56 protein-coding genes (1 of these 56 only partly in view) are annotated in these 57132 nt (G+C 71.9%); 41 read left to right on the top strand and 15 right to left on the bottom strand.

Translation table 11 applies throughout. The features are described 5' to 3' along the window. Together ACIDOF_RS00280 and ACIDOF_RS00275 are read left to right on the top strand one after the other, a co-directional pair. On the top strand, positions 1-357 hold the 3' portion of the coding sequence (locus ACIDOF_RS00280; RefSeq protein WP_409003529.1) for an HU family DNA-binding protein. Its footprint begins 306 nt before the window's first position; the window shows 357 of its 663 coding nt (coding positions 307-663); its start codon lies beyond the left edge, outside the window; it ends in the stop codon at positions 355-357. Positions 358-522: 165 nt separating this feature from the next. After that, positions 523-726, top strand: coding sequence for a hypothetical protein (locus ACIDOF_RS00275; RefSeq protein ID WP_282544049.1), 204 nt, complete (start codon positions 523-525; stop codon positions 724-726). Here the strand turns inward: ACIDOF_RS00275 and cofC are convergent. Beyond that, entirely contained in the window at positions 698-1381 is a 684-nt protein-coding gene (gene cofC / locus ACIDOF_RS00270; RefSeq protein WP_409003528.1) for a 2-phospho-L-lactate guanylyltransferase, read from the bottom strand. The two genes, ACIDOF_RS00275 and cofC, sit on opposite strands and share 29 nt — an antisense overlap. 179 nt (positions 1382-1560) lie before the next feature. Here cofC and ACIDOF_RS00265 point away from each other — a divergent pair, with 179 nt between their 5' ends. The 3 genes from ACIDOF_RS00265 to ACIDOF_RS00255 all read left to right on the top strand — a co-directional run bounded on the left by ACIDOF_RS00265 (position 1561) and on the right by ACIDOF_RS00255 (position 4685). Next, complete coding sequence (locus tag ACIDOF_RS00265; protein ID WP_409003527.1) at positions 1561-2388, top strand: lysophospholipid acyltransferase family protein; 828 nt, start codon at positions 1561-1563, stop codon at positions 2386-2388. After that, positions 2385-3395, top strand: coding sequence for an NAD(P)H-dependent glycerol-3-phosphate dehydrogenase (locus ACIDOF_RS00260; RefSeq protein ID WP_409003526.1), 1011 nt, complete (start codon positions 2385-2387; stop codon positions 3393-3395). Before ACIDOF_RS00265 ends, ACIDOF_RS00260 begins: the two co-directional genes overlap by 4 nt. A gap of 117 nt (positions 3396-3512) precedes the next feature. Continuing rightward, positions 3513-4685 (top strand): D-alanine--D-alanine ligase family protein, encoded by a 1173-nt coding sequence (locus ACIDOF_RS00255; RefSeq protein ID WP_409003525.1) that lies wholly within the window; start codon positions 3513-3515, stop codon positions 4683-4685. 89 nt (positions 4686-4774) lie between these two features. Here ACIDOF_RS00255 and ACIDOF_RS00250 read toward each other — a convergent pair whose 3' ends face one another. Together ACIDOF_RS00250 and ACIDOF_RS00245 are read right to left on the bottom strand one after the other, a co-directional pair. Next, positions 4775-5257 carry a DUF3515 domain-containing protein gene (locus ACIDOF_RS00250; RefSeq protein ID WP_409003524.1) on the bottom strand — a complete coding sequence of 161 codons (483 nt, stop codon included), beginning with the start codon at positions 5255-5257 and terminating at the stop codon, positions 4775-4777. A 20-nt stretch (positions 5258-5277) separates the two neighbouring features. Then, a complete protein-coding gene (locus ACIDOF_RS00245) occupies positions 5278-5511 on the bottom strand; it encodes an Lrp/AsnC family transcriptional regulator (RefSeq protein WP_161694282.1) in 234 nt (77 codons plus the stop codon). A 293-nt stretch (positions 5512-5804) separates the two neighbouring features. Between ACIDOF_RS00245 and ACIDOF_RS00240 the strand changes: the two genes are divergently transcribed. Both ACIDOF_RS00240 and thiD read left to right on the top strand, forming a co-directional pair. Next, entirely contained in the window at positions 5805-6770 is a 966-nt protein-coding gene (locus ACIDOF_RS00240; protein WP_409003523.1) for a thiamine-phosphate kinase, read from the top strand. Further along, positions 6767-7570 carry a bifunctional hydroxymethylpyrimidine kinase/phosphomethylpyrimidine kinase gene (gene thiD / locus ACIDOF_RS00235; RefSeq protein WP_409003522.1) on the top strand — a complete coding sequence of 268 codons (804 nt, stop codon included), beginning with the start codon at positions 6767-6769 and terminating at the stop codon, positions 7568-7570. Before ACIDOF_RS00240 ends, thiD begins: the two co-directional genes overlap by 4 nt. A gap of 92 nt (positions 7571-7662) precedes the next feature. On the opposite strand, the gene rpmB is transcribed toward thiD, so the two are convergent. Then, on the bottom strand, positions 7663-7848 hold the full coding sequence (gene rpmB / locus ACIDOF_RS00230) for a 50S ribosomal protein L28 (protein WP_282514873.1): 186 nt from the start codon (positions 7846-7848) through the stop codon (positions 7663-7665). 235 nt (positions 7849-8083) lie between these two features. On the opposite strand from rpmB, the gene ACIDOF_RS00225 reads away from it, so the two are divergent. The 9 genes from ACIDOF_RS00225 (at position 8084) to mutM (ending at position 17621) form a co-directional block, all read left to right on the top strand. Further along, entirely contained in the window at positions 8084-9895 is a 1812-nt protein-coding gene (locus ACIDOF_RS00225) for a DAK2 domain-containing protein (RefSeq protein ID WP_409003521.1), read from the top strand. Positions 9896-10064: 169 nt separating this feature from the next. Next, on the top strand, positions 10065-12197 hold the full coding sequence (gene recG / locus ACIDOF_RS00220) for an ATP-dependent DNA helicase RecG (protein WP_409004001.1): 2133 nt from the start codon (positions 10065-10067) through the stop codon (positions 12195-12197). A 73-nt stretch (positions 12198-12270) separates the two neighbouring features. Beyond that, positions 12271-12861: a 16S rRNA (guanine(966)-N(2))-methyltransferase RsmD gene (rsmD, locus tag ACIDOF_RS00215; RefSeq protein ID WP_409003520.1), complete on the top strand. Its 591-nt coding sequence runs from the start codon at positions 12271-12273 to the stop codon at positions 12859-12861. Between the two features lie 35 nt (positions 12862-12896). After that, a complete protein-coding gene (gene coaD / locus ACIDOF_RS00210; protein ID WP_409004000.1) occupies positions 12897-13379 on the top strand; it encodes a pantetheine-phosphate adenylyltransferase in 483 nt (160 codons plus the stop codon). A gap of 160 nt (positions 13380-13539) precedes the next feature. Further along, positions 13540-14760 carry a cell division initiation protein gene (locus ACIDOF_RS00205; RefSeq protein ID WP_409003519.1) on the top strand — a complete coding sequence of 407 codons (1221 nt, stop codon included), beginning with the start codon at positions 13540-13542 and terminating at the stop codon, positions 14758-14760. Between the two features lie 173 nt (positions 14761-14933). Continuing rightward, entirely contained in the window at positions 14934-15587 is a 654-nt protein-coding gene (locus ACIDOF_RS00200) for a YceD family protein (protein WP_409003999.1), read from the top strand. Between the two features lie 2 nt (positions 15588-15589). Further along, positions 15590-15763: a 50S ribosomal protein L32 gene (gene rpmF / locus ACIDOF_RS00195; protein WP_030676011.1), complete on the top strand. Its 174-nt coding sequence runs from the start codon at positions 15590-15592 to the stop codon at positions 15761-15763. Positions 15764-15770: 7 nt separating this feature from the next. Next, positions 15771-16598 carry a ribonuclease III gene (gene rnc, locus ACIDOF_RS00190; RefSeq protein WP_409003518.1) on the top strand — a complete coding sequence of 276 codons (828 nt, stop codon included), beginning with the start codon at positions 15771-15773 and terminating at the stop codon, positions 16596-16598. A gap of 144 nt (positions 16599-16742) precedes the next feature. Then, positions 16743-17621 (top strand): bifunctional DNA-formamidopyrimidine glycosylase/DNA-(apurinic or apyrimidinic site) lyase, encoded by an 879-nt coding sequence (gene mutM, locus ACIDOF_RS00185; RefSeq protein ID WP_409003998.1) that lies wholly within the window; start codon positions 16743-16745, stop codon positions 17619-17621. On the opposite strand, the gene ACIDOF_RS00180 is transcribed toward mutM, so the two are convergent. Further along, a complete protein-coding gene (locus tag ACIDOF_RS00180; protein ID WP_409003517.1) occupies positions 17618-18511 on the bottom strand; it encodes a CAP domain-containing protein in 894 nt (297 codons plus the stop codon). The genes mutM and ACIDOF_RS00180 overlap by 4 nt on opposite strands. A gap of 132 nt (positions 18512-18643) precedes the next feature. On the opposite strand from ACIDOF_RS00180, the gene ACIDOF_RS00175 reads away from it, so the two are divergent. The 4 genes from ACIDOF_RS00175 to ACIDOF_RS00160 all read left to right on the top strand — a co-directional run bounded on the left by ACIDOF_RS00175 (position 18644) and on the right by ACIDOF_RS00160 (position 24964). Further along, positions 18644-18925 (top strand): acylphosphatase, encoded by a 282-nt coding sequence (locus ACIDOF_RS00175; RefSeq protein WP_409003516.1) that lies wholly within the window; start codon positions 18644-18646, stop codon positions 18923-18925. A gap of 378 nt (positions 18926-19303) precedes the next feature. Then, positions 19304-19516: a hypothetical protein gene (locus tag ACIDOF_RS00170; RefSeq protein ID WP_409003515.1), complete on the top strand. Its 213-nt coding sequence runs from the start codon at positions 19304-19306 to the stop codon at positions 19514-19516. A 227-nt stretch (positions 19517-19743) separates the two neighbouring features. Next, positions 19744-23295 (top strand): chromosome segregation protein SMC, encoded by a 3552-nt coding sequence (smc, locus tag ACIDOF_RS00165; RefSeq protein WP_409003514.1) that lies wholly within the window; start codon positions 19744-19746, stop codon positions 23293-23295. A 247-nt stretch (positions 23296-23542) separates the two neighbouring features. After that, positions 23543-24964, top strand: a complete 1422-nt coding sequence (locus ACIDOF_RS00160; RefSeq protein WP_409003513.1) for a sugar porter family MFS transporter — start codon at positions 23543-23545, stop codon at positions 24962-24964. A gap of 39 nt (positions 24965-25003) precedes the next feature. Here ACIDOF_RS00160 and ACIDOF_RS00155 read toward each other — a convergent pair whose 3' ends face one another. From ACIDOF_RS00155 to ACIDOF_RS00145, 3 genes are all read right to left on the bottom strand, one after another. After that, complete coding sequence (locus tag ACIDOF_RS00155) at positions 25004-25987, bottom strand: LLM class flavin-dependent oxidoreductase (protein WP_409003512.1); 984 nt, start codon at positions 25985-25987, stop codon at positions 25004-25006. A 124-nt stretch (positions 25988-26111) separates the two neighbouring features. Then, positions 26112-27596 carry a cytosine permease gene (locus ACIDOF_RS00150; protein ID WP_409003511.1) on the bottom strand — a complete coding sequence of 495 codons (1485 nt, stop codon included), beginning with the start codon at positions 27594-27596 and terminating at the stop codon, positions 26112-26114. Positions 27597-27689: 93 nt separating this feature from the next. Next, positions 27690-27839, bottom strand: a complete 150-nt coding sequence (locus ACIDOF_RS00145) for a hypothetical protein (RefSeq protein WP_409003510.1) — start codon at positions 27837-27839, stop codon at positions 27690-27692. A gap of 12 nt (positions 27840-27851) precedes the next feature. On the opposite strand from ACIDOF_RS00145, the gene ftsY reads away from it, so the two are divergent. Next, positions 27852-29081: a signal recognition particle-docking protein FtsY gene (gene ftsY / locus ACIDOF_RS00140; protein WP_409003509.1), complete on the top strand. Its 1230-nt coding sequence runs from the start codon at positions 27852-27854 to the stop codon at positions 29079-29081. A gap of 235 nt (positions 29082-29316) precedes the next feature. On the opposite strand, the gene ACIDOF_RS00135 is transcribed toward ftsY, so the two are convergent. Then, positions 29317-29973 carry a bifunctional DNA primase/polymerase gene (locus ACIDOF_RS00135; RefSeq protein ID WP_409003508.1) on the bottom strand — a complete coding sequence of 219 codons (657 nt, stop codon included), beginning with the start codon at positions 29971-29973 and terminating at the stop codon, positions 29317-29319. 469 nt (positions 29974-30442) lie between these two features. Here ACIDOF_RS00135 and ACIDOF_RS00130 point away from each other — a divergent pair, with 469 nt between their 5' ends. The 5 genes from ACIDOF_RS00130 to ffh all read left to right on the top strand — a co-directional run bounded on the left by ACIDOF_RS00130 (position 30443) and on the right by ffh (position 38447). After that, positions 30443-31918 carry a hypothetical protein gene (locus ACIDOF_RS00130; protein ID WP_409003507.1) on the top strand — a complete coding sequence of 492 codons (1476 nt, stop codon included), beginning with the start codon at positions 30443-30445 and terminating at the stop codon, positions 31916-31918. Between the two features lie 340 nt (positions 31919-32258). Continuing rightward, on the top strand, positions 32259-33626 hold the full coding sequence (locus ACIDOF_RS00125) for an ammonium transporter (protein ID WP_409003506.1): 1368 nt from the start codon (positions 32259-32261) through the stop codon (positions 33624-33626). Continuing rightward, positions 33623-33961 carry a P-II family nitrogen regulator gene (locus tag ACIDOF_RS00120; RefSeq protein WP_030117734.1) on the top strand — a complete coding sequence of 113 codons (339 nt, stop codon included), beginning with the start codon at positions 33623-33625 and terminating at the stop codon, positions 33959-33961. The genes ACIDOF_RS00125 and ACIDOF_RS00120 overlap by 4 nt, the downstream gene beginning before the upstream one ends. Before the next feature lie 26 nt (positions 33962-33987). Beyond that, positions 33988-36465 carry a [protein-PII] uridylyltransferase gene (locus ACIDOF_RS00115; protein ID WP_409003505.1) on the top strand — a complete coding sequence of 826 codons (2478 nt, stop codon included), beginning with the start codon at positions 33988-33990 and terminating at the stop codon, positions 36463-36465. 428 nt (positions 36466-36893) lie between these two features. After that, positions 36894-38447, top strand: coding sequence for a signal recognition particle protein (ffh, locus tag ACIDOF_RS00110; protein WP_409003504.1), 1554 nt, complete (start codon positions 36894-36896; stop codon positions 38445-38447). A gap of 99 nt (positions 38448-38546) precedes the next feature. On the opposite strand, the gene ACIDOF_RS00105 is transcribed toward ffh, so the two are convergent. From ACIDOF_RS00105 to ACIDOF_RS00080, 6 genes are read right to left on the bottom strand one after another with little or no spacing between them, the layout of a single operon-like run. Beyond that, complete coding sequence (locus ACIDOF_RS00105) at positions 38547-39713, bottom strand: alanine racemase (protein ID WP_409003503.1); 1167 nt, start codon at positions 39711-39713, stop codon at positions 38547-38549. Continuing rightward, the gene (locus ACIDOF_RS00100; protein ID WP_409003502.1) at positions 39704-41002 is read right to left on the bottom strand and encodes an aminotransferase class V-fold PLP-dependent enzyme; all 1299 of its coding nucleotides are present in this window, start codon (positions 41000-41002) and stop codon (positions 39704-39706) included. Before ACIDOF_RS00100 ends, ACIDOF_RS00105 begins: the two co-directional genes overlap by 10 nt. Then, positions 40999-42027 (bottom strand): phosphotriesterase, encoded by a 1029-nt coding sequence (locus ACIDOF_RS00095; RefSeq protein ID WP_409003501.1) that lies wholly within the window; start codon positions 42025-42027, stop codon positions 40999-41001. Before ACIDOF_RS00095 ends, ACIDOF_RS00100 begins: the two co-directional genes overlap by 4 nt. 7 nt (positions 42028-42034) lie before the next feature. Continuing rightward, the gene (locus tag ACIDOF_RS00090) at positions 42035-43390 is read right to left on the bottom strand and encodes a YhfT family protein (RefSeq protein ID WP_409003500.1); all 1356 of its coding nucleotides are present in this window, start codon (positions 43388-43390) and stop codon (positions 42035-42037) included. Positions 43391-43393: 3 nt separating this feature from the next. Next, positions 43394-43753, bottom strand: a complete 360-nt coding sequence (locus tag ACIDOF_RS00085) for a DUF2620 domain-containing protein (protein WP_409003499.1) — start codon at positions 43751-43753, stop codon at positions 43394-43396. Between the two features lie 41 nt (positions 43754-43794). Continuing rightward, the gene (locus ACIDOF_RS00080) at positions 43795-44169 is read right to left on the bottom strand and encodes a transcriptional antiterminator (protein ID WP_409003498.1); all 375 of its coding nucleotides are present in this window, start codon (positions 44167-44169) and stop codon (positions 43795-43797) included. A 189-nt stretch (positions 44170-44358) separates the two neighbouring features. Here ACIDOF_RS00080 and ftsH point away from each other — a divergent pair, with 189 nt between their 5' ends. From ftsH to ACIDOF_RS00005, 15 genes are all read left to right on the top strand, one after another. Next, positions 44359-46281, top strand: a complete 1923-nt coding sequence (gene ftsH, locus ACIDOF_RS00075) for an ATP-dependent zinc metalloprotease FtsH (protein WP_409003497.1) — start codon at positions 44359-44361, stop codon at positions 46279-46281. Between the two features lie 278 nt (positions 46282-46559). Further along, complete coding sequence (locus tag ACIDOF_RS00070) at positions 46560-47150, top strand: hypothetical protein (protein ID WP_409003496.1); 591 nt, start codon at positions 46560-46562, stop codon at positions 47148-47150. A gap of 226 nt (positions 47151-47376) precedes the next feature. After that, positions 47377-47802: a 30S ribosomal protein S16 gene (gene rpsP / locus ACIDOF_RS00065; RefSeq protein ID WP_409003495.1), complete on the top strand. Its 426-nt coding sequence runs from the start codon at positions 47377-47379 to the stop codon at positions 47800-47802. Between the two features lie 2 nt (positions 47803-47804). Beyond that, the gene (locus ACIDOF_RS00060) at positions 47805-48044 is read left to right on the top strand and encodes an RNA-binding protein (protein ID WP_014176063.1); all 240 of its coding nucleotides are present in this window, start codon (positions 47805-47807) and stop codon (positions 48042-48044) included. Between the two features lie 79 nt (positions 48045-48123). Beyond that, entirely contained in the window at positions 48124-48690 is a 567-nt protein-coding gene (gene rimM / locus ACIDOF_RS00055) for a ribosome maturation factor RimM (RefSeq protein ID WP_409003494.1), read from the top strand. Further along, the gene (gene trmD, locus ACIDOF_RS00050; protein ID WP_409003493.1) at positions 48690-49511 is read left to right on the top strand and encodes a tRNA (guanosine(37)-N1)-methyltransferase TrmD; all 822 of its coding nucleotides are present in this window, start codon (positions 48690-48692) and stop codon (positions 49509-49511) included. The genes rimM and trmD overlap by 1 nt, the downstream gene beginning before the upstream one ends. Before the next feature lie 131 nt (positions 49512-49642). Beyond that, the gene (gene rplS / locus ACIDOF_RS00045; RefSeq protein ID WP_282544011.1) at positions 49643-49993 is read left to right on the top strand and encodes a 50S ribosomal protein L19; all 351 of its coding nucleotides are present in this window, start codon (positions 49643-49645) and stop codon (positions 49991-49993) included. A gap of 65 nt (positions 49994-50058) precedes the next feature. After that, positions 50059-50799, top strand: a complete 741-nt coding sequence (gene lepB / locus ACIDOF_RS00040) for a signal peptidase I (RefSeq protein WP_409003492.1) — start codon at positions 50059-50061, stop codon at positions 50797-50799. Further along, positions 50792-51952 (top strand): signal peptidase I, encoded by a 1161-nt coding sequence (gene lepB / locus ACIDOF_RS00035; RefSeq protein WP_409003491.1) that lies wholly within the window; start codon positions 50792-50794, stop codon positions 51950-51952. The genes lepB (ACIDOF_RS00040) and lepB (ACIDOF_RS00035) overlap by 8 nt, the downstream gene beginning before the upstream one ends. After that, positions 51900-52916, top strand: coding sequence for a signal peptidase I (gene lepB / locus ACIDOF_RS00030; protein ID WP_409003490.1), 1017 nt, complete (start codon positions 51900-51902; stop codon positions 52914-52916). The genes lepB (ACIDOF_RS00035) and lepB (ACIDOF_RS00030) overlap by 53 nt, the downstream gene beginning before the upstream one ends. Before the next feature lie 95 nt (positions 52917-53011). After that, the gene (lepB, locus tag ACIDOF_RS00025; protein WP_409003489.1) at positions 53012-53761 is read left to right on the top strand and encodes a signal peptidase I; all 750 of its coding nucleotides are present in this window, start codon (positions 53012-53014) and stop codon (positions 53759-53761) included. A 97-nt stretch (positions 53762-53858) separates the two neighbouring features. Beyond that, positions 53859-54389, top strand: coding sequence for an NUDIX hydrolase (locus ACIDOF_RS00020; protein ID WP_409003997.1), 531 nt, complete (start codon positions 53859-53861; stop codon positions 54387-54389). 55 nt (positions 54390-54444) lie between these two features. Further along, the gene (locus ACIDOF_RS00015; RefSeq protein ID WP_005311352.1) at positions 54445-54753 is read left to right on the top strand and encodes a DUF2469 domain-containing protein; all 309 of its coding nucleotides are present in this window, start codon (positions 54445-54447) and stop codon (positions 54751-54753) included. A gap of 138 nt (positions 54754-54891) precedes the next feature. Beyond that, on the top strand, positions 54892-55278 hold the full coding sequence (locus ACIDOF_RS00010) for a YraN family protein (protein WP_409003488.1): 387 nt from the start codon (positions 54892-54894) through the stop codon (positions 55276-55278). Continuing rightward, positions 55278-56885, top strand: a complete 1608-nt coding sequence (locus ACIDOF_RS00005; RefSeq protein WP_409003487.1) for a YifB family Mg chelatase-like AAA ATPase — start codon at positions 55278-55280, stop codon at positions 56883-56885. Before ACIDOF_RS00010 ends, ACIDOF_RS00005 begins: the two co-directional genes overlap by 1 nt. The last annotated feature ends 247 nt before the right edge of the window (positions 56886-57132 follow it).

Raw genomic sequence — 57132 nt, 5'->3', positions numbered from 1 at the left:
AAGGCGCCCAAGGGCAGCCTCTCCGGCGGCACTTCGACGCGCTCCACGGTCAAGAAGGCCGCGGCGAAGAAGACCACCGCCAAGAAGGCGGCGGCCAAGAAGACCACCGCGAAGAAGACCGCGGCGAAGAAGACCACCGCGAAGAAGACCACGGCGAAGAAGACGACGGCCAAGAAGGCGACGGCGAAGAAGGCCGCTCCGGCCAAGAAGACCACCGCCAAGAAGGCCACCACGGCCAAGAAGGCCACCGCCAAGAAGACCGCTCCCGCGAAGAAGGCGACGGCCAAGAAGGCGCCCGCCAAGAAGTCGACGGCGCGTAAGACCACTGCCAAGAAGACCACGGCCAGGAAGAGGTAACGGCCGGCAGGGCTCACTCACGCGCCGGGCCGGGCTCCCCTCGGGGAGCCCGGCCCGCGGTGTGTCCCGCGGTGTGTCCGGCGGGCGTCCGGTCGTCGGCCGCGGGGGAGTTGGCCGTACGGGGCGAGGGGAGCGGTGGGGCGCGGTGCCCGATACGCTGCGGGCATGCAGGCCACCGCGTACACGTACGACCCCGAGACCCGCAGCGGCAGTGTGCTTCTGGACGACGGCACTCCGGTGCCCTTCGACGGCGCCGCCTTCGACGCGGGCGGGCTGCGGCTGCTGCGGCCCGGTCAGCGCGTACGCATCGAGCTCGACGAGACGGCGGGGGAGCGGCGGATCACTCTGGTGACGCTGCAGACCTTCTGAGCAGGCCCGGGGCGGCGGCCGCCGCCGTATACCGGCCGACGCCGAGGGCCAGGGCCGCGGCCAGGTCGTCCGGGGTGTCCACGTCCTGACGGACGCTCGCCACGTCCAGCAGGGGTATCTCCACGGCGCCCGACGCCGTGTGCCGGGCCCGCGACGCGCCGCCGAACTCCGGGGCCAGCGGAACTCCGGGAGCGGCGCACAGCAGTGTCGTACCGATTTCGGCGGCGTCCGGGAGAAATGCGCGCGGAAATGCGCGGGCGTAATCGAGAACTCGGGTCAATTCCGGTGGGCGCAGTGCGGGCAGGTCCGCGTTCAGCGCCGCGACCGCGGCCGTGGGGCGCAGCGCCCGGGCCGCGCGGGCGCCGTGGGACAGCGCGGCGTTGAGCCCGCCGCCCGGCTCGTCCCGTACGACCCGGGCGCCCAGGGTCGCCAACTCGCGCCCCGCGCGGGCGTCGTCCGTGACGACCACCACATCCCGGACCGCGCGGGCGGCGAGCGCGGCCGCCACCGTGTCCTGCGCGAAGGCGAGGGCCAGCGAGGGGCGAAGCAGGGCGTCCGCGGCGGCCGCGAGGCGGCTCTTCGCCCGCGTCAGCGGCTTCAGGGGGATGACCAGGCTCCACGCGAACGGCTCGGCACGGTCGGCTTGAGTGCGCATCGCCGCCCATTCTTGCCTGTCGGCCGATCCGGCGTACGGGCCTGTGGACAGTCGCCGCCCGGCCCTGTGGACGAACGGCCCGAAGGGCTTGGCATACGGTGTTCTCGACAGACGAAGAACCTGGGGCGACAATGTGCGGCGCACCAGCGCGTGACAAGTCAGCAGAGGAAGGTGTCCGAGTGCCCCGCCGCAGAATCGGCTTCTGGTACCGCCTGGCGGCGGTCATCGCTAAACCGCCGCTGGTGGTTCTCCTCAAGCGCGACTGGCGTGGTGTGGAACACATTCCGGCCGACGGCGGATTTATCACCGCGGTGAACCACAATTCCCATGTCGACCCTTTCGCGTACGCACACTTTCAGTACAACACCGGACGTGTGCCGCGTTTCCTGGCGAAGCACGGGCTATTCAAGGGCGGATTTGTCGGCGCCGTGATGCGGGGCACCGGACAGATCCCCGTCTACCGCGAGAGCACCGACGCACTCAGTGCGTTCCGCGCCGCGATCGACGCGGTGGAACGCGGTGAATGCGTCGCGTTCTATCCCGAGGGAACACTCACCCGCGACCCCGATCTCTGGCCCATGACCGCCAAGACCGGCGCCGCCCGCGTGGCCCTGCAGACCAAGTGCCCGGTGATTCCCGTCGCGCAGTGGGGTGCCAACGAACTCCTGCCGCCGTACGCGAAGAAGCCGCACATCCTGCCGCGCAAGACGCACCACGTGCTCGCCGGTCCGCCGGTCGACCTCGCGCGGTTCTACGACAAGGAGATGACGCCCGAACTCCTCAAGGAGGCAACGGAAGTCATCATGGCCGCCGTCACCGCGCTCCTCGAGGAGATCCGCGGCGAGAAGGCCCCCGCGACGCCCTTCGACCCGCGTCAGGCACGCATCGCGCAGCGCCGCAAGACCGCACAGCAGAGCAAGAGCGCACAGCAGAGCAAGACCGCCCAGCAGGACACGGCCGGCAAGGTCGGCGAACAGACCGGCACGGCCGGAGAGGACAGCAAGTGACACCGCCGGTGAAGGCAGCCGTCTTCGGCACGGGTTCCTGGGGTACGGCCTTCGGCATGGTGCTCGCCGACGCGGGCTGCGACGTGACCCTGTGGGGCCGCCGCCCCGAGCTCGCCGAGGCCGTCAACTCCACGCGCACCAACCCCGACTACCTCCCGGGCGTCGAACTCCCCGCGCGGGTAAGGGCGACGACCGATCCGGCCGAGGCCGCCGCGGGCGCCGACTTCACCGTGCTCGCCGTGCCGTCGCAGACGCTGCGCGGCAACCTCGCCGAGTGGGCGCCGCTGCTCGCCCCCGACACCGTGCTCGTCTCCCTGATGAAGGGCGTCGAACTCGGCTCCGCGATGCGGATGAGCGAGGTCATCGAGGACGTCACCAAGGTGCCCGCCGAACGCGTCGCCGTCGTCACCGGACCCAACCTCGCCCGGGAGATCGCCGCCCGGCAGCCCGCCGCCGCGGTCGTCGCCTGCACCGACGAATCGGTCGCCCAGCGCCTGCAGGCCGCCTGCCACACCCCGTACTTCCGGCCGTACACCAACACCGACGTCGTCGGCTGCGAGCTCGGCGGCGCCGTCAAGAACGTGATCGGTCTGGCCGTCGGCATCGCGGACGGCATGGGCCTCGGCGACAACGCCAAGGGCTCCCTGATCACCCGCGGCCTCGCCGAGACCACCCGGCTCGGGCACGCCATGGGCGCCGACCCGCTGACCTTCTCCGGGCTCGCCGGGCTCGGCGACCTCGTCGCGACCTGCTCGTCGCCGCTCTCCCGGAACCACACCTTCGGCACCAACCTCGGCAAGGGCATGACGCTGGAGGAGACGATCGCGGTCACCAAGCAGACCGCCGAGGGCGTCAAGTCCTGTGAGTCCGTGCTCGATCTGGCGCGCAGGCACGGCGTCGACATGCCCATCACGGAGACCGTCGTCGGCATCGTGCACGAGGGCAAGCCGCCGCTGGTGGCGCTCAAGGAGCTGATGGGGCGCAGCGCGAAGCCCGAGCGCCGCTGAGCAGGGTGCGCGCACCCCGCGCACGCACCCTGCGTACGCACCGCTGGGGCCCGCGCACCGACTCGGCGCCGCACGCACGCTGACTCGGTCACTACCAGCAGGTACGCTCGACGCGATATGAGCAGCGAGACCTCCTCCCAGAGCCCGGTCCCCTCCCAGCCAGGAGGGGAATCCCGCAAGCCGCGCGTCGCGGTCGTCTTCGGCGGACGCAGTTCCGAGCACGGCATCTCGGTCGTCACGGCCGGCGCAGTGCTCCGCGCCATCGACCGCGAGAAGTACGACGTCCTGCCCATCGGCATCACGCACGACGGCCGTTGGGCGCTCACCGCCGACGACCCCGAGCGGATGGCGATCACCGACCGCACCGTCCCGGACGTGGCGCAGCTCGCCGAGTCCGTGGACGGCGCCGTGGTGCTGCCCGTCGACCCGTTCAACCGCGAAGTCGTCGTCACCGAGCCCGGATCGGTGCCCAAGGCACTCGGCGAGGTCGACGTCGTCTTCCCCGTCCTGCACGGCCCGTACGGCGAGGACGGCACCCTGCAGGGCCTCCTGGAGCTGTCCGGGACGCCGTACGTCGGCTCGGGCGTCCTCGCCTCCGCCGTGGGGCAGGACAAGGAGTACATGAAGCGGGTGTTCACCTCCTTCGGGCTGCCCGTCGGCCCGTACGTGGTGATCAAGCCGCGCGAGTGGGAGACGGACCCGGCCGCCGCCCGGAAGAAGATCGTCGGCTTCGCCGGTGACCACGGCTGGCCGCTGTTCGTGAAGCCCGCGCGGGCCGGCTCGTCCTTCGGCATCACCAAGGTCGACTCCCTGGAGGGCCTGGACGAGGCCATCGAGGAGGCGCAGCGGCACGACCCGAAGATCATCGTCGAGGCGCTGCTGCGCGGCCGCGAGATCGAGTGCGGCGTCCTGGAGTTCGAGGACGGCCCGCGCGCCAGCGTCCCCGCCGAGATCCCCCCGGTCTCCGACCACGCCTTCTACGACTTCGAGGCCAAGTACATCGACTCGGCCTCCGGCATCGTGCCCGCCCCGCTCACCGAGGAGCAGACCGCCGAGGTGCAGCGGCTCGCGGTCGAGGCCTTCGAGGCGGCGTCCTGCGAGGGTCTGGTGCGCGCCGACTTCTTCCTCACCGAGGACGGCCGCTTCGTGATCAACGAGATCAACACGATGCCCGGCTTCACGCCCATCTCGATGTACCCGCGGATGTGGCAGGAGACCGGCGTGAGCTACCCGGAGCTGGTGGACCGCCTCGTCCAGGCCGCACTCCGCCGCCCCACCGGACTGCGCTAGCCCGCAGCCGTACGTACGTCACAGGGCCCGGCCGTCGTCAACGGCCGGGCCCTGTCGTGCAGTTGGGGATCGCGCGCCCCCGGGGGGGCTCAGTTCGCGATGCCCTCCGGCACCGTCTTCTTGATCGGCCCCGCGAAGTCGGTGAGCGAGCCGGCGCCCTGCTGCGCGTGCTCCGCGTCGAACGTGACCTCGACGTACGCCTCGCGCAGCGTCGTCGTGAAGCGGTACGAACCGTCCTTCTGCTCCTCGGTCAGCCAGCCCACGCCGTTGACCTCCGCGCCGTACGCCTCGGGGTCCGCGAGCTCGGCGGGGCGGGGTACACCGCAGCGCAGTATGATCGCCGAGCCTCCCCATCCGGCAGTCAGTTCGGAACGCGGCTCCGGATCCTCGCGGTCGAGTCCGTCGATCCGGTCCGGCAGCTCCGCGTGCAGGTTCTGGCACAGTCGTGCCGTACTCGCGTCGGGGGAGGGAACCGGGGCCGTCGCCCGGTCGTCCGTCGAAGAACAGCCCGCGGTCGCCCACAGCAGGCCGAGGGCGGGCAGACAGATCAGCCGGCGGCGGAAAACGTTCACCGGCCAAGCGTAGACGGGGGCTACAAGTGCACGACCGGGCAGGTCAGGGTGCGGGTGATGCCGTCCACTTGCTGGACCTTCGCGACCACCATGCGACCGAGTTCGTCGACCGTGTCCGCCTGGGCGCGCACGATGACATCGTAGGGACCGGTCACGTCCTCGGCCTGGATCACTCCGGGGATCTTGCCGATCAGCTCGGCGACCACGGACGCCTTGCCTACCTCGGTCTGGATCAGGATGTACGCCTGTACCACGGAACCTCCAGGACGGCCGTCGAGGATCGGGTGGGGAACGGGATCTGCGAGCTGCAGCGCCCTCACAGAAGGGCGCCGGCGGGAGACGAGCGGGCGCCACGGTATCGCGTCACCGTCCGTCGCGGGGAGACCCGCGGGGCCTGTGGCGCGCGCACCAGGGCGTACGGAGAAGCGAAGTTGACGTACCTGTTGACGGTACCCGCGGCCGAGGAGCCCCGCGACCGCGAGCGGACCGGGACAGGCGGCACCACACTCGGCACGACACTCTGCACGACAGGAAGAGGCGAGACTCGATGAAGGGCACCGTGGGCGAGCTCGGGGAGTTCGGGCTCATCAGAGAGCTCACGTCCCGGCTCACCACCACTCCGGCGGTACGCCTCGGCCCCGGCGACGACGCCGCGGTCGTGGCCGCACCCGACCGCAGGGTCGTGGCCAGCACGGACATCCTCCTGGAGGGGCGGCACTTCCGCCGTGACTGGTCCACCGCCTACGACGTGGGCCGCAAGGCCGCCGCGCAGAACCTCGCGGACATCGCCGCCATGGGCGCCGTGCCGACCGCGCTGCTGCTCGGCCTCGTCGTGCCCGCCGAGCTGCCGGTGACCTGGGCGAGCGAGCTGATGGACGGCCTGCGCGACGAGTGCCAGGTGGCGGGCGCGGCCGTGGTCGGCGGCGACGTCGTACGCGGGGACACGATCACCGTGTCGATCACCGCGCTCGGCGACCTGCGCAACCACGAGCCGGTGACCCGCGCCGGCGCCGGGCCCGGCGACGTCGTCGCGTACACCGGCTGGCTCGGCTGGTCCGCCGCCGGGCACGCGGTGCTGTCGCGCGGCTTCCGGTCGCCGCGGGCGTTCGTCGAGGCGCACCGCAGGCCCGAGCCGCCGTACCACGCGGGCCCCGCAGCGGCCGGGCTCGGCGCGACCGCGATGGCCGACGTGAGCGACGGTCTGATCGCCGACCTCGGGCACATCGCCGAGTCCAGCAAGGTCCGCATCGACATCAAGTCGGCCTCGATCGACATCCCTTCGCAGATGAACGACATCGGCCAGGCCGTCGGCGTCGACCCGCTGCAGTGGGTGCTGACCGGCGGCGAGGACCACGCGATCGTCGCGACCTTCCCGCCGGACGTGCAGCTCCCGGCCCGCTGGAAGGTGATCGGAGAGGTCCTCAACCCGTCGGCGCTGCCGCAGGTGACGGTCGACGGGGCGCCCTGGACCAGCAAGAGCGGCTGGGACCACTTCGGGGAGATCGAGTCGTGACCGCGGGTACGGCGCCTCCGCGCGTGCTCACCGTCGCCGGGTCGGACTCCGGCGGCGGGGCGGGCATCCAGGCCGACTTGAAGACCATGCTGGCCCTCGGCACGCACGGCATGAGCGTCCTGACCGCGGTCACCGCACAGAACTCCCTTGGTGTGCAAGGCGCTTGGGAGCTGCCGGTGGAGGCGGTCCGCACGCAGTACCGCAGCGTCGTCGACGACATCGGCGTCCAGGCCGTGAAGACCGGCATGCTGGCGTCCGCCGAACTCGTCGAGACGGTCGCGGAGTTGCTCGCCGGGACAGACGCGCCCACGGTGGTCGACCCGGTCGGCGTCTCCAAGCACGGCGACTCCCTGCTCGCCGCCTCCGCCCTGGATTCCGTACGCACGAAGCTGCTTCCGGTCGCCACGGTCGCGACGCCGAATCTGGACGAGGTCGCGCAGATCACCGGCGTACACGTGGAGTCGGATGACGGCCTGCGGCGGGCGGCCGCGGCCCTGCTGGAGTTCGGGCCGCGCTGGGCGCTGATCAAGGGCGGGCATCTGGAGGGCGACGCCGTGGACCTGCTCACGGACGGCGCCGATGAGCACTGGCTGCGCGCCCCGCGGCACGACAACCGGCACACGCACGGCACGGGCTGCACGCTGGCCAGCGCGATCGCGGCGGGCCTCGCGAAGGGGCTCACGGTGCCGGACGCGGTGCGCGCGGCGAAGGAGTACGTGACGGGCGCCATCGCCGCGGGCTTCGCCCTGGGCGGCGGGATCGGGCCGGTGGACCACGGGTGGCGGTTCCGGGGGGCGTAGGTCCGCGGCTTGTCCGAGGGCATGAAAAAGCCGGTCCACCCGAGGGTGGACCGGCTCTTCAGCAACCAGCAGGTGGCCGCGCTACACGTTCGTCAGCGCGAGACCTTGCCGGCCTTGATGCACGAGGTGCAGGCGTTGAGCCGCTTCGGCGTCCCACCGATCACGGCACGCACGCGCTGGATGTTCGGGTTCCAGCGACGGGGCGTACGGCGGTGCGAGTGGGAGATGTTGTTGCCGAAGCCCGGCCCCTTGCCGCAGACGTCGCAGTTGGCAGCCACGGGTCACTCCAAAGACTTCAGATGCACTTACGGTTAATCCCGGCATGCCGGGATCTAGTGATCTGATTGGCGTTGCCAGGGGGAAGGTCGGCCTGACTCTCGTCAGGCAACCGAAGCAGCATACAACGGCCGCTTCGGTACAACGAAACTACCATGACCGCCCGGGGGCCTGCCCCGGGCGGCCTCCGTACCGGGGGCTACGCTGCGAGACGATCCCTGAGCAAGGAGGCAGCCGGTGCCCCAGACCCCCGACGCCGAGGTGGTGCGCACCTGGTGCGGACTGGCGCTCCGCGCGCTGGGGAAGGCCCGCGAGGAGATCGACGCGATCAACGTCTACCCGGTCGCCGACGGGGACACCGGTACCAATCTGTACCTGACCGTGGAATCGGCCGCACGCGCGGTGGAGGCGGTTTTCGCGGCCCACGAGGCGGCCGGTTCCACCACCCGCCCCTCGCTCGCGGAGGCGGTACGCGCGCTGGCGCACGGCGCGCTCATCGGGGCCTGCGGCAACTCCGGCACGATCCTGGCGCAGCTGTTGCGGGGTACCTCTCAGGTACTGGCCGAGGCTGCGGGGGTCGAGGGCGCGGACAGTGGTGCGGTTCACAGCGGACCGGGCACGGAGGGCGCAGCGGGGGGTGCGGGTCTCGACGGTGCCGTTCTGCTGCGGCTGGCGCTGCGGCGGGCCGCCGAATCCGGCTACCGGGCGGTGGCGCATCCCGTCGAGGGCACCGTCCTGACCGTCGCCACCGCCGCCGCCGACGCGGCGCAGGGCGCGGCAGGGGACTGCACCGCGGTCGCGACCGCCGCGTACGAGGGCGCCGCCGCGGCCCTGGAGTCGACGCCGGAGCAGCTGGCCGTCCTCGGCCGCGCGGGCGTCGTCGACGCGGGCGGCCAGGGCCTGGTCGCGGTGCTCGGCGCCCTGGTGCAGACGCTCTCGGGGCGGGCGCCCGCGCAGTCGGTGGGCGGGGCCGGAATCGGGCAGCACGCGCGCGTGGAGGGTGCACGCCCGGAGCACGCGCGCGTGGAGCACGCCGAGCCGCTCGCCGCTGCGGCGGACGCCGGGCCCGACCCGCAGGACGCCGCCGCCGGTTCGGTCGACTGCGCGGGCGAGGCGGCGGGCGCGGGGCCCGCGTTCGAGGTGATCTACCTCCTCGAGGCGGACGACGCCGCCGTGGACCGCCTCCGCACCCGCCTCGACGGCCTCGGCGACTCCCTGGTCGTGGTCGGCGGCGACGGGCTGTGGAACGTCCACGTGCACGTCGACGACGCCGGCGCCGCGGTCGAGGCGGGCGTCGAGGCGGGACGCCCGTACCGGATCCGGATCACGCACTTCGGGGCGCAGGACGCGCACAGCGCCGGGCGCCCGAAGCAGCAGCGCGAGCGGGCCCAGCGCGCGATCGTGGCCGTCGTCCCCGGCGAGGGCCTGGCCGAGCTGTATGGGGAGGCCGGGGCGACGACGGTGCTCGCGCGGCCGGGCGAGCCCCCCGCGAGCGGCGAGCTGGTCGACGCGATCAGGCGGGCACACGCGCGCGAGGTGGTGCTTCTGCCCAACGACCCCGAGCTGCGGTACACGGCGGCCGCAGCGGCCGAGCAGGCTCGCGCCGAGGGCGTACGGGTCGCGCTGATCCCGACGCGCTGCGCGGTGCAGGGCATCGCGGCGCTCGCCGTGCACGAGCCGGACCGGCGCTTCGACGAGGACGTCGTCGGCATGACGTCGGCGGCCGGCGCGACCCGGTACGCCGAACTGGCCGTCGCGGAACGGCAGTCGTGGACCATGGCGGGCATCTGCCAGGCCGGCGACCTGCTCGGGCTGATCGACGGCGACGTCGCGGTGATCGGCGCCGACGTCACGGCCACGGCGGCCGCCGTGCTCGACCGGATGCTGTCGGCGGGCGGCGAGATGGTCACGCTCGTCCTCGGCGACGAGGTACCCGAAGAGGTCTCGGACGCCCTCGCGGAGCACGTACGCGAGCACCACCTCGCCGTCGACACGGTCGTGTACCGGGGCGGGCGGCGGTCGCCGTTGATGCTGATCGGCGTGGAGTAGCGGGGCCGCCGAGCAGCGGGGCTGCCGGGCGGGGAACGGGAGCGTCCGGTTCGGCGCGGCGGGTTGTCCACAGGCTGAGCGCGTTGTCGGTGGCGTGGTGTGCAATGGATTCGTGCCCGCGCTCGAAGAATCCCTCAAGAAGACGCTCGGCCCCGCCACCGCGAAGGTGATGGCCGAGCACCTCGACCTGCACACGGTCGGCGACCTCCTCCACCACTACCCCCGGCGGTACGCGGAGCGGGGCGAGCTGACCACGCTGTCCGACCTGCCCCTGGACGAACACGTCACGGTCGTCGCGCAGGTCGCGAGCGCCCGCGTCCTGAAGTTCAACAACGGCCGCGGGCAGCGCCTCGAAGTCACCATCACCGACGGCAGCGGCCAGCTCCAGCTGGTCTTCTTCGGCCGCGGCATCCACAAGCCGCACAAAGACCTGCTGCCCGGCACCCGCGCGATGTTCGCCGGCAAGGTCTCCGCGTTCAACCGCAAGCTCCAGCTCGCCCACCCGGCGTACCAACTCCTGCGCGGCGGCAGCGGAGCCGAGGCCGAGGACGCCGTCGAGTCCTGGGCCGGAGCGCTCATCCCGATCTACCCCGCCACCGCGAAGCTGGAGTCCTGGAAGATCGCCAAGGCGGTGGACGCGGTGCTGCCCAGCGCCCAGGACGCCGTCGACCCGCTGCCGCCCTCGCTGCGGCAGGGCCGGGGCCTCGTCCCGCTGCCCGAGGCGCTCCTGAAGATCCACCGGCCGCACTCGAAGGCGGACGTCGCCGACGCCAAGGACCGCCTCAAGTGGGACGAGGCCTTCGTCCTCCAAGTCGCCCTGGCCAGGCGCCGGTTCGCCGAGACGCAACTGCCCGCGGTGCCCCGCCGCCCCACGCCGGACGGCCTGCTCGACGCCTTCGACGCCAAGCTGCCCTTCACGCTCACCGACGGCCAACAGCGGGTCTCCAAGGAGATCTTCGACGACCTCGCGACCGAACACCCCATGCACAGACTGCTGCAGGGCGAGGTCGGCTCCGGCAAGACGATGGTGGCCCTGCGCGCCATGCTCGCCGTCGTGGACGCGGGCGGGCAGGCCGCCATGCTCGCCCCCACCGAAGTCCTCGCCCAGCAGCACCACCGCTCGATCACCGAAATGATGGGGGAGTTGGCCGAGGGAGGCATGCTGGGCGGCGCCGAGCACGCCACCAAGGTTGTCCTCCTCACCGGCTCCATGGGCGCCGCCGCCCGCCGCCAGGCCCTGCTCGACCTGGCCACGGCGGAAGCCGGCATCGTCATCGGCACGCACGCCCTGATCGAGGACAAGGTGCAGTTCCACGACCTCGGCCTGGTCGTCGTGGACGAGCAGCACCGCTTCGGCGTCGAGCAGCGCGACGCCCTGCGCGGCAAGGGCAAACAGCCGCCGCACCTCCTGGTGATGACGGCGACCCCGATTCCGCGCACGGTCGCGATGACGGTCTTCGGCGACCTGGAGACCTCCGTGCTCGACCAACTCCCCGCCGGACGCTCGCCGATCGCCACCCACGTCGTCCCCGCCGCCGACAAGCCGCACTTCCTGGCCCGCGCCTGGGAACGCGTCCGCGAGGAGGTCGAGAACGGCCACCAGGCGTACGTGGTGTGCCCCCGCATCGGGGACGACCTGGACGAGAAGTCGGCCAAGAAGAAGTCCGCCGAGGACGAGGCGGAGAAGCGCCCGCCGCTCGCCGTCGTCGAGGTCGCCGAGCAGCTCGCCGCGGGCCCGCTGAAGGGCCTGCGCGTCGAAGTGCTGCACGGCCGGATGGCTCCCGAGGACAAGGACGCGGTGATGCGCTCCTTCGCGGCGGGCGAGGTGGACGTCCTGGTGGCGACGACGGTCATCGAGGTCGGGGTGAACGTCCCGAACGCCACCGCCATGGTGATCATGGACGCCGACCGCTTCGGCGTCTCCCAGCTGCACCAGCTGCGCGGCCGCGTCGGCCGAGGCTCCGCCGCCGGGCTCTGTCTGCTCGTCTCCGAGATGCCCGAGGCCAGCCCCGCGCGCGCCCGCCTCGGCGCGGTCGCCGCCACGCTCGACGGCTTCGAGTTGTCCCGTATCGACCTCGAACAGCGGCGCGAGGGCGATGTGCTGGGCCAGGCGCAGTCCGGCGTGCGCTCCTCGCTGCGGGTCCTCGCGGTCATCGACGACGAGGAGATCATCGCCGAGGCCCGCGAGGAGGCCGTCCGGATCGTCTCCGCCGACCCGGAGCTCACCCGCCTCCCCGCGCTCCGCACGGCCCTGGACGCCCTCCTCGACAAGGACCGGGAGGAGTACCTGGACAAGGGCTGACAACCACCCCCGCCTATCGTGGAACCACCCCTTCCCCGACCCCTCCCCACCCCTCTGACCTCGAAGGACGCAGATGACCCGCGTGATCGCCGGCCGCGCCGGTGGACGCCGACTGGCCGTACCACCGGGCAACGGCACTCGGCCCACCTCCGACCGCGCGCGTGAGGGCCTGTTCTCCACCTGGCAGTCGCTCCTCGGCGGCCCCCTCGAAGGCGAGCGCGTCCTCGACCTGTACGCGGGCTCCGGCGCCGTCGGCCTCGAAGCCCTGTCGCGCGGCGCGGGCCACGCGCTCCTGGTCGAGACGGACGCCCGCGCGGTCCGCACGATCCGGGAGAACGTCAGGACGCTCGCCCTCCCCGGCGCCGAGGTGCGGGCCGGCAAGGCCGCGTCCGTCATCGCGGGCCCGCCCCCGCAGGAGCCGTACGACCTGGTGTTCCTCGACCCGCCGTACGCGGTGAGCGACGACGATCTTCGGGAGATCCTGCTCACACTCCGTGCCCAGGGCTGGCTCGCTGAGCAAGCGCTCATCACAGTGGAGCGCAGTACCAGAGGCGGGGAATTCGGCTGGCCGGACGGCTTCGAGGGGCTCAGGTCCCGGCGCTACGGCGAGGGCACGTTTTGGTACGGTCGCGCCGCCTCGACCAGCGAGGACACCACCTCATGAAGGCATCGTCAGGACCCGAGAGCGAGGGACTTCAGTTGCGCCGCGCCGTCTGTCCGGGGTCGTTCGACCCCATCACCAACGGACACCTCGACATCATCGCCCGCGCCTCCAAGCTCTACGACGTGGTCCACGTCGCGGTGATGATCAACCAGTCCAAGAAGGGCCTGTTCGAGATCGAGGAGCGGATCGAGCTGATCCGCCAGGTCACCGCCGAGTTCGGCAACGTCGAGGTGGAGGCCTTCCACGGCCTGCTCGTCGACTTCTGCAAGCAGCGCGACATCCCGGCGATCGTGAAGGGCCTGCGCGCCGTCAGCGACTTCGACTACGAGCTGCAGATGGCCCAGATGAACAACGGCCTGTCGGGCGTCGAGACCCTCTTCGTCCCCACCAACCCGACGTACAGCTTCCTCTCCTCCTCGCTGGTGAAGGAGGTCGCGGCCTGGGGCGGTGACGTCTCGCACCTCGTGCCGCCGCTCGTGCACACGGCCCTCAGCGAGCGCCTCGCCCACAAGAACTGACCACCCCCGCCCAGGACCTGGGCGGACGGTCCCGGACCGCCCCCGCACAGCTGACGTACCGTCAGTCGGTGTCGGTGGGACGGCCGCTGCCCTTACAGTCGCCTTGTCCGTCTCCCAACCGGGCAGAGACACCTAGCAGGCAGAGAGTGGCGAGCACACGGTGGACGTGCAGAAGAAGCTGGACGAGATCGTCGAAGCGGTCGCGGGCGCCAGGTCCATGCCGATGTCGGCCTCGTGCGTGGTCAACCGGGCCGAGCTGCTCGGTCGGCTCGAAGAGGTCCGCGAAGCCCTCCCCGGCTCCCTCGCCCAGGCCCAGCAGGTCATCGGCAGCGGCGAGCAGCTGGTCGAACAGGCCCGGCAGGAGGCCGACCGCATCATCGAGTCGGCCCGCGCCGAGCGCGGCTCGCTGATCTCCGACACCGCCGTCGCCCGCCAGTCCCAGGAAGAGGCCGACCGCATCCTCGCCAAGGCCCGTGCCGAGGCCGAGGAGATCCGCCAGGAGGCCGACGAGTACGTCGACTCCAAGCTCGCCAACTTCGAGGTCGTCCTCACCAAGACCCTCGGCTCGGTCGGCCGGGGCCGCGAGAAACTCCTCGGCACCGGCCAGGGCCTGGACGCCCAGGGGTACGAGGACCCGGACTTCACCGAGGCCCCCGAGCGCAGCCACGACCCGGAGACCCTGCGCCAGCGCGCGGACGCGTATGTGGACGTCAAGCTCGGCGCCTTCGAGGCCGTCCTGTCGAAGACCCTGGAGGCGGTCGGCCGTGGCCGGCAGAAGCTCCAGGGCCGCGTCGCCACCGACGACCTCGGCCACCTCGGCCCCGTAGACGAGCACGGCGGCCACCAGCACCTCGCCAGCGACGCCGACTACCTCGCGGACCTCGCCGAGCCCCGACTCCCGCAGCAGCAGCAACTGCCGGACCAGCTGAACCACCAGCCCCAGTCCCACCAGCCCCAGTCCCACCAGGTCCCGGACCAGCCCCAGCAGCACCCGCAGTACCAGCCGCCCCAGCCGCAGACCCCGCCCCCGCCGCCCCCGGCCGCCCCGGCCCCCGTCCCGGCGCAGCAGCAGTACGCCCCGCAGGACCCGTACGGCTACCAGCAGCCGGACCCGTACGCGTACCGGCAGGCGCCGCAGGAGTACGCGCAGCAGGATCCGTACGCGTACCAGCAGCAGGACCCGTACGGATATCAGCAGCCGGGGCAGCAGGACTTCGGGCCGCTCGGGTCCGCGCAGGGGATCTACCAGGACGGCGCGCAGCAGGCGGACCCGGCGCAGCAGCAGGCGCCCGCGCTCGACGAGACCAGCCTGTTCGACACGAGCATGATCAGCGTCGACCAGCTGCGGGAGTACGAGCAGGGGCGCGGCCCGGGGCAGTGAACGGCCGTGGCCAGCCAGGAGAGGGTGGATTGGGCCGACAGCGAAAGGTCCAGTATCCTGGCTCTTCGGTCGCGCGTGCGCTGCGTCGGTTTTCCACGCCCGCGACCCGGCTGGCCGCTCAGAACGCGGGGTCAGCCTCCCCGAGACTTCGATGATCGAAAGCAGGAAGAGCCCTGAACGCCCGCCTCGACCACCGCAACCCCCTCGTGTTCGACACACACGAGCTGGGTCGGCGTCCCGGTGCGCTCCAGCGGCTGACCCGCACGATCGACGCCCCCTCCGGAGACGCGATCTTCGGGATCCAGGGAGTCATCGGAGTGCCCGGCGGCGCTCCGGTCGAGCTCGAGCTGCGGCTCGAGTCCGTCATGGAAGGGGTGCTTGTCACAGGCACCGCCCGTGCACGGGTCGAGGGGGAGTGCGTAAGGTGTCTGGAGCCGCTGGAGCGTGAGCTCGAAGCGGACTTCCAGGAAATGTTCACGTACCCCGACGCCGACGACCGTGGCCGCAGCAAGCAGGCGGAACCGGCCGACGACGCCGAGGACGAGGACATGACCCCCCTCGAGGACGGACTCTTCGACCTCGAGCCCGTGCTGCGCGATGCGGTGGTGCTCGCACTGCCGATGCAGCCGGTGTGCCAGGACGACTGCCCGGGTCTGTGCGCCGAATGCGGTGTGCGGCTCGCTGACGACCCGGACCACCACCACGACGCCGTCGACATTCGTTGGGCGGCTTTGCAGGGACTCGCTGATTCGCTCCAGGACGGCGAGAAGGACGAGATGAGCGGCGCCGAAGCGGAAGCTGGCGTCGACGAGAAGCAGGAGAAGTAGCCGTGGCTGTTCCGAAGCGGAAGATGTCGCGCAGCAACACGCGCCACCGCCGGTCGCAGTGGAAGGCTGCGGTCACCCCCCTGGTTTCGTGTGAGCGTTGCCAGGAGCCGAAGCAGCAGCACATCGCGTGCCCGAGCTGCGGCACCTACAACAAGCGCCAGGTCCTCGAGGTCTGAGCGGCTGGTGAGAGGCACCGTGTCTAGCCACAAAACGGCGGATGCCGGCAAAACGGCGAACGCCAAGAAGCAGGCGGAGAACACGGCCTCGTCCCACACGCTTCTGGAAGGGCGGCTCGGGTACAAGCTCGAGTCCGCCCTTCTGGTGCGTGCACTGACCCACCGTTCCTACGCGTACGAGAACGGCGGCCTGCCGACGAACGAGCGCCTCGAGTTCCTCGGGGACTCCGTGCTCGGCCTCGTCGTCACGGACACGCTGTACCGCACCCACCCCGACCTGCCCGAAGGCCAACTGGCCAAGCTGCGGGCCGCGGTGGTCAATTCGCGTGCGCTGGCGGAGGTGGGCCGCGGGCTCGACCTCGGCGCCTTCATCCGGCTCGGCCGGGGCGAAGAGGGCACGGGCGGCCGGGACAAGGCATCGATTCTCGCCGACACCCTCGAAGCGGTGATCGGCGCCGTCTATCTCGACCAGGGCCTCGACGCGGCGTCCGAGCTGGTCCACCGGCTCTTCGACCCGCTGATCGAGAAGTCCTCCAACCTCGGCGCCGGACTGGACTGGAAGACCAGCCTCCAGGAGCTCACCGCGACGGAGGGCCTCGGCGTGCCCGAGTACCTCGTCTCGGAGACCGGCCCCGACCACGAGAAGACCTTCACCGCTGCCGCCCGCGTCGGAGGCGTCTCGTACGGCACCGGCACCGGTCGCAGCAAGAAGGAAGCGGAGCAGCAGGCCGCCGAGTCCGCCTGGCGCGCCATTCGCGCCGCCGCGGACGAGCGGGCCAAGGCGGCGGCCGAAGGGGCGGATGCCGACAGCGCCCCCGAATCGGCCAAGGCCTGACGCCCGAACCGAGCCGCGGGCCTTCCGCAGACAGGCTGTACGACGGCCCGTCCCGTGTCGCACGGGGCGGGCCGTCGGCCGTTGCATCCACACGTGTCGCCGACACGTATCGCCGTGCATCCGCACACGTACCGGGGAGGACCCGTGCCCGAACTGCCCGAGGTCGAAGTCGTCCGTCGCGGACTGGAGCGCTGGGTCTCCGGCCGCGTCGTCACCGACGTCGACGTGCTGCATCCGCGGGCCGTGCGCCGCCACCTCGCCGGCGGGCCCGACTTCGCCGCCCGGCTCAAGGGGCACGAGATCGGCGAGGCCCGGAGGCGCGGCAAGTACCTGTGGCTGCCGCTGGCCGACTCGCCGAACGCGATCCTGGCGCACCTCGGCATGAGCGGCCAGCTCCTGGTGCAGCCGGAGGACGCGCCGGACGAGAAGCACCTGCGGATCCGCGTCCGCTTCGACGACGACCTCGGCACCGAGCTGCGCTTCGTCGACCAGCGGACCTTCGGCGGGCTCTCCCTGCACGGCACCACCGCCGACGGCCTGCCCGACGTCATCGCGCACATCGCCCGCGACCCGCTCGACCCGGCCTTCGACGAGGAGGCCTTCCACCAGGGCCTGCGCCGCAGCCGTACGACGATCAAGCGGGCGCTGCTCAACCAGTCGCTGATCAGCGGCGTCGGCAACATCTACGCGGACGAGGCGCTCTGGCGCGCCAAGCTGCACTACGAGCGCCCCACGGCCACCTTCACGCGCCCCCGCACGACGGAACTCCTCGGCCACATCCGCGACGTCATGAACGCCGCGCTCGCCGTGGGCGGCACCAGCTTCGACAGCCTGTACGTGAACGTGAACGGCGAGTCCGGCTACTTCGAGCGGTCCCTCGACGCGTACGGGCGGGAGGACGAGCCCTGCCGGCGCTGCGGCACCCCGATGCGCCGCCGCCCGTGGATGAACCGGTCCAGCTACTTCTGCCCGCGCTGCCAGCGCCCGCCGCGGCCGGCGCGTCAGCGGCTCCGTACCTCTTAGAAGCCGAAGTCCTGGGTCCACCACGGGCCGCCCGACGCGAAGTGGGCGCCCACGCCGAGGGTCTTGTACTCGCAGTTCAGGATGTTCGCGCGGTGGCCCGGGCTGTTCATCCACGAGTCCATGACGGACTGGGCGTTCGCCTGGCCGCGGGCGATGTTCTCACCGCCGAGGTTGGACACACCGGCCTTCTCGGCGCGGTCCCACGGGGTGTTGCCGTCCGGGTCGGTGTGGTCGAAGAAGCCGCGCTCGGCCATGTCCTGGCTGAAGTCGGCGGCCAGGTCCGCGAGCGCGGGGTCGGCCTTGACCGGGCTGCAACCGGCCTGCGCGCGCTCCTGGTTGACCAGGGACAGCACCTCGGCCTCGGCGCCCTGGCCGTCGTCCGGGGACTGCGACGGCTTGGCCGGCACGGACGCCTCGGGCTTGGCGGGCGCCTCGGTCGTCGGCTCGGTGGTCTTCTTCTCCGTCGTACCGCCGGCCGGCGTGGACTTCTCGGGCGACGGGGTCTTCGACGGCTTCGCCGTACGGGACGGCGACGACGAGGTCTTCGACGGCTCGGGGCGCTCGGAGCCGCGGCTCGCGGGGCTCTCCGTACGGTCCGGGCTCTCGGTGGACTCGCCCTGCGTCGCCAGGTCGGACGGGCTGCTCGCCGACTGGACGCGGCTCGACCCGCTGTCGTCCCCGCCCGTGAAGGCGTCGCCGGGTATCAGCCCGGAGGCGACGGCCACGGCGCCCATCGCCACGGCGGCGGAGACACCGAGCAGGCCGGTGCGCACCGGCACGCCTGCCCGCTTCGCGCGGCGGTGCGAGTGCCCGGCGCCCGCGCGTGCGGGGTCCGCCGAGTGCTGCTCTTCGCCCGCGCCCGCGGCGCCGACGCGTCGGTGGCGTCCCATCTTCGTGGCCTTCCTGATCCCTGAGGTCCGTGTGACTCACCCGTACGAGTGAGGCCAAGCCTTCGCGACTGTACGTGAAGAGAATGTGGGGGCGAAGTGCCTCAGCGGCAATTGGCCGGTTAGCTTTCCCACATGAACGAAGAGGTACGGCTCACCGCCTGGGTACGCGGACGAGTACAGGGAGTGGGCTTTCGCTGGTTCACCAGGGCGAAGGCACTCGAGATAGGCGGACTGGTCGGCTTCGCCCTCAACCTGGCCGACGGCCGCGTACAGGTCGTCGCCGAGGGGACCCGTAAGGGATGTGACGCACTGCTCGACTGGCTTCGCGAGGGCGACACACCCGGCGAGGTCGCCGGAGTCACTGAGATCTGGGACACGCCCCGGGGCATCTACGACACCTTCGCCATCCGGTGAGGGAGGGCGGCGACCGGGCGTCCGGCGCGACGCCCGGGAGCCGCAGTTGCCGAAGTCGCGGACGGAAACGGCCTGGTGGTTGCCAATAAAGGCTTGTCGTGCCAGGCTGCGCGGATAAGAATGATCTCCACGCCCCCAGGGCCCCGAAGGAGAGCAGCGCCGCCCGTTCCCAGGCCGCGCGCCCCCGGGTCGCCCGCCAATACGGGGTGTGATCGTGTTGACCGTCAAACTTTTTGGTGAGACTCTGGAAGTCCCCGCGCACCCTAGCTGTTTGGCATGTGGGAACGCAGTAAAAACATGCAGTGCCATTCACCGCGGGTGCTTCCCTCACGACCCACACCGATTCGGTCGGTCACTCAGTGTGGAGGACCATCCATCATGGCAAAGGCGCTTCTCGGTTACGTCGGCGGCTCCGACCCGCGACTCCTCGCCGAGATGCGACGGCTCCAGCAGCGTGTCCAGGACCTGGAATCCGAGCTCGTGCGGATCCAGGCCGAGAACGACGCGCTGTCCACTGCTGCCGCTTCTCACGAAGGCGACTCGTTCCTGGAGAGCATCGACGTACCCCAGGCGGAGCCTGCGCTGACCTGAGCTGCTGCCGCGTGAGGCATCACTCGGGGCTGCCCGTGTCAGCCGCTTGAGAAGATCTGCAAGGGACGCTTCGGCGTCCCTTTTTCTTTGCCCTGTCCCCAGCCCCCTTCGTTTTCCCCTCAACGTCTGATGTGCCCTGCACCTTCCGCGGTGAAACCGCGCGTTCATGCTCTGAGACGCGGCGGTTCATGGAGTCGGGGCGAGCCCGAAAGGTAAAGTCCGGCGGCGTGCACCTCAAGGCCCTGACCCTGCGCGGGTTCAAATCCTTCGCCTCGGCGACCACACTGCGCTTCGAGCCGGGCATCACGTGCGTCGTCGGACCGAACGGATCCGGCAAGTCGAACGTGGTGGACGCGCTCAGCTGGGTCATGGGCGAGCAGGGCGCCAAGTCGCTGCGCGGCGGGAAGATGGAGGACGTCATCTTCGCCGGCACCACCGGGCGGCCCCCGCTCGGCCGGGCCGAGGTGTCGCTGACCATCGACAACTCCGACGGCGTGCTGCCCATCGAGTACGCCGAGGTCACCATCACGCGGATCATGTTCCGCAACGGCGGCAGCGAGTACCAGATCAACGGGGACACCTGCCGACTCCTCGACATCCAGGAGCTGTTGTCCGACTCCGGCATCGGCCGCGAGATGCACGTGATCGTCGGACAGGGCCAGCTCGACTCCGTACTGCACGCCGATCCGATGGGCCGCCGCGCCTTCATCGAGGAGGCCGCCGGTGTGCTCAAGCACCGCAAGCGCAAGGAGAAGGCGCTGCGGAAGCTGGACGCGATGCAGGCCAACCTCGCGCGTGTGCAGGACCTCACCGACGAGCTGCGCAGGCAGCTCAAGCCCCTCGGCCGGCAGGCCGCGGTCGCCCGGCGGGCCGCGGTCATCCAGGCCGACCTGCGCGACGCCCGCCTGCGGCTGCTCGCCGACGACCTGGTCACGCTGCGGGAGGCGCTGCGCACCGAGGTCGCCGACGAGGCGGAGCTGAAGCGGCGCAAGGAGGAGGCCGAGACGCGGCTCAAGGCGGCGCTCGCGCGGGAGGCCGAGCTGGAGGGCGAGGTGCGCCGGCTCGCCCCGCGCCTGCAGCGGGCCCAGCAGACCTGGTACGAGCTGTCCCAGCTGGCCGAGCGGGTGCGCGGCACGATCTCGCTCGCCGACGCCCGCGTGAAGAGCGCGACCTCCGCGCCCGCCGAGGAGCGCCGCGGCCGCGACCCGGAGGACATGGAGCGCGAGGCCGCCCGGATCCGCGAGCAGGAGGCCGAGTTGGAGGCCGCGCTCGAGGCGGCCGAGCGGGCCCTGGAGGACACCGTCGCCCACCGGTCCGAGCTGGAGCGGGAGTTGGCGCGCGAGGAGGCCCGCCTCAAGGACGTGGCGCGGGCGATCGCCGACCGCCGTGAGGGTCTCGCGCGCCTCAACGGTCAGGTCAACGCGGCCCGCAGCAGGGCCGCTTCGGCGCAGGCCGAGATCGACCGGCTGGCGGCGGCGCGGGACGAGGCGCAGGAGCGGGCGGCCGCGGCTCAGGAGGAGTACGAGCAGCTCAAGGCGGAGGTGGACGGCCTCGACGCCGACGACTCCGAGCTCGGCGAGCGGCACGACACCGCGAAGCGGGACCTCGCCGACGCCGAGGCGGCGCTGACGGCGGCCCGGGAGGCGGCCACGGCGGCGGAGCGGAAGCGGGCGGCGACGGCGGCCCGGCACGAGGCGCTGGCCCTGGGCCTGCGGCGCAAGGACGGTACGGGCGCCCTGCTCGCGGCGAAGGAACAGCTCACCGGACTGCTCGGCCCGGCCTCCGAACTCCTCACCGTGACACCGGGGTTCGAGGTGCCGGTGGCCGCGGCGCTCGGGGCGGCGGCCGACGCGGTCGCCGTGTCCACCCCGGCGACGGCCGCCGAGGCGATCCGGCTGCTCCGCAAGCAGGACGCGGGCCGCGCGGCCGTCCTGCTCGGCGGCGCCCCCGACGACGTACCGGAGAAGCAGTACGAAGGGGCGCCGTTCGCGGCTGAACTGGTGCGCGGGCCCGAGGAGTTGATGCCCGCGGTGCGGCGGTTGCTGCGCGGGGTCGTCGTGGTCGGCACGCTGGAGGACGCCGAGGATCTGGTCTACGCGCGGCCCGAGTTGACCGCTGTGACCGCCGAAGGCGACCTGCTCGGGGCGCACTTCGCGCAGGGCGGGTCGGCCGGGGCGCCGAGCCTGATCGAGGTGCAGGCGTCGGTGGACGAGGCGGCGGCCGAGCTGGAGGAGCTCGGCTTGCGGTGCGAGGCGCTGGCCGAGGAGCAGGACCGGGCGTTGGAGCGGCGGCGTGCCTGTGCCGCGCTTGTCGAGGAGTTGGGGGAGCGGCGGCGGGCCGCGGACCGGGAGAAGTCGGCGGTGTCGCAGCAGCTCGGCCGGCTCGCCGGGCAGGCGCGTGGTGCGGCGGGCGAGGCCGAGCGGTCGGTCGCGGCGGCGGCCCGCGCGCAGGAGGCCCTGGACCGGGCCCTCGAAGAGGTCGAGGAACTGGCCGAACGGCTCGCCGTGGCCGAGGAGTTGCCGGTCGAGGAGGAGCCCGACACGTCCGTACGGGACCGGCTGGCCGCGGACGGGGCGAATGCGCGGCAGACCGAGATGGAGGCGCGGCTGCAGGCGCGGACGCACGAGGAGCGGGTGAAGGGGCTCGCTGGACGCGCCGACGGCCTGGACCGGGCGGCGCGCGCGGAGCGCGAGGCACGGGCGCGGGCCGAACAGCGCAAGGCGCGGCTGCGGCGTGAGGCGGCGGTCGCGGCGGCGGTCGGTTCGGGTGCCCGGCAGCTCCTTGCGCACGTGGAGGTGTCCGTCGTACGGGCCGAGGAGGAGCGGGTCGCGGCCGAGGCGGCCAAGGCGGAGCGGGAGCGGGAGCTGGCGGCGGAGCGGAACGCCGGCCGGGACCTGAAGGCCGAGCTCGACAAGCTGACGGACTCGGTGCACCGGGGCGAGGTGCTCGGCGCCGAGAAGCGGATGCGGATCGAGCAGTTGGAGACCAAGGCGCTGGAGGAGCTGGGCGTGGAGCCCGCGGGGCTGGTCGCGGACTACGGCCCCGACCAGCCCGTGCCGCCGTCGCCGCCGGCCGAGGGCGAGGAGCTGCCCGAGGATCCGGACCATCCGCGGAACCGGCCGACGGCGTATGTGCGGGCCGAGCAGGAGAAGCGGCTCAAGGCGGCCGAGCGGGCCTACCAGCAGCTCGGCAAGGTGAACCCGCTGGCGCTCGAGGAGTTCGCGGCGCTCGAGGAGCGGCACAAGTTCCTGAGCGAGCAGCTGGAGGACCTGAAGAAGACCCGGGCCGATCTGCTTCAAGTGGTGAAGGAGGTCGACGAGCGGGTCGAGCAGGTCTTCACCGAGGCGTACCACGACACGGCGCGGGAGTTCGAGGGCGTCTTCTCGCGGCTCTTCCCGGGCGGTGAGGGGCGGCTGATCCTGACGGACCCGGACAACATGCTCACCACGGGCGTCGACGTCGAGGCGCGGCCGCCGGGCAAGAAGGTGAAGCGGCTCAGTCTGCTGTCCGGCGGCGAGCGGTCGCTGACGGCCGTGGCGATGCTCGTGTCGATCTTCAAGGCGCGGCCCAGCCCGTTCTACGTGATGGACGAGGTCGAGGCGGCGCTCGACGACACCAATCTGCAGCGGCTCATCCGGATCATGCAGGAGCTGCAGGAGTCCTCGCAGCTGATCGTGATCACGCATCAGAAGCGGACCATGGAGGTCGCGGACGCGCTGTACGGCGTATCGATGCAGGGCGACGGCGTCTCGAAGGTGATCAGTCAGCGGCTGAGCTGAGCCGCCGCCGCCCGCACGGGCTGACCGATCCGCCCGATTCCCCCTTTGTAAGTTCAACCCTTGAACTTGAAGTGATCTCGCATGCTTAAAAACTCATAGCTCTGCACCTATTGACTTCGAAACTTGAAGGCATAGTCTCTGCAACGTTGTTTTTACCTTCAAGTGGTGAGCGGCCTGAAGTTGTGCGCCACTGGAAGGTGCCTCTACCCCCACCCCGGCGCTGTGGCCGGTGGCCCGAGGAGTACACGTGACGAGCACATCGCAGGCCCCGCAGGCGGCCAGAAGTCCGCAGCCGGACCATCTCGGCCATGTCATCTTCATTACGGCGGCGGCCGCGATGGGCGGCTTCCTGTTCGGCTACGACAGTTCCGTGATCAACGGAGCGACCGTGGCCATCCAGCACCGGTTCGACGTCGACGCGAACATGCTCGGCTGGATCATCGCCACCGCCCTGCTCGGCTGCGCCCTCGGCGCCGCCATCGCCGGCCGGATCGCCGACCGCATCGGCCGTATCCGCTGCATGCAGATCGCCGCGGTGCTGTTCGCCGCGAGCTCCGTCGGCTCCGCCCTGCCGTTCGCCGCCTGGGACCTGACGCTGTGGCGCCTCGTCGGCGGCATCGGCATCGGCATGGCCTCCGTGATCGGCCCGGCCTACATCGCCGAGGTCGCCCCGCCCGCGTACCGCGGCCGGCTCGCCTCGTTCCAGCAGGCCGCGATCGTCATCGGCATCGCCGTCTCGCAGCTGGTCAACTGGGGCATCCTCAACATGGCCGACGGTGACCAGCGCGGTGAGCTCGCCGGGCTCGAGGCCTGGCAGTGGATGCTCGGCGTGATGCTCGTCCCCGCCGTCCTCTACGGACTGCTCTCCTTCGCGATCCCCGAGTCGCCGCGCTACCTGATCTCGGTCGGCCGCCTCGCCGACGCCAAGAAGGTGCTGACCGAGGTCGAGGGCACCGGCATCGACGCGGACGCGCGCGCCGCCGAGATCGAGGACGCGATGCGCCGCGAGCACAAGCCGACCTTCAAGGACCTGCTCGGCAAGGTGGGCTTCCTGCCCATCGTGTGGGTCGGCATCGGGCTCTCGGTGTTCCAGCAGCTCGTCGGCATCAACGTGATCTTCTACTACTCGAACCAGCTGTGGCAGTCGATCGGGCACGACCCGACCAGCTCGTTCCTGTACTCGTTCGAGACGTCGATCGTGAACATCGTCGGCACGGTCATCGCGATGATCTTCGTCGACCGGATCGGCCGCAAGCCGCTGGCGCTCATCGGCTCCGCCGGCATGGCGATCGCCCTGTTCACCATGGCCTGGGCGTTCTCGTACCGGTCCGGCTCCGGCGACAACGTCTCGCTGCCGGACACGCAGGGCATCGTGGCGCTCGTCGCCGCCAACGCCTTCGTCCTCTTCTTCGCGCTCTCCTGGGGCGTCGTGGTCTGGGTGCTGCTCGGTGAGATCTTCCCCGGCCGGATCCGCGCCGCCGCGCTCGGTGTGGCCGCGTCCGCGCAGTGGCTCGCCAACTTCGCGATCACCAAGACCTTCCCGAGCATGTCCGAGTGGTCGCTGACCGGCTCGTACGTCATCTACGGCGCGTTCGCCGCGCTGTCGATCCCCTTCGTCCTCAAGTTCGTGCGGGAGACGAAGGGCAAGACCCTGGAGGAGATGGGCTAAAACCCCGCTGCCCTCTCTCCAGTCCGGTCGTGCCCCGGCTCAGTCCTTGAGCCGGGGCATGACCCTTTCCGCGAACAGGTGCAGGGAGCGCCAGCCCTCGTCGAGCGGCATGCCGCCGCACAGCGGGTGCAGGATCAGGCTGTCGGGGCCGCCGCTCTCGCTCAGGGCCACGCACTCGTCGGGGGTGAGCACCCGGTACACGCCCTCGGCCCGCAGCTCCGCCACGCTGCCCGCCCCCGAGCGGACCGCCGAGGTGATGTCCTTCGACTGCCAGGAGGCGTACGTCCGCGCCTCGTGCAGGAAGTGCTCCCCGTACTCGGCCCACGTGCGGTCCGGGTCCTCCGAGATGTGCAGCAGCGGTGTCTCGGCGCCCGGCATCATCGTCCAGCCCTCGGTGCCGTACTCCCGCAGCTTCTCCTGGTAGTACGCGTCCAGGTCCGGCAGGTGCGCGCTCGGGAAGAACGGCAGGCCGAGCCGGGCCGCCCGCCGCGCCGCGGGCCTCGACGAACCGCCGACGAGCAGCAGCGGGTGGGGCTGCGTGTACGGCCGGGGCGTGACCCGGACCGTGCGGCCGCGGAACTCGAAGGGCTCGCCGGTCCACGCCTTGAGCAGCGTCTCCAGGAGCTCGTCCTGCAGCGCCCCGCGCCGCGCCCAGTCCACGCCGAACGCCGCGTACTCCTCGGGCCGGTAGCCGATCCCGGCGACGGTCACCAGGCGGCCGCCGCTCAGCAGGTCCAGTACGGCGATCTCCTCCGCGAGCCGCAGCGGATCGTGCAGCGGGCCGATGATCGCCGACACGGTCACCGCAATGCGCCGCGTCGCCCCGAACACCGCCCCCGCGAACGCGAACGGCGACGGCAGCCAGCCGTTCGCGGCGCCGTGGTGCTCCTCGGTCTGGACGGTGGTCAGGCCCCGGTCGTCGGCGTACGCGGCCATCTCGACGGCGGCGCGGTAGCGGGCGGAGAGCGACTCGGGCGTCGCCGCGGGGTCGACCAGATTGAAACGTACGACGGTGACGGCCATGACAGACGACGTCCCCCTTCACCGGGAACACGGCAGCGGATCCGTGGACCTTGCGAAGGGGGACGGTAGTTGACGGGGCGTCAGATGGACAGGGGTCGGGTCGCGCCGGGTCGGCCGGGTCGGGTCAGACGGACACCGACGCCTGCTCCTGCCCCCGCTCCTCGGCGGCCGAAGTGCCCGCGGGCGCGGGGGACTTGGTGCGCGGCAGCACCGCGTACAGCAGCGCCGAGACCGCGATGCCGGTCAGCCAGCCCAGGCCGTGCTTGCCGATCCAGGACGAGGCGAGCGGGCCCGCGAACCAGTCGACCTTGGTGAACAGCAGACCCGTGACCAGGGCGACGGCCCACGCCGTCATGGCCTGCCAGGCGAAGCCCGCGCGGTACCAGTACGCCGAGGTGCGCGTGGTGTCGAGCAGCGCCTCGCCGTCGTACGACGTGCGGCGCAGCATGTCGACGCCGAAGACGCCGATCCAGGCCGAGAACGCCACCGCGAGCAGCGTCAGGAACGAGATGAACGAGCCGATGAAGCTGGTCGCCACCACCATCAGGAGGAAGCCGAAGACCAGGCTGATCACCGCGTTCACGCTGACCGCCGCGGCGCGCGGCACCTTGATGCCGAGGGTCTGCGCGGTGAAGCCCGCCGAGTACATCGACATCGAGTTGATGAGCAGCATGCCGACCAGCGCGATCAGCAGGTACGGCACCGCGATCCAGGTCGGAAGCAGCTCGCCGATGAACGCCACCGGGTCCTGCGCGCTCGCCAGGTTCGGCGTCGACACCGCCATCACGGCGCCCATCAGGACCATCGGCAGGACGACGATCCCGGCGCCGCCGATCGTCGTGCCGACCAGCTTCTTCGACGAGGCCGTACGCGGCAGGTAGCGCGTGAAGTCCGGGCCCGACGGCACCCAGCTGATGCCGCCCGCGCCGATCATGCCGATGCCGGCGACCACCATCGCGGCCGACCCCGCGGGCTTGTCGAGGACGGCCGCCCAGTCCGTCTCGACGACCAGATAGCCGAGCACGAGCACGCTGAACGCACCGAACAGATACGTCGACCACTTGCTGCACACCCGCAGCGCGTTGATGCCGAGCCCCGACACCAGGAACGTGCCGGTCACGAAGAGCAGCAGCGTCACCACGATCAGGACGGTGTTGGACTTCACACCGAAGAGCAGGTCGAGCACGGTGAGGATCGCGTACGCGCCCGTCACCGCGTTGATCGTCTCCCAGCCCCAGCGGGCCACCCAGATCAGCGAGCCGGGGAAGAGGTTGCCGCGCTGCCCGAACACCGCCCGGGACAGCGCCATGCCGGGGGCGCCGCCGCGCTTGCCCGCGATCGAGATGACACCCACGATCCCGTACGAGACGATCGGGGCGACCGCCGCGACCAGCAGGACCTGCCAGATGTTCAGGCCGTTGAAGACGACCAGGCCCGCGCCCATGGTGAGCAGCAGCACACTGATGTTGGCGGCGACCCAGGTCGGGAACAGCTCGCGGACCCTGCCGGTGCGCTCGCTGTCGGGGACCGGTTCGAGGCCACGGGTCTCTATCGCGCTCTCGATCTCGGTGACGGCGGCCTCGGCCGAGGCGGTGGGGGACGCGGGCATGCAGCAGCTCCGTGGGGGAGGGGAGGGGGAACCGCAACTATCGTACGTTCGCCCTAAAAATGGCAAATAGGGCCCAAGGTCCCTTGGTCGAAGCTACGAGCCGAAGCCGTGTCCGTACGCGCTGCGGAAGCCGTGTCCGTACGCCGTGCGGAAGCCGTGTCCGTACGCCGTGCGGAAGCCGTGTCCATACGCGGTGTGGGCGCCCGAGTGCGCTCCCGCACGCGCGCCGGGGGTCTCCCGCATACTGGCAGGGTTATGGACATCCTCATCCTTGCCGTAGTCATCGCCGTCGTCGCGATCGGCGCGATCGCCGGGCTGGTGGTGAGCGGCCGCAAGAAGAAGCAGCTGCCCCCGTCGGCCCCGACGAGCACGCCGACCATCACTGCACCCCCGGCCGAGCCGCACGTCGGCGAAGAGGCCGAGGAGCCGCACGAAGAACCGCGCCGCACCATCGAGGAGGTCGAACTCCCCGAGGCGCAGGCGCCCGCCCCCGCACCCGAAGCACCGGTCGAAGAGGCCGAGCCCGTCGAGGCGCCCGCGATCGAGGTGCCCGAGCCGACCGAGGGCCGCCTGGTCCGGCTGCGCGCCCGCCTGGCCCGCTCGCAGAACTCGCTCGGCAAGGGCCTGCTGACCCTGCTGTCCCGCGAGCACCTCGACGAGGACACCTGGGAGGAGATCGAGGACACCCTCCTCACCGCCGACGTCGGCGTCGCCCCCACGCAGGAGCTGGTGGAGCGGCTCCGGGAACGCGTCAAGGTGCTCGGCACCCGTACGCCGGAGGAGCTGCGCGGCCTGCTGCGCGAGGAGCTGCTCACGCTGGTCGGCCCCGACCTGGACCGCGCCGTGAAGACGGAGACCGGGCACGAGGCGGGCGGCGTCCCGGGTGTCGTCATGGTCGTCGGCGTCAACGGCACCGGCAAGACCACCACCACGGGCAAGCTCGCCCGCGTCCTCGTCGCCGACGGCCGTACGGTCGTGCTCGGCGCCGCCGACACCTTCCGCGCCGCCGCCGCCGACCAGCTGCAGACCTGGGGCGAGCGCGTGGGCGCGTACACCGTGCGCGGGCCCGAGGGCGGCGACCCCGCCTCCGTCGCGTTCGACGCGGTGAAGGAGGGCAAGGAGATGGGCGTCGACGTGGTGCTCATCGACACCGCTGGGCGGCTGCACACCAAGACCGGGCTCATGGACGAGCTCGGCAAGGTCAAGCGGGTCGTGGAGAAGCACGGGCCGGTCGACGAGGTGCTGCTCGTCCTCGACGCGACGACCGGGCAGAACGGTCTGGTCCAGGCGCGGGTGTTCGCCGAGGTGGTCGACATCACGGGCATCGTGCTGACGAAGCTGGACGGTACGGCGAAGGGCGGCATCGTCGTCGCCGTGCAGCGGGAGCTGGGGGTGCCGGTGAAGCTGGTCGGGCTCGGGGAGGGCGCGGACGACCTGGCTCCGTTCGAGCCGGAGGCGTTCGTGGACGCGCTCATCGGGGAGTGACCGGGGTTTTGGGGTGACGGGAGGTTCCCGTCGCGCCTGTTTTCGGCCGGGGTTCGGACAGCTGAGGTTGTCCGGGCCTCGGTCTTTTTCTTCCCCTCCCCGCCCCTTCCCGAAAGTCCTGCGGACGGCTCGGGGGCTCCGCCCCCTGGCCCCCTGGGGCGGTTGTTTTTCGGGTGCGGCGTCGTCGTGGCTGGGCGCGCAGTTCCCCGCGCCCCTCAGTGCGGGGTGGGAGGGGTTAAACGCGGGAGCGGTGGCTTACGTAGGCCAGGGTGCCGAGGAGGAGGCGGGCCTGTGGGGGGTTGGTGGCCGAGTCCAGCGCGGGGGCGCGGAGCCAGCGGGTGCGGTTCGACGGCGGGGCCGTGATGTGCTCGCCGGGCCCGAGTGCGCGCAGGTCCAGGTCGGCGTCGTCCCAGCCCAGCCGGTAGAGCAGCGCGGGGAGTTCGGCCGCGGCGCCCGGGGCGACCAGGAACTGGGCGCGGCCCGAGGGCGTCACCGTGACCGGGCCGAGCGGGATGCCCATGCGCTCCATGCGGACCAGGGCCCGGCGGCCGGCGGCCTCCGCCACGTCCAGTACGTCGAAGGTGCGCCCCGTCGGCAGCAGCACCGCGGCGCCGGGGAACTCGCCCCAGGCGCGGGTGACCTCCTTCAGCGTCGCGCCGCCGGGGATGCACGCCGCGAAGTCCAAGGGGTGCGCGCCCGGTGCCGGGCAGTCGGCCTTGCCGCAGGAGCACTGGCCGTCGGCGGCGCGGGCGCCGGGGGCGACGTCCCAGCCCCACAGCCCCGTGAACTCCGCCACCGCAGTGCAGTCGGACGCCCGCCCGCGGCGCCGTGAACCGGTGCGCACAGGCCGGATTTCGCGGATGCCCCGGCTACCGCCGATCGTGAAGCCCATGCCCCCTCCAACGGGTCCGACGCGTCGCTGGTTACGAAGCGGAGTGGAACTGCGACGCTGAGTCGCCGCCGGTTCGTCCCGTGAACTCCCTTGTTCCGCTTGGTCGTTGTGCGATGGTGCAAGGGCTGACACGGGGGTGGTGCGGGCGGAAGGATGCGCCCCGGCGCACACCGTTCCGCCTGCTCCCGGTTGTTCGAAGTCAAGTCAATCGTGTGGAGCGGTCCTTGAGTTCATTCAAAGGGGTGGCGAATGGTGGCGATTCTGAGAACGCCCTCGCCGGGAGGGTGATCGTAGGACTACTTTCAGTACACGAAGGCCGGGAAAGCGCGCGTTCGTGGGTATGCCGGAGGCAACTCGGTTTCTTGTTCGAAGAGTGAGAATCCGCAGACCGGCTCCCCGAACTCACGGCATTCTGTTAGGGCTTGGCGTGACGAGGCGCACAAACGGAACGAGGGATGGGGGCGCTCCAGTGGGCGGCAACGGCGGCAGCGGCGCGAACGCTGACAAGCGCCCCAACGAACAACTCACTTCGTGGTTCGTGCGCAGTGGTTGGTCCAAGGGCGAGCTCGCCCGCCAAGTGAACCGCAGAGCCCGGCAGTTGGGCGCCAACCACATCTCCACCGACACCTCCAGAGTCCGCCGCTGGCTCGACGGCGAGCAGCCGCGCGAGCCGATCCCGCGGATCCTCTCCGAGCTGTTCTCCGAACGGTTCGGCGCCGTCGTCGCCGTCGAGGACCTCGGGCTGCGCACCGCGCACCAGTCGGCGTCCCTCTCCGGCGTCGACCTGCCGTGGACCGGCGCCCAGACCGTCGAGATGATCAGCGAGTTCTCCCGCAGCGACCTGATGCTCGCCCGCCGCGGCTTCCTCGGCACCTCGCTGGCCCTCGCCGCCGGACCCTCCCTGATCGAGCCCATGCAGCGCTGGCTCGTGCCCAGCCCCGGCGCCGCGCCCGGCGCCGCCGAGCCCGCCGTCCCGATCCGCCGCGGCTCCCGCCTCTCCAAACCCGAGCTGGACCTCCTCGAGTCGACCACCGCGATGTTCCGGCAGTGGGACGCCCAGTGCGGCGGCGGGCTCCGCCGCAAGGCCGTCGTCGGCCAGCTGCACGAGGTGACCGACCTGCTGCAGGAGCCCCAACCCCCCGCCACCGAACGCCGGTTGTTCAAGATCGCCGCCGAACTGGCCGAGCTCGCCGGCTGGATGAGCTACGACGTGGGGCTCCAGCCCACCGCCCAGAAGTACTTCGTGCTCGCCCTGCACGCCGCCAAGGAAGCCGGCGACAAGCCCCTCGGGTCGTACATCCTGTCCGGGATGAGCCGGCAGATGATCCACCTCGGGCGGCCCGACGACGCCCTGGAGCTCATCCACCTCGCCCAGTACGGCAGCCGCGACTGCGCCACCCCGCGCACCCAGGCCATGCTGTATGCGATGGAGGCCCGGGCGTACGCCAACATGGGCCAGCCCAGCAAGACCAAGCGGGCCGTGCGCATGGCCGAGGACACCTTCGCCGACGTGCACGACGTCGAGGAGCGCGAGCCCGACTGGATCCGCTTCTTCTCCGAGGCCGAGCTCAACGGCGAGAACGCCCACTCCTACCGCGACCTGGCCTACGTCGCCGGCCGCAGCCCCACGTACGCCTCGCTGTCCCAGCCCGTGATGGAGCGGGCCGTCGACCTCTTCAGCAAGGACCCCGAACACCAGCGGTCGTACGCGCTGAACCTCATCGGCATGGCCACCGTCCACCTGCTGCAGAAGGAGCCCGAGCAGAGCTGCCTGCTCGCAGGGAAGGCGCTCGGCATCGCCAAGAAAGTGCGCTCCGAGCGGGTCAACACCCGGCTCCGCAAGACCGTCGACACCGCGATGCGGAGCTTCGGCGAGGTCAGCGAGGTCGCCCGGCTCACCGACGAGCTCGCCGCCCAACTGCCCGAATCCGCCGAGGCCGTCTGAGCACGGCCGCCCGCACCCCCGAACTCCGGCCGCGGCCGGACCATCCTCGACTGCCCGACTCGGCTCCCCCATGCCAGGTCAGCCGGATGGCCCGCCGCGGCCGGTTCACGTACCGCCCACACCCACCGCCGCGCGTACCGCCGCCCGCCCAGCACGGGCGCGCGGCGTGATCCGGCAGTTCATGCACGCGTAACACGCAGGACCTCTTCGTCACTGCGGCGAAACACCGAGGGGCATCGGCGGAAACCGGCCTGCGCCAATGTCGTGGCGCATAACCGGCCCACCCCTCACGGCCGCACAGGCTCCGCCCGCACGGGCCGCACACGACGAGGAGACGCCGATGCCTCCAGGCATCACGCTTGCCGCAGAAGCCCCGCAGCTCTCTGCCGCCAACACCGGATTCATGCTCATCTGCTCCGCCCTGGTGATGCTGATGACTCCGGGTCTGGCCTTCTTCTACGGAGGCATGGTCCGGGTCAAGTCCACCCTCAACATGCTGATGATGAGCTTCATCAGCCTCGGGATCGTCACGATCCTGTGGGTGCTCTACGGCTTCAGCGTCGCCTTCGGCACCGACACCGGCTCCGTCATCGGCTGGGAGTCCGACTTCGTCGGCCTCAGCGGCATCGGACTCACCGAGCTGTGGGGCACGTACGACATCCCCGTCTACGTCTTCGCCGTCTTCCAGCTCATGTTCGCCGTCCTCACCCCGGCCCTGATCAGCGGCGCCCTCGCCGACCGCGTGAAGTTCACCGCCTGGGCGCTGTTCGTCGCGCTGTGGGCCACCATCGTGTACTTCCCCGTCGCCCACTGGGTCTGGGGCGAGGGCGGCTGGGCCTTCGAGCTCGGCGTCATCGACTTCGCCGGCGGCACCGCCGTGCACATCAACGCCGGTGCGGCCGCCCTCGGCGTGATCCTCGTCATCGGCAAGCGCGTCGGCTTCAAGAAGGACCCGATGCGGCCGCACTCCCTGCCGCTCGTCATGCTCGGCGCCGGGCTCCTCTGGTTCGGCTGGTTCGGCTTCAACGCCGGCTCCTGGCTCGGCAACAACGACGGCGTCGGCGCCGTGATGTTCGTCAACACCCAGGTCGCCACCGCCGCCGCCATGCTCGCCTGGCTCGCGTACGAGAAGATCCGGCACGGCGCGTTCACCACCCTCGGCGCCGCCTCCGGCGCTGTTGCGGGCCTCGTCGCCATCACCCCGGCCGGAGGCTCCGTCTCCCCGCTCGGTGCGATCGCCGTCGGCGCCATCGCCGGTGTCCTGTGCGCCATGGCCGTCGGCCTCAAGTTCAAGTTCGGCTACGACGACTCCCTCGACGTCATCGGCGTCCACCTCGTCGGCGGTGTCATCGGCTCCCTGCTCGTCGGCTTCTTCGCCACCGGCGGCGTCCAGTCCGACGCCAAGGGCCTCTTCTACGGCGGCGGCCTCGAACAGCTCGGCAAGCAGGCCCTCGGCGTCGCCGTGACCTTCGCGTACTCCCTGATCGTCTCCGCCCTCCTCGCCCTGGTCATCCACAAGACCATCGGCATGCGGGTCAGCGAGGACGACGAGGTCTCCGGCATCGACCAGCTCGAACACGCCGAGACCGCCTACGACTTCAGCGGCGCGGGCGGCGGCATCGCCCCCCGTACGACCCAGGCCGCGCCCGTGACGAGGACCGCCGAGGGCGTGGCCCCCTCGGAGCAGAACAAGAAGGTGGACGCATGAAGCTCATCACCGCGGTCGTCAAGCCGCACCGGCTCGACGAGATCAAGGAAGCCCTGCAGGCCTTCGGGGTGCACGGCCTCACCGTCACCGAGGCCAGCGGCTACGGCCGGCAGCGCGGGCACACCGAGGTGTACCGCGGCGCCGAGTACACCGTCGACCTCGTGCCGAAGATCCGCATCGAGGTCCTGGTCGAGGACGAGGACGCCGAGCAGCTGATCGAGGTCGTCGTCAAGGCCGCCCGCACCGGGAAGATCGGCGACGGCAAGGTGTGGAGCGTCCCCGTCGACACCGCCGTACGGGTGCGCACCGGCGAGCGCGGGCCCGACGCCCTCTGAACCACCACGGAAACGGGAGCTCCTGCGTGACGAGCGTCGATGTGACCACGAAGGCGGAAGAACCCGAGCCCGAGCCCAGCGGCTACGCGGCGGCCCGGCTGCGCCTCCTGAGGAGCGGGGAGGCGCGGTCCGGGCCGCCGCGCCGTGCCGCCCTCGCCGAGCTGACCGACGAGTGGCTCACCGGCCTCTTCGCCCCGGCAGCAGACGGGATGCGGGGGGCCGCGCTCGTCGCCGTCGGCGGGTACGGGCGCGGCGAACTCTCCCCGCGCAGCGACCTCGACCTGCTCCTGCTGCACGACGGCAGCGCCGACCCGGCCGACGTGGCCGCGCTCGCCGACCGCCTCTGGTACCCCGTCTGGGACCTCGGCCTCGCCCTCGACCACTCCGTCCGCACCCCCGCCGAGGCCCGCAGGACCGCCGCCGACGACCTGAAGGTCCAGCTCGGCCTGCTCGACGCCCGGCACGTCGCCGGCGACCTCGGCCTCACCGCCGCCCTGCGCACCCAGATCCTCGCCGACTGGCGCAACCAGGCCCCGAAACGCCTCCCCGAACTCCGCGAACTCTGCGAGCAACGGGCCGAGCGCCAGGGCGAGTTGCAGTTCCTCCTCGAACCCGACCTCAAGGAGGCCCGCGGCGGACTCCGCGACGCCACCGCCCTGCGCGCCGTCGCCGCCTCCTGGCTCGCCGACGCCCCCCGCGCCGGCCTCGCCGACGCCCGCCGCAGCCTCCTCGACGTACGCGACGCGCTGCACCTCACCACCGGCCGCGCCACCGACCGCCTCGCCCTCCAGGAACAGCCCCAAGTCGCCGAAGAACTCGGCCTGTTGGACCCCGACACCCTGCTCCGCCAGGTGTACGAGGCCGCCCGCACCCTGTCGTACGCCTCCGACGTGACCTGGCGCGAGGTCGGCCGGGTGCTGCGCGCCCGGTCCGCCCGGCCGCGGCTGCGCTCCCTGCTCGGCGGGCGGGGCGGGCGCGGCGGCGGCAAGCCGGTGCCGGAGCGGACGCCGCTCGCCGAGGGCGTCGTCGAGCAGGACGGCGAGGCCGTCCTCGCCCGCACCGCCCGGCCCGACCGCGACCCGGTGCTCGTGCTGCGCGCCGCCGCAGCCGCCGCCCAGGCCGGACTCCCGCTCTCCCCGCACGCCGTACGCCGCCTCGCCACCGCCGGGAAGCCGCTGCCCACGCCCTGGCCGGCCGAGGCCCGCGAACAGCTCGTCACACTCCTCGGCGCCGGGCCCGCAACCGTCGACGTGTGGGCAGCCCTGGAGGCCGAAGGCCTGGTCAGCCGCCTCCTGCCGGACTGGGAGCGGGTCCGCTGCCGCCCGCAGCGCAACCCCGTGCACACCTGGACCGTCGACCGCCACCTCGTCGAGACCGCCGTACGGGCCGCCGCCCTCACCCGCCGCGTCGGCCGGCCCGACCTGCTGCTCGTCGCCGCGCTCCTGCACGACATCGGCAAGGGCTGGCCCGGCGACCACTCCGTCGCCGGCGAGGTGATCGTCAAGGACGTGGCCGCCCGCATCGGCTTCGACGCGGACGACGTCACCGTCCTCGCCCGGCTCGTACGCCACCATCTGCTGCTCGTCGAGACGGCGACGCGGCGCGACCTCGACGACCCGGCGACCGTCGAGTCCGTCGCCGAAGCCGTCGGCACCTCCTCCGCCCTGGAACTGCTGCACGCCCTGACGGAGGCGGACGCGCTCGCCACCGGGCCCGCCGCCTGGTCGGCCTGGCGGGCCTCGCTCGTCGCGGACCTCGTCGCCCGCGTCGACGCCGTGCTCGCGGGCGAGGAGCCGCCGCAGCCAGTCGCCGCGCCGGCCACCGCCGAACAGGAACGCCTCGTCGTCGAGGCCCACCGCACCGGCGGGCCCGTCCTCGCGCTGCGCGCGCAGCAGGAGGGGGCGGAGTCCGGCCCGGACGGCGACGAGCCGCTGGGCGTCGAGCTGCAGATCGCCGTACCCGACCAGCCGGGCGTGCTCCCCGCCGTGGCCGGGGTGCTCGCCGTGCACCGGCTCACCGTCCGCACGGCCGAGGTCAGCGTCCTCGACCTGCCCGCCGACGTGCCGGGCGACGGCTCCGTCCTCTTCCTCGACTGGCGGGTCGCCACCGAATTCGGCTCCCTGCCGCAGGCCGCCCGCCTCCGCGCCGACCTGGTCCGCGCCCTCGACGGCTCCCTCGACATCGCCGGGCGCCTCGCCGAGCGCGACGCGGCCTACCCGCGCAGGCGCGGCGCGCCCGCTCCGCCCGCACGGGTCACGGTCGCCGCCGCGGGGTCCCGGCTCGCGACGGTCATCGAGGTCCGCGCCCAGGACGCACCCGGCCTCCTGCACCGCATCGGCCGAGCCCTGGAGGCCTCGGGCGTACGGGTACGAAGCGCACACGCGTCGACGCTGGGGGCGAACGCGGTGGATGCGTTCTATGTCACGAACACGGATGGGGAACCGCTGTCCGCGGGGGTCGCGCTGGAGGTCGCGCGGGGGGTGGAGGAGGCGCTGCGGGGGTAGACGCCCCCCCGCCGGGCCCGGGGGCCGCCCCCCCGAGGGGCGCGGGGAACTGCGCGAGCAACCACGATGGCGCGGTAGCCGAACGGCGGGGCCGGTTTTTTGAGGGGCGCGGGGAACGGCGCGATCGGCCACGACGGCGCGGCGGCCGAACGACAGGGGCTGGCCTTTTGAGGGGCGCGGGGAACTGCGCGAGCAACCACGACGGCGCGGCGGCCGAATGACGGGGGGCTGGCCCCCGAGGGGCGCGGGGCCGTGACGTCAGCGGCTCCGCGCGGGGCGCGACGGGCCACGACGGCCGCCGGAGCCGAACGACGGGGCGGGGGGGCTCGGGGGCGCAGCCCCCGAAGCTGCCGCAGGAGCAGTTTGCCGGGCCCGATACCCTGGAGGGCGACTGTCTTCGCCCCCGACCCTGAGGATCTGCGACCGCCGTGTTCGACACTCTCTCCGATCGCCTCGCAGCGACTTTCAAGAACCTCCGCGGCAAGGGGCGTCTCTCCGAGGCGGACATCGACGCCACGGCACGGGAAATCCGTATCGCCCTCCTCGAGGCCGACGTCGCGCTGCCCGTCGTGCGCGCGTTCATCAAGCAGGTCAAGGAGCGGGCCCTCGGCGCCGAGGTCTCGCAGGCCCTGAACCCGGCCCAGCAGGTCATCAAGATCGTCAACGAGGAGCTCATCGGCATCCTCGGCGGCGAGACCCGGCGCCTCCGCTTCGCCAAGAACCCGCCGACCGTGATCATGCTCGCGGGTCTGCAGGGCGCCGGTAAGACCACGCTCGCCGGAAAGCTCGGCCTCTGGCTGAAGAGCCAGGGCCACTCGCCGCTGCTCGTCGCCTGTGACCTGCAGCGCCCCAACGCCGTGAACCAGCTGAGCGTCGTCGCCGAGCGCGCCGGCGTCGGGATCTACGCCCCGGAGCCGGGCAACGGCGTCGGTGACCCGGTCAAGGTCGCCCAGGACTCGGTCGAGTACGCGAAGCAGAAGGTGCACGACGTCGTCATCGTCGACACCGCCGGCCGCCTCGGCATCGACCAGGAGCTGATGCAGCAGGCCGCGGACATCCGCGACGCGGTCAAGCCGGACGAGGTCCTCTTCGTCGTCGACGCGATGATCGGTCAGGACGCGGTGAACACCGCGGAGGCCTTCCGCGACGGTGTCGGCTTCGACGGCGTGGTGCTCTCCAAGCTCGACGGCGACGCCCGCGGCGGTGCGGCCCTGTCGATCGCGCACGTCACCGGCAAGCAGATCATGTTCGCCTCCAACGGCGAGAAGCTGGACGACTTCGACGCGTTCCACCCGGACCGCATGGCGTCCCGCATCCTCGGCATGGGCGACATGCTCACGCTGATCGAGAAGGCCGAGCAGACCTTCAGCCAGGCCGAGGCCGAGAAGATGGCGGCCAAGCTGCAGAAGGGCCCGAAGGAGTTCACGCTCGACGACTTCCTGGCCCAGATGGAGCAGGTCAGGAAGATGGGCTCCATCTCCAAGCTGCTCGGCATGATGCCCGGCATGGGCCAGATCAAGGACCAGATCAACAACATCGACGAGCGGGACGTCGACCGTACGGCGGCCATCATCAAGTCGATGACCCCGGCGGAGCGCGCCGAGCCGACGATCATCAACGGCTCGCGCCGGGCCCGTATCGCCCGCGGTTCGGGTGTCGAGGTCAGCGCGGTGAAGAACCTCGTGGAGCGGTTCTTCGAGGCCCGCAAGATGATGTCGAAGATGGCGCAGGGCGGCGGCATGCCGGGCATGCCGGGCGTCCCGGGCATGGGTGGCGGCCCCGGCCGGCAGAAGAAGAAGCAGAAGCAGGCCAAGGGCAAGCGCCGCTCGGGCAACCCGATGAAGCGCAAGCAGGAGGAGCAGGAGGCCGCGGCGCGGCGCGAGCAGGCGCAGCAGGGCGGCGGCGCGTTCGGCCTGCCGGCCGGCGGCCAGGGCGGCCAGGACTTCGAACTGCCCGACGAGTTCAAGAAGTTCATGGGCTGAGCCCTTCGCAGCACGCACGTCCGGAGTCCGGGTCGCCTTGCGCAGGCGGCCCGGACTCTGTCGTACGGATCTATGCGGCCCGGACTCTGTCGTACGGATCTATGCGGCCGGGCGCCCGTAGGAGTCGTACAGGCCGACGAGGCGGGGCGCGGCGCGGCTCAGGCCCGCGACGACGGCCACCGTGCTGCGGGTGACGAACATCTGCGTACGGAACGCCAGCACCGCCGTGTCGCCGAGGCGTGCGCGGGGCCCGGTCGGCGCGGCGAGCAGCCGGTAGTAGTCGATGTGGCCGGGCGGCGCCTCCTGGACGGCGAGGCGTTCCCCGGTGCGGGGCAGCAGCGCCGAGCGGACGCCGCCGCGCGGGTAGAAGCCGCCGCCGAACAGGGCGGGCCGGCCGTCGGCGAGCGTGTGGGCGACCTCCGACACGTACACGTACGCGGGCCGTTCCGGCTGCCGGGCGTCGACCGCGTGCAGCGGGGTCGTGCCGGTGAGGGCGTGGCCGGGCTCACCGTGGGTGGCGCCGTGCGCGGCGAGCAGGTCGAGCGTGGCGGCGCAGGTGACGCCGGGGGCGCTGAGTTTGAGCCGTGGTCCGTGGCCCCGGGCGGACAGCAACTCCCTTGCGCGCCCGGCCAGTCGGAGGTTCGGCGTGGGTTCGGGGAGGCCCGTCGACGGGTCGCAGCGCAGGCACGGGAAGGCCGTGACGCCCGCGATCCGCACCCCGTCGAGCCGCTCCACCGCCGCCGCGAACGCGTCGAGCCCGGCGAGCGGAACACCGCCTTCCTGCCCGGGGAACGTCGCCTCCGCCGCGCCCTCGACCCGCACCAACACGTCCTGTACGAAGCCGAGTTCGCGCGCCGCGTCCGACACCGCGCGGGCGTTGTCCGCGTCGAAGACCGTGACCGCCTCGGGGCGCCGGGCGAGCAGCGCGGGCAGGGCACGGCGCGGGAGCTGCACGAGGTGGCCGAGGTTGCCGGGGCGGGCTCCGGCCGCGTGCAGGGCGTCCGCCTCGGGCGGGTCGATGGCCGCGCTGCGGGGGATGTGCCGGGCGACCGCCCTGATCAGCTCGGGGTTGCGGCCGATCTGCTTGACCACGAACCACAGCCCGAGCCCGGCCCGCCCGGCCGCCTCCGCGAGCAGCGCCGCGTTCTCCTCGACCGCGTCCAGGTCGACGACGTACGTGTCCGGCGGGATCGCGCCCGAGCGGTGCAGGTCGGCCGCGGCGCCGACGAGCGCGGGGTTGCGGGCGAGCACGGAGGTCAGGAACACGGGGGGCCTCCGGGTGGGGTGGGCTGGTCGGTGGGCGTGCTCGGGTCGGCGTGGGTGTTCGGGGCGGTGGGCGTGTTCGGGTCGGCTTCCGTGGTCTGGGCGGCGGGCGCGGGCGGGCAGAGGCCCCCGTGTGCGTCCAAGTCGCCGCGTGCGTTCAGGTCGGCGAGGGCGCGCCGCAGGACGTTCACCACCAGGTCCGCGCCCGCCCGCATCGGGTTGACGCGGACCGCCCAGTCCGCGAGCTCCGGGGCGTCGGCGAGGGACGAGCCGGACAGGCGGTAGACCAACGGGGCTATCTCGTAACGGGAGTTGGCGCCCACCGGGTACGGCGCCGCGCCGTGCCGGGCCGCCGCCTCCGGCAGTGCCCGCGCCACCGGGGCGTTCAGGCGGACGAGCAGACAGCGGTCCTGCGCGTTGGCGATCCGCACCTCGGCCACCCCCGCGACCTCGCCCGCCGCGAGCCGCTCCGCCACCTCCGCGCCGACCCGCGACTGCAGCGCCCACATCACCGGTACGTGCGTCAGCGCCCGCAGCGCGTCGAGCGCCTGGTGGCCCTGGACCTGCCCGCCGCCCGAGTAGTTCGCCCGCCGCACCCGCCCGACCAGGTCGCCCGCGCCCACCACGACGCCCACGCCCTCCGGCCCGTGCAGCTTGAACAACGAGAAGCAGGAGGCGTCGGCGCCGAGCTCGACCCCGCAGTGCGGCACCCGCAGCACCGCGTAGTTGTCGTCCACCACGCTCCGCACCCCGGCCGCCCGGCACACCGCGAGCACCGCCCCCAGCTCGTACGCGTCGCCGAGCCGCTGCCGGGTGTGCTGGACGTACGCCCACCTGAACCGACCGGTCGACAGGGCGCGTTGGAGCGCTGCCGGGTCGTTGAGGTCGACCCGGACCGTGTCCGTGCCGCGCAGTGTCACCTCGGTCGTGCGGTACACCGGCGCGTCGTGGATCAGCAGGGGACCGGCGCCGGGGACGGTGACCTGGTCGAGCGCGGCCCGGATCGCGCCCGTGCCGGCGCTCTGCACGAGCGCCGCGTCCTCGGCCCCGAAGAAGTCCGCGAGCACGGCCTCCACCCGCGCGGTCGTCCGCGGTCGCCCCGATTCCGGTACGACGCCCACGTCCGCCGCGAACAGCTCCCGGCCGTCGAAGTGCGCCGCCGTGCACTCCAGCAGCCGGAACTGCCGGGCGATCGCGTCGTCGAGCGGCACGGTGGGCAGCGGGTACGTGACCGGGAGCCGGGGCCCGCCGGGAGCGGTGGGGGTGGGTGCGGGGTCGCGGGGGGCCGTCATGCGCTCGCCCCGCCCGTACCGCCGGTCAGGAACCGCAGCGGGTTGCGGCGGGTCATCAGGTCGATCAGGTCCTCGTCCACGCCCGCCGCGCGCAGTCGGGCGAGGAAGGACCGGAAGAGGTGCCCGTAGCCGTGCCCGCCCTCCGCCTCCAGGTAGGCGTGCCGGGAGATGTCGCAGCTGAGCAGGGTCCGGTCGGCGTGCCCGGCGTCGAGCAGTGCGAGCAGCAGCCGCAGCCGGTCGGCGTCGCTGCGGTAGCTCTCCTTGCCGACGGTGTCGAACGCGACGTACGCCCCGGCCGCCGCCAACTCCCGGTGCACGGACGGCTCCTGGAGCAGATCCTGGTGCCCGACCGCCACACGGTGCGGCGCGAGCCCGGCGCCGACGAGCAGGTCGAGCTGAGCGAGCCCGCCCCGGCCCAGCTGCGCATGCGTCATGACGGACAGCCCCCGCGCCCGGGCGGCCCCGGCGGCGGCGCGCAGACACCGGGCCTCGACGGGGCTGGGCCGGTCGCCGTGACTGCCGACTTCACCGATGACACCGGGCCGGACACGCGACAGGCGCGCCGCCCCCTGTACGCCCTCCGCGCCCTCCGCGTCCTGCGCGTCCTCCGCGCCCGCCATCCCCTCGTCGATGTCGAGCAACAGCACCCGCATCAGCTCCTCCACATCGGCGTGGGCGACCTCCGGTGGGTGGAACGGCTCGTAGTACCAGCCTGTGGCCGCCACCACCGGGACGCCCGCCGCCGCCGAGATGCGGGCGACGGCGTGCGGGTCACGGCCCATGCCGCGGCAGCTCGCCTCGACGACCAGGCCGAGCCCGAACTCGGCGCGCAGCGCCGCCAGTTCGGCCGTCACGTACGGGCCGTGCGCCGCCGGGTCGAGGACGGCCGCGCGGTCCCCGGCACGGTCCAGGTCGAGGACCAGGTGCTCGTGCGGCAGGACCGGACCGCGTACGTAGGCGGGGGAGAGGGGACCGAGCACCGTCTGCAGCAGAGGACGCGCAGGCTCCCGGGACGAAGACAGCATGCGCCGGTCAGCCCTTGACCGGAGTGAACAGGCCGAGCCAGTACAGGCAGTTGAGGACGACACCCCCGACGATCACCGCCGCCGGAGCCGCCGCCATCCGCACCACCGGCCGCCCCGTCGCCTCGTTCAGCAGATACAGCCCGCCGCAGAGGAGAATGCCGAGCCCGCCGCCCATCCGGTTCGCGGCGAGCAGCGAACCGAAGAGGATCGCGAGCCCCAGCGCCTCCCCGATCGCCGCCCGCAGATGCTCCGACGAGTCCCGCAGGCTCGGCAGCCGCCCCAGCACCCGCCCGATCGCCGACAGCGCGAGCACCTCCACCGCGAACACCGCCGCCCCCGCCACCGCCGCGAGCAGCGGATTCGGCAGCAGATAGCCGACGGGATACGCGAGCGTGAACCCGACGATCCCGTACGCGCCCGACGCCAGCGCCGTCGTCGCGATCAGCGGCAGGAAGCCGAACATCCGGTAGAAGTCGACCTGCGCGGCCTCCGCGTACTGCCCCTTCGCGATCAGGAAGCTCGTCGCCTCGCCCCCGCCGAACACCTTCAGCTGGGCGAGCACGCAGATCCCCGCGCCGAGCAGCATGAACAGCGGCAGATGCCGCCGCAGCCGCGCCGCACTCGCCCCGAACAGCGACGCCATGGGGTCGTCGGCACCGGGCACGGCCGCGGACGAGGCCGCGGCACGCGCGGTTCTGCGTTCCCGTACGTCCCTGGCCACCGCGAAGCCGATCAGCAGCAGCACGCCCACCGCCATGGCGAGGGCGCCCGCGAACATGTCCGGCCACAGCTTCGACGTCAGGACCACCAGGGCGAGTTCGACGAGGCCGACCAGGCCGCCGCGCAGCCGCCCGAACTGCCGGGTCACGGCGAGCACCGGGAACAGCGTGAACAGGTACAGGATCGGGGTCGACATCTCCTGCATCGCCGTCAGGAAGTCGACCGGCAGATCGTGCGCAAGGCGGTTCGCCCCGCCCAGGCCGAACACGACGACCGCGCCCCAGGCCGCGCCGAGCAGCGGCGCCAGCCACTTCCTCGGCGCGAGCAGCCCGAGGACGTCGGTGGGCAGGAACAGCAGCCACGGGTTCAGCACACCGGACGCGAGCGCCATCGGGGCGCCGAGCCCGAAGACGAACCCCGCCGAGAGCCCGAACGAGACGGCCGCGGTGGCCGGGCGCGTGCTGCGGCCCTGGACGAAGTCGAGCAGGAACGGCCGTACGCCGTCGTTGAACACGGCGAGCGCCAGATGCGACACGAACGCGGTCAGCGCACAGAGCGCGATGACCGTGAGCTGCTGCGACAGCGACAGATCGAGCCCTGCGGCCAGGGCGACGGGACCCCGCCCTTCGGTCGGCCCGCCCACCGTTCACTCCGCCCGCGCGGAGATCGCGCGGGCCAGCACCGGAGCGACGGCCTCCGCCCGGTCGAGGGCGAAGCCGAAGACCCGCTTGCCGTCGCCGAGCAGCGCCGCCACCTCGTCCGCGCTCGGCACGCCCCGCCCGAACGTGTGGCACAGCGGCTGCCCGAGGAGGCCGACGAGCACGCCGAGGGAGGCGCCGGCGCCGGTGTGGCAGGTGCCGAGGTAGTAGTCCGCGCGGCCGGCGCGCAGCAGCAGAGCGGCGTCGATGTCGCTGGAGACGGTCACGTCCACGCCGTCGAGGCCGAGCAGCCGCACCGCCTCGGCCACCTCGACCTTGCCGACGCCGCCGGTGAGGATCTTCGCCATGCCGCTTCCCTCCGCTCGGTGGGCGGCCGTGCCGCCGTCTCTCAGTGCGTGCCGTGCCGGGCCAGCACCGCCAGGTGCAGCCCCAGGAAGTTGACCTCCGACTCGGGCAGCGTCGCCCCGAGCCGCTCGCGCGCCCGCGCGGCCACGGCCCGTGCCCGCCACAGCGCCTCCGGGTGGTCCGCGAGCTCCGCCGCGACCTGCGCGTCCGTGCTGTACTCCGTGATCGGCTCGCCGTCCACGAGCCGGGTGAGCGCGAACATCAGATGGCTGGTCAGCAGGCCCGCGCTCTCATCGGTGACCGGCGCCCCCTCCGCGTCCAGCGCGGCCAGCTCCGCGACCACGAACTCGACCACCTCGGGCCGCACTTGACCCCCCTCACGGAACAACCGCACCCGTATCGCCAGCCGCTCGTCCACGGCCCTCCCATCGCATGACACCCAGCCGCCAGCACCTCGTGCGGACCCTCGTACGGCACCGCCCACGGCGCGAAGCGGACAGTAACCAGGATCCCGACCACTGCCAACGCCTGTGGACAAAAGCGGCCGGTCAGGACGGCATCCCAGGTCGAAATGCCCGAGAAGTCCGATCCGCCAATAATGGCGATCGTGACCAGCCCTGTGCCTCCCCGCGACCGGACCGACCAGCCGTGGCGCTCGGAGGGCGCACCGCCGCCCCCGCCACCCAAGAAGAAGGTGAGCTGGCGCGGCCTCATCTGGACCGCCCTGCTCGTCTATCTCCTCACCAACCTGCTGCTCTCGCTCTTCGGCGACGAACCGCCCACGAAGATCTCGTACACCGAGTTCAGCAAGCAGGTCACGGCCGGCAACGTCGCCAAGATCTACGCCAAGGGCGACCAGATCCAGGGCGACCTCAAGAAGGCCGTCGACGCCCCGGAGGGCCGGAAGGGCACGTACGACAAGTTCGCCACGCAGCGGCCGAGCTTCGCCGACGACCAGCTCTGGGCCGAGCTGACCAAGGCCAAGGTCACCGTCACCGCCGAGCCCGTCTACAAGGAGCCCAGTCTCCTCACCAACCTGTTGCTCTCCCTCCTGCCGATCCTGTTGCTCGTCGCCCTGTGGGTGTTCCTGGCGCGCCGGATGGCCGCGGGCATGGGCGGCGGTGCGGGCGGCATGCTCGGGCGCAAACAGCCGCCGAAACCGGTCGAGTTGGAGGCCGGCAAGCGCACCACGTTCGCCGACGTCGCCGGCATCGACGAGGTCGAGGGCGAGCTCAACGACGTCGTCGACTTCCTCAAGAACCCCGACAGCTACCGGAAGATGGGCGCCCGCATGCCCGGCGGCGTCCTCCTCGCCGGCCCGCCCGGCACCGGCAAGACCCTGCTCGCGCGCGCCGTCGCGGGCGAGGCCGGCGTGCCGTTCTTCTCCGCCTCCGCCTCCGAGTTCATCGAGATGATCGTCGGCGTCGGCGCGTCCCGCGTACGGGAACTCTTCGCGGAGGCCCGCAAGGTGGCGCCCTCGATCATCTTCATCGACGAGATCGACACCATCGGCCGGGCCCGCGGCGGCGGATCCGGCATGGGCGGCCACGACGAGCGCGAGCAGACCCTCAACCAGATCCTCACCGAGATGGACGGCTTCTCCGGCTCCGAAGGCGTCGTCGTCATCGCCGCCACCAACCGCGCGGACGTCCTCGACCCCGCTCTCACCCGTCCCGGCCGCTTCGACCGCACCGTCACCGTCAGCCCGCCCGACCGCAAGGGCCGCGAGGCGATCCTGCGCATCCACACCCGCGACATCCCCCTCGCGGACGACGTCGACCTCGCCCAAGTCGCCCGTACGACACCGGGGATGACCGGTGCCGAGCTCGCCAACCTCGCCAATGAAGCCGCGCTCCTCGCCGTCAAACGCCGTCAGCCGAAGGTCACCGGGCCCGACCTCTCCGACGCGCTGGAGAAGGTCCAACTCGGCGCCGAACGGCCCCTGGTCATGCCCGAGGAAGAGCGCCGCCGCACCGCCTACCACGAGTCCGGGCACGCCCTGCTCGGCATGCTCCAGCCCGGCGCCGACCCCGTACGCAAGGTGACCATCGTGCCCCGGGGCCGCGCCCTCGGCGTCACGTTGTCCACACCCGACGCCGATAAATATGCCTATACGGAGGAGTACCTGCGCGGCCGCGTCATCGGGGCGCTCGGCGGCATGGCGGCCGAGCAGGTCGTGTTCGGCGTCATCACCACCGGCGCCGAGAGCGACCTCGAACAGGTCACCAACATCGTCCGCGGCATGGTCGGCCGCTGGGGCATGAGCGAACGCGTCGGCCGCCTCTCCGCCCTCCCCGGCGACGCCCAGCAGGCCTACGGCCTCTCCGCCGCCCCCGGCACCCTCGACACCATCGACGACGAGATGCGCCGCATCGTCGACGAGTGCTACGAGAGCGCCTGCCGCCAACTCCGCGACCACCGCGACCAGTTGGACGCCCTGGCCGAGGCCCTCCTCGCCAACGAGACCCTGGAGGAGGACGACGCCTACCGCGCCGCCGGCATCACCCGCCTCACCAAGCACCCGGACTGACGCGGTACGGTCGCCCCGGCCCCGCGGTCCGCCGAGAGCGGTGGGCCCGGCTACGCATCGAGACGGACCCGGCCCTCCTGCGGCGTACGTGCCGCTACGCCTCACCTTGGCGTGAGCTGTGAGGTTCCTGTGCGTTCCGTTGCGTTCGCTTGCGTTCCTGCGCAGATCGGCGCACCCGCCCGCGTCAGGACGCATCAGCGGCAACTGACTGGTACGTGCAAATTATTTGGGATGCCCCGTAATAGGAACACCGAGGGCCCCCGGCTCGTTGTCACGACGTGAGCACGACACCACCTGTACTCGCCGCAGAGCTGGCGCAGGCGTGGGCCGACATTCAGCGGCACCACCCCGAGCTGCCGAGCCTTGCCGCGCCCGAGTCCCTGATCGGAGAGTCCTCGTCCGCCTGCGGCGCCGAGCTCTCCTTCGAGCGACTGCTGCACGAGGCAGTCCACGGCATCGCCGCCGCCCGCGGCGTCCGCGACACCTCACGCGCAGGCCGCTATCACAACCGCCGTTTCCTCGCGATCGCCGAGGAGCTGGGCCTCGACCACCCCGAGGAGCCGCACCCGAGCAGCGGCTTCTCCCTGGTCACGCTCAACCCCGAGGCGAGAAAGCGGTACCGAACGACGATCGAGCGTCTCCAGCGCGCCCTCAAGGCGCACACCGCGGCCACCGCGCAGGACAGCGCCCGCAGCTTCCGCGGGCCCGCCGCCCGGCACGGCTCGTCCGGCGGCGGTGTCCGCGTCAAGGCGGTCTGCGACTGCGGGCGCAACGTCCGCGTGGTCCCCTCGGTCCTCGCCCAGGCGCCGATCGTGTGCGGCGGCTGCGGCAAGCCGTTCCGCATCCCGGAAGTCGTGGGCGCGGCGTAACCGCGGCCCCGCGTCCTCGGCCGGGCCGACGGCCACCTGCAGGCCGAGGATCAGGCCCGAGGAACCCCGCCCCCGCGAGGTATGGCAGAATGGCCAGCTGTACTCGACAGCCGCACAGGACCCCTCTCTCCTCCGGCTGACGCGTCCATCGGGCACTCGAGTACCGCAACCCCACGCGGCATCTTCGTTGTGCCCACCCACGTCAAGACCAGGAGACACCACTCCCGTGGCAGTCAAGATCAAGCTGAAGCGTCTGGGCAAGATCCGTTCGCCTCACTACCGCATCATCGTCGCCGACTCCCGTACCCGCCGTGACGGCCGGGCCATCGAGGAGATCGGTCTGTACCACCCGGTGCAGAACCCCTCGCGCATCGAGGTCGACGCCGAGCGCGTCGCCTACTGGCTGGGTGTCGGCGCGCAGCCGACCGAGCCGGTGCTCGCCATCCTGAAGAAGACCGGCGACTGGCAGAAGTTCAAGGGCGAGCCCGCCCCGGCGCCGCTGCTGCAGCCGGAGCCGAAGGCCGCGCGCCCGACCTTCGAGGCCGTCAGCGCCGAGGACGAGCCCAAGGGCGAGGCCATCACCCAGAAGAAGAAGGCCGAGAAGAAGGACGACGCTCCGGCTGAGTCCGCGGCCGAGTCGACCGAGGCCTGAGCATGCTCGAGGAGGCTCTCGAGCACCTCGTGAAGGGCATCGTCGACAACCCCGACGACGTGCAGGTCGCCTCCCGCAACCTGCGCCGCGGGCGCGTCCTCGAGGTCCGGGTCCACCCCGACGACCTCGGCAAGGTGATCGGCCGCAACGGCCGCACCGCACGCGCCCTGCGCACCGTCGTAGGGGCCATCGGCGGTCGTGGTGTCCGCGTCGACCTCGTCGACGTCGACCAGGTTCGCTGAACCACAAGGCAATACCGGCACGGGCCGGGGAGGGCTTCTGGCCCGCCCCGGCCCGTCGTCGTACGAAGGAGAACGCAACGTGCAGTTGGTAGTGGGACGCATCGGCCGCGCCCACGGCATCAAGGGCGAGGTCACCGTCGAGGTCCGCACCGACGAACCCGAGCTGCGGCTCGCGCCCGGCGCCGTCCTCGCCACCGACCCGGCCGCCACCGGGCCCCTCACCATCGCCGCCGGCCGCGTCCACAGCGGACGCCTGCTGCTGCGCTTCGAGGGCGTACGGGACCGCAACGGCGCCGAGGCGCTCCGCAACACCCTGCTCATCGCCGACGTCGACCCCGAGGAACTCCCCGAGGGCGAGGACGAGTACTACGACCACCAGCTGATGGACCTGGACGTCGTCACCGTCGACGGCCAGGAGGTCGGCCGGATCACCGAGATCTCCCACCTCGCCGCGCAGGACCTGTTCATCGTCGAACGCCCCGACGGCACCGAGGTCATGATCCCGTTCGTCGAGGAGATCGTCACCGAGATCGACCTAGAGGAACAGCGCGCGATCATCGACCCGCCGCCCGGCCTCATCGACGACCGCGCCGAGATCGCGTCCACCCGCGAGGCCGCCGACGAGGCCCCCGGCGAGGACTCGTAATGCGCCTCGACGTCGTCACGATCTTCCCCGAGTACCTCGAACCGCTGAACGTCTCCCTCGTCGGCAAGGCCCGCGCCCGCGGCCAACTCGACGTCCACGTCCACGACTTGAGGCAGTGGACGTACGACCGGCACAACACCGTCGACGACACCCCGTACGGCGGCGGACCCGGCATGGTCATGAAGACCGAACCCTGGGGCGACTGCCTCGACGAGGCCCTCGCCGACGGCTACGAGGGCGGCGCCCGCGGCCCCGTACTCGTCGTGCCCACCCCCAGCGGCCGGCCCTTCACCCAGGAACTCGCCGTCGAACTCTCCGAGCGGCCCTGGCTGATCTTCACACCCGCCCGGTACGAGGGCATCGACCGCCGCGTCGTCGACGAGTACGCGACCCGCATGCCCGTCTACGAGGTCTCCATCGGCGACTACGTCCTCGCCGGCGGAGAGGCCGCCGTCCTCGTCGTCACCGAGGCCGTCGCCCGGCTCCTGCCCGGAGTGCTCGGCAACGCCGCCTCCCACCAGGACGACTCCTTCGCCCCCGGCGCCATGGCCAACCTCCTCGAAGGGCCCGTCTACACCAAGCCGCCCGAGTGGCGCGGCCGGGAGATCCCCGAGGTGCTGCTCAGCGGCCACCACGGCAAGATCGCCCGCTGGCGCCGCGACGAGGCGCTGCGCCGCACCGTCCGGAATCGCCCCGACCTCATCGAGCGCACCGACCCGAAGGCCTTCGACAAGAAGGACCGCGAAATGCTCTCGATCCTGGGCTGGAAGCCCGGCCCCGACGGGCGATTTGGGCCAACGCCCGAGGCCGTGGAAGAATAGGCCGCTGCTGTACGTCCAGCCTGCGCCCCTGCCACAGGGGGAACGACGCCGGCCCGACGCGATCAGCTACCGAATCTCATCGCATACCTCCCGCCGATGACCTGTGGCATCGGCGAAGAAAGCAGACGAACATGAGCAACCTGCTCGCCTCCGTCGACGCCGCCTCGCTGCGCACCGACGTCCCGGCCTTCCGCCCGGGTGACACCGTCAACGTCCACGTCCGCGTCATCGAGGGCAACCGCTCCCGTGTGCAGCAGTTCAAGGGCGTAGTCATCCGCCGCCAGGGCGCCGGCGTCAGCGAGACCTTCACGGTCCGCAAGGTCTCCTTCTCCGTGGGCGTGGAGCGCACCTTCCCGGTGCACACCCCGATCGTCGAGAAGATCGAGCTCGTCACCAAGGGTGACGTGCGTCGCGCCAAGCTGTACTACCTCCGTGAGCTGCGCGGCAAGGCCGCGAAGATCAAGGAGAAGCGCGAGAACTGATCTCGCGTTCCGGATCCCTCCTCGGATCCGGAGCCTCGGGGCGGGCCGGATAGGCTCTGACCCCGATGGACACCGAAGCAGCACAGCACACGGAGCGCGATCGCTCCTCCGGACCCGCCGACACCGAGCGGGCGGAGGAGGGGTCGCGCTCCGCGGCTGTTTCCGGGCCCGCACCCGAGGCCCGCGAGGCGAAGTCGTCGCCGGGAGCGCGCCGTTGGCGGCGGGCCGGGGTGCTCGCCGCGCTGTGCCTGGTGTTCCTGCTCCTCGTCAGCACCTTCGTACTGCAGCCGTTCCTCATCCCCAGCAGCTCCATGGAACCGACTCTGAGCACCGGGGATCGTGTCCTGGTCAACAAGTTGGCGTACCGTTTCGGTGCCGAGCCGGAGCGCGGGGATGTCGTCGTCTTCGACGGCAGCGGATACTTCGGCGACTCCGACTACATCAAGCGCGTGGTCGGCGTCGGCGGTGACCGGGTGACCTGCCGCGGCAAGCAGGGCGGCGCGCAGGGGCGGATCGAGGTGAACGGGGAGCCGGTGGACGAGCCCTATCTGTATCCGGGGGACGCGCCCTCGACCGTGCCGTTCGACGTGGTGGTGCCCGAGGGCTCCCTGTTCGTGCTCGGCGACCACCGCAGCGACTCCAGCGACTCCCGCGACCACCTCGGCTCACCGGGCGGCGGCATGGTCCCCGTCGACACCGTGATCGGCCGCGCCGACTGGATAGCGCTGCCCTTCGACCGGTCCACCTCGCTCGACCGGCCCGACGCCTTCGCGCGGGTGCCGAAGCCGGGCGGCGCGCATGGGTAGCCGCGGCAAGCCGAAAGGCCGCCGCCGCGCGACCGGTTCACCGCCTCCGGGCGCCGGCGGCCACCGCTCAGGCCACCCCTCCGGCATAGGCCCCGGCGCCGACGGGGGCCCCGGTACACCCCCGCCTCCCGGCGGCGCCCCTCCGCGCCCCGGTGTCGACCCGCAGGGTTCTGACGGCGGCCGTCCGCGGCCTGGGCGGGCCGAGCGCCGCAAGCTGGCCCGTAAGATCAAACGCCGCCGCAGGCGCTCCGCGATCAAGGAGATCCCGCTCCTCATCGGCGTCGCCGTCCTCATCGCGCTCGTCCTGAAGACGTTCCTCGTCCAGGCCTTCGTGATCCCGTCCGGCTCCATGGAGCAGACGATCAAGATCGGCGACCGGGTTCTCGTCGACAAGCTCACCCCCTGGTTCGGTGCCGAACCCCAGCGCGGCGACGTCGTCGTCTTCAAGGACCCCGGTGGCTGGCTGCGCGCCGAGCAGCAGCCGAAGAAACAGGACGACCCCGTCGGCGTCAAGCAGCTCAAGCAGGGCCTCACCTTCATCGGACTGCTGCCCTCCGACGACGAGCAGGACCTCATCAAACGCGTCGTCGCCGTCGGCGGCGACCGGGTCAAGTGCTGCGGCAAGGACGGCCGCGTCACCGTCAACGGCGTCGCCCTCAACGAGCCCTACCTGCACCCCGACGACATCAACACCCCCTCCCAGCGCAGCTTCGACGTCAAGGTCCCCGAAGGCCGCTACTTCGTGATGGGCGACCACCGCTCCGACTCCGCCGACTCCCGCTACCACCTCGACAGCCCCTTCAAGGGCACCGTCTCCGAGGACGAGGTCGTCGGCACCGCCAAGGTGATCGCCTGGCCCGTCGACCACTGGGCCGAGCTGGAGCAACGCTCCACGTACGCGTCCGTCCCCGATGCGGGCGACGGCGGCGGCGATGCGGACGCCGCGGACAGCCCGTCGCATAGGCTGGCCCCCGAGAATCTGAACGCAAAAGTCCCCCTCCCGACCCCTGCGGAACTCCCGCTCGTTATGGGAGTGGTAGGCCTGCATCGCGTACGACATCTCGTACGAAACAGGCGGCGGCACGGAACGAGGAGTGGATGTGGGGGATTTGGCCGTCGGCGCACGATCCGGACACGACGAACCCGAGGATGAACGCGACGTGATCAACGGCGGCTCCGGCGCCTCCGAGCCAGGCGAGACGGACCCCGAGGACGGCGGTTCCCGCCGGAGCTCCGGCAGCCGGTCCTTCTGGAAGGAACTGCCGCTGCTCATCGGCATCGCGCTGCTCCTGGCGCTGCTGATCAAGACGTTCCTGGTGCAGGCGTTCTCGATCCCCTCGGACTCGATGCAGGACACCCTGCAGCAGGGCGACCGGGTACTCGTGGACAAGCTGACGCCGTGGTTCGGTTCCGAGCCGGAGCGCGGTGAGGTCGTCGTCTTCCACGACCCGGGCAACTGGCTGAAGGGCGAGCCGACCCCCAAGCCGAACATCCTGCAGCAGGCCCTCAGCTTCATCGGACTCATGCCGTCCGCCGAGGAGAAGGACCTGATCAAGCGGGTCGTCGGCGTCGCCGGTGACACCGTCGAGTGCAACGGCACCGGCCCGCTGAAGGTCAACGGCAAGGCCCTCAACGAGAGCGACTACGTCAACCACAAGCTCGGCGACATGAAGGCCACTCCGTGCAGTGACGACGACCAGGGCGGCCAGTTCAAGGTCACCGTCCCCACCGGCAAGATCTGGGTGATGGGCGACAACCGGCAGAACTCCCTCGACTCCCGCTACCACCAGCAGGACCCGGGCGGCGGCTTCGTCCCCGTCGACAACGTCGTGGGGCGCGCCTTCGTCAAGGCCTGGCCCATCAACCGCTGGGGCACGCTGCCCGTGCCCGAGACCTTCGAGCAGCCCGGCCTGAGCACGGCCGCCGCCGCTGCGCCCGCCGCCCTGGGCCTCGCCGGGGCCGTGCCGCTGGTGCTGTGGCGCCGCCGCTCGCTCACCGGCGAGCGGGCTTCGGCGGGGGTTCCCGCAGGGGGCCCGGCCGAGGTCTCGTCCGGAGTGCCGTCCGGGGTTTCGGACGAGGGCAACTCCAGGGTTTCTGGCGGCAGTACCGCCCGGTAGGGTGCCGTCCCAGATCACCGATCTTCCGTGTGTGACCGGTCACGCCCGCGCGTGACCGATCCGGACCGGGTCTGATGCACCGAGGTGGGGCTGGGATGAGCAGAACACGACGTACGGACGAGGGCCGCGGCGGGCTCGGCAGCAGACTGTCGAACCTGGCCGTGGCCCTCGGCTGTGTGCTCTTCCTCGGCGGCTTCGTGTGGGGCGCGCTCGTCTACCAGCCCTACACCGTGCCCACCGCGTCGATGACCCCCACCATCGACGCCGGCGACCGCGTCCTCGCCGAGCGCATCGACGGCAGCGAGGTGCGCCGCGGCGACGTCGTCGTCTTCAGCGAGCAGTCCTGGGGCGACCTGCCGATGGTCAAGCGCGTCGTGGCCGTCGGCGGCGACCGGATCGCCTGCTGCGACGACCAGGGCCGCCTCACCGTCAACGGCAAGGCCGTCGACGAGCCGTACCTCCCCGAGGGCGTCAAGGCCTCCGACACCGGCATCCCGCCGACCACCGTGCCGAAGGGCCGCCTGTTCCTCCTCGGCGACGAACGCAGCACCTCCCTCGACTCCAGCGCCCACCTCGACGAGGCCGGCAACGGCTCGGTGCCGCGCAGCGCAGTCGACGCCCGCGTGGACGCCGTCGCCTGGCCGCTCGACGGCATGCTGGAACGCCCCACCGGCTTCGCCGACCTGCCCGGCGGGCTGTCCGACCCCGGGCCGCTGCGGCTGGTCGTCGGCGCGATCGGCCTCGGCGCTGTCCTCATCCTCGGCGGCGCCGCGTACGGCTCGTTCGCCAAGCGGGGCTCGCGCGGACAGCAGGGACGGCGCAGGGAGCCGGCCGGTGTCCACTGAGCGAGCTCCGGGTCCCGGCGAGGCGGGCGCAGAGTCGGTCGGGGAGGCGGGCGCCGAGCCGGTTGGGGAGGCGGGAGGCGATCCGGTCCCCGCTCCCGTGCCCGGCGAGGGCCCGGCGGACGAGGTGCGCAAGGTCGCCCGGGTCGTCCTCCTCGACCCCGACGACCGGATCCTCCTCCTGTACGGGCACGAGCCCGACGACCCCGAGGCGGTCGGCGACACCTGGTGGTTCACGCCCGGCGGCGGCCTCGAGGGCGACGAGACCCGCGAGCAGGCCGCCCTGCGCGAGCTCGCCGAGGAGACCGGGATCACCGACGCCGAGCTCGGCCCGGTGCTGTGGCGGCGCACCTGCTCGTTCCCGTTCGCCGGCCGCCGCTGGAACCAGGACGAGTGGTACTTCCTGGCCCGTACGGGACGACTCGCCCCCACGCAGCGGACCGCCGCGGACATGCCGGGCCTCACCGAGCTCGAACAACGCAGCGTGTCCGGAATGCGGTGGTGGACCTGTGAAGAACTGTCCGCCACCCATGAGACGGTGTACCCGACCAAACTCGCTGGGCTGCTGAAGGCGCTGCTCGACGAGGGACCTCCGGCCAGTCCCGTAGTCCTCGACACGGAAATCGTCTAGCGACGCACCGGACTGGCGCACAATAGGGGGACGCACGGCTGAAGGGGAACATGCCATGAGCGCCGAGGACCTCGAGAAGTACGAGACCGAGATGGAGCTGAAGCTCTACCGGGAGTACCGCGACGTCGTCGGGCTGTTCAAATACGTGATCGAGACCGAGCGGCGCTTCTACCTCACCAACGACTACGAGATGCAGGTGCACTCCGTCCAGGGCGAGGTGTTCTTCGAGGTGTCCATGGCGGACGCCTGGGTCTGGGACATGTACCGGCCGGCCCGGTTCGTCAAGCAGGTCCGCGTCCTCACCTTCAAGGACGTGAACATCGAGGAGCTCAACAAGAGCGATCTGGAGCTGCCGGGCAGCTAGCCGAAGGCCCCTGGCCCTGGGTCTTGTGGCCCGTGTGACCCTTGTGGGTGACGGAGTTGTCCACAACCGCCGGGTTATCCACCAAGATCCACAACTCTCGCGCCGATGCACCACCTTCGACCTCGGAGGTGGTGCCCCATGAACGCACGCGGAGCACTCGGAAAGTACGGCGAGAACCTCGCCGCCCGGCAGCTCGTCGCCGCCGGAATGAAGATCCTCGACCGCAACTGGCGGTCCGGACCCGGCGGCGAGATCGACATCGTCGCCCTCGACCACGACACCCTCGTCCTCTGCGAGGTCAAGACCCGCCGAGGACACCCCGACCCCGGCCGCACCGACCGGCCCTTCCAACACCCGATGGCGGCCATCACCCCCGCCAAGGCCGACCGTCTGCGCATCCTCGCCGAGCGCTGGCTCCACCAGCACGGCGGACCGCCCCCGGGAGGCGTCCGCATCGACCTCGTCGGGATCCTGCTGCCCAGCCGCGGCGCGCCCGTCGTCGAGCACGCGCAGGGGGTGGCCTGATGGCTTTCGCCCGCACCTGCTCCGTCGCGCTCGTCGGCGTCGAAGGCGTCGTCGTCGAGGTCCAGGCCGACCTCGAACCCGGTGTCGCCGCCTTCACCCTCGTCGGCCTCCCCGACAAGAGCCTCACCGAGAGCCGCGACCGGGTCCGCGCCGCCGTCGTCAACTCCGGCAACGCCTGGCCGCAGAAGAAGCTCACCGTCGGGCTCAGCCCCGCCTCCGTGCCGAAGGGCGGCAGCGGCTTCGACCTCGCCGTCGCCTGCGCGGTCCTCGGCGCGGCCGAACGCATCGACCCGCGCACCCTCGCCGACGTCGTCATGATCGGCGAGCTCGGCCTCGACGGCCGCGTCCTGCCCGTCCGCGGCGTCCTGCCCGCCGTCCTCGCGGCTGCCGACGCGGGGTACGACCAGGTCGTCGTCCCCGAGAACGCCACGGCCGAGGCCTCACTCGTGCCCGGCGTCTCCGTCCTCGGCGTCCGCAGCCTCCGCCAGCTCATCGCCGTACTCACCGACGAACCCGTCCCCGAAGAGGAAGCCGACTCCGACACCAACCGCAGCGCGACCACCGCCCCCGGCGGCTTCGGCGGCACCCTCGCCACCATCGGCACCCCCGACAGCACGGCCGCCCACCACGACCTCTCCGAGGTCGTGGGCCAGATCGCCGCCCGCACCGCCCTCGAAGTCGCCGCGGCCGGGGGCCACCACCTGTTCCTCCAGGGACCGCCGGGCGCGGGCAAGACCATGCTCGCGGAACGGCTCCCGTCGATCATGCCGCCCCTCACGCAGAAGGAGTCCCTCGAAGTCACCGCCGTCCACTCCGTCGCCGGCACGCTCCCGCCCGGCCGTCCCCTCGTCGAGACCCCGCCGTACTGCGCGCCCCACCACTCCGCCACCATGCAGTCCCTCGTCGGCGGCGGGCCCGGACTGCCGCGCCCCGGGGCCGTCTCCCTCGCCCATCGCGGCGTGCTGTTCCTGGACGAGGCCCCCGAGTTCAGCGCCAAGGCCCTCGACGCCCTGCGGCAGCCACTCGAATCAGGGCACGTGGTCGTCGCCCGCGCGGCCGGAGTCGTCCAACTCCCCGCCCGCTTCCAGATGATCCTCGCCGCCAACCCCTGCCCCTGCGGCCGCTGCACCCTTCACGGCGAGACCAGCACCTGCACTCCCGGAGCCATCCGCCGCTACCAAGGCCGGCTCTCCGGGCCGCTCCTCGACCGCGTCGACCTCAGGGTGGAGATCGAGCCCGTCACTCGCGCCGACCTCACCGCCACCGTCCACCGAGGCGAGTCCACCAGCCAGGTCGCCGACCGCGTGCGCCAAGCCCGGGAGCGCGCTGCGGCACGCCTCACCGGCACACCCTGGAGCACCAACAGCCACATCCCCGGCCACGAACTCCGCACCCGCTGGCATCCGGCCCCCGGCGCGCTCCACGAGGCCGAACTCGACCTGGAACGCGGACTCCTCACCGCCCGCGGACTCGACCGCGTGCTCCGCATCGCCTGGACCATCGCCGACCTCAGCGGCCGCGACCGGCCCGACGCCAACGACGTCAACCTTGCCCTGCACCTGCGGACCGGCATTCCCCGAGGGGTTCATATGGCCATCGCGCCTTGAGCGCGGGGAGCGCGCCCGCGCCCCTCAACTCTTCGTCCCTGGCCGCCCGTTCAGGCCGGAAGGTACGCGTCGATACGTACGCCCTGGACGGCGTCGGCCCGTAGGTCCAGGTACGTACGCGTCGGCCTGTACGCGCTGGACGGCGTCGTCCCGTACGTCCTGGCTCGCACGCGCGAAACCGCACCCGCCCGCCCACATCGCCCCCCCCCAGAAAGCGTCCCCATGCCCGCACCCCACCCGCCGCCCC

This window comes from Streptomyces sp. Da 82-17, assembly GCF_046098215.1.
Taxonomy (GTDB): Bacteria; Actinomycetota; Actinomycetes; order Streptomycetales; family Streptomycetaceae; genus Streptomyces.
Note: the sequence above shows the minus strand (reverse complement) of the source record. Positions and strands in the feature narration are given on the sequence as shown.

Bases quoted from the DNA above. Each gene is read 5' to 3' on its own strand.
- ACIDOF_RS00275 (WP_282544049.1), top strand. From the start codon at position 523: ATGCAGGCCACCGCGTACACGTACGACCCCGAGACCCGCAGCGGCAGT.
- cofC (WP_409003528.1), bottom strand. From the start codon at position 1,381: ATGCGCACTCAAGCCGACCGTGCCGAGCCGTTCGCGTGGAGCCTGGTC.
- ACIDOF_RS00255 (WP_409003525.1), top strand. From the start codon at position 3,513: ATGAGCAGCGAGACCTCCTCCCAGAGCCCGGTCCCCTCCCAGCCAGGA.
- ACIDOF_RS00240 (WP_409003523.1), top strand. From the start codon at position 5,805: ATGAAGGGCACCGTGGGCGAGCTCGGGGAGTTCGGGCTCATCAGAGAG.
- recG (WP_409004001.1), top strand. From the start codon at position 10,065: ATGGCCGAGCACCTCGACCTGCACACGGTCGGCGACCTCCTCCACCAC.
- rsmD (WP_409003520.1), top strand. From the start codon at position 12,271: ATGACCCGCGTGATCGCCGGCCGCGCCGGTGGACGCCGACTGGCCGTA.
- ACIDOF_RS00180 (WP_409003517.1), bottom strand. From the start codon at position 18,511: ATGGGACGCCACCGACGCGTCGGCGCCGCGGGCGCGGGCGAAGAGCAG.
- ACIDOF_RS00175 (WP_409003516.1), top strand. From the start codon at position 18,644: ATGAACGAAGAGGTACGGCTCACCGCCTGGGTACGCGGACGAGTACAG.
- ACIDOF_RS00170 (WP_409003515.1), top strand. From the start codon at position 19,304: ATGGCAAAGGCGCTTCTCGGTTACGTCGGCGGCTCCGACCCGCGACTC.
- ACIDOF_RS00155 (WP_409003512.1), bottom strand. From the start codon at position 25,987: ATGGCCGTCACCGTCGTACGTTTCAATCTGGTCGACCCCGCGGCGACG.
- ACIDOF_RS00150 (WP_409003511.1), bottom strand. From the start codon at position 27,596: ATGCCCGCGTCCCCCACCGCCTCGGCCGAGGCCGCCGTCACCGAGATC.
- ACIDOF_RS00145 (WP_409003510.1), bottom strand. From the start codon at position 27,839: ATGCGGGAGACCCCCGGCGCGCGTGCGGGAGCGCACTCGGGCGCCCAC.
- ftsY (WP_409003509.1), top strand. From the start codon at position 27,852: ATGGACATCCTCATCCTTGCCGTAGTCATCGCCGTCGTCGCGATCGGC.
- ACIDOF_RS00135 (WP_409003508.1), bottom strand. From the start codon at position 29,973: ATGGGCTTCACGATCGGCGGTAGCCGGGGCATCCGCGAAATCCGGCCT.
- ACIDOF_RS00125 (WP_409003506.1), top strand. From the start codon at position 32,259: ATGCCTCCAGGCATCACGCTTGCCGCAGAAGCCCCGCAGCTCTCTGCC.
- ACIDOF_RS00120 (WP_030117734.1), top strand. From the start codon at position 33,623: ATGAAGCTCATCACCGCGGTCGTCAAGCCGCACCGGCTCGACGAGATC.
- ACIDOF_RS00100 (WP_409003502.1), bottom strand. From the start codon at position 41,002: ATGACGGCCCCCCGCGACCCCGCACCCACCCCCACCGCTCCCGGCGGG.
- ACIDOF_RS00095 (WP_409003501.1), bottom strand. From the start codon at position 42,027: ATGCTGTCTTCGTCCCGGGAGCCTGCGCGTCCTCTGCTGCAGACGGTG.
- ACIDOF_RS00085 (WP_409003499.1), bottom strand. From the start codon at position 43,753: ATGGCGAAGATCCTCACCGGCGGCGTCGGCAAGGTCGAGGTGGCCGAG.
- ACIDOF_RS00060 (WP_014176063.1), top strand. From the start codon at position 47,805: ATGCTCGAGGAGGCTCTCGAGCACCTCGTGAAGGGCATCGTCGACAAC.
- trmD (WP_409003493.1), top strand. From the start codon at position 48,690: ATGCGCCTCGACGTCGTCACGATCTTCCCCGAGTACCTCGAACCGCTG.
- rplS (WP_282544011.1), top strand. From the start codon at position 49,643: ATGAGCAACCTGCTCGCCTCCGTCGACGCCGCCTCGCTGCGCACCGAC.
- lepB (WP_409003492.1), top strand. From the start codon at position 50,059: ATGGACACCGAAGCAGCACAGCACACGGAGCGCGATCGCTCCTCCGGA.
- lepB (WP_409003491.1), top strand. From the start codon at position 50,792: ATGGGTAGCCGCGGCAAGCCGAAAGGCCGCCGCCGCGCGACCGGTTCA.
- lepB (WP_409003489.1), top strand. From the start codon at position 53,012: ATGAGCAGAACACGACGTACGGACGAGGGCCGCGGCGGGCTCGGCAGC.
- ACIDOF_RS00015 (WP_005311352.1), top strand. From the start codon at position 54,445: ATGAGCGCCGAGGACCTCGAGAAGTACGAGACCGAGATGGAGCTGAAG.
- ACIDOF_RS00010 (WP_409003488.1), top strand. From the start codon at position 54,892: ATGAACGCACGCGGAGCACTCGGAAAGTACGGCGAGAACCTCGCCGCC.
- ACIDOF_RS00005 (WP_409003487.1), top strand. From the start codon at position 55,278: ATGGCTTTCGCCCGCACCTGCTCCGTCGCGCTCGTCGGCGTCGAAGGC.